Annotated in this window: 48 protein-coding genes and 1 pseudogene; 23 read left to right on the forward strand and 26 right to left on the reverse strand. The window is 70.4% G+C overall.

Translation table 11 applies throughout. The features are described from left to right. The coding region (gene purB, locus HII36_RS22960) for an adenylosuccinate lyase (RefSeq protein WP_328807829.1) at nucleotides 1-1315 on the reverse strand (1315 nt) is incomplete at its 3' end. A gap of 102 nt (nucleotides 1316-1417) precedes the next feature. Continuing rightward, nucleotides 1418-2911: an alkaline phosphatase family protein gene (locus HII36_RS22965; RefSeq protein WP_173525295.1), complete on the reverse strand. Its 1494-nt coding sequence runs from the start codon at nucleotides 2909-2911 to the stop codon at nucleotides 1418-1420. 139 nt (nucleotides 2912-3050) lie between these two features. Between HII36_RS22965 and HII36_RS22970 the strand changes: the two genes are divergently transcribed. Then, nucleotides 3051-4358 (forward strand): ferredoxin reductase family protein, encoded by a 1308-nt coding sequence (locus HII36_RS22970; RefSeq protein WP_173525296.1) that lies wholly within the window; start codon nucleotides 3051-3053, stop codon nucleotides 4356-4358. A 146-nt stretch (nucleotides 4359-4504) separates the two neighbouring features. Then, on the forward strand, nucleotides 4505-4822 hold the full coding sequence (locus tag HII36_RS22975; RefSeq protein WP_173525297.1) for a hypothetical protein: 318 nt from the start codon (nucleotides 4505-4507) through the stop codon (nucleotides 4820-4822). Nucleotides 4823-4906: 84 nt separating this feature from the next. On the opposite strand, the gene HII36_RS22980 is transcribed toward HII36_RS22975, so the two are convergent. Continuing rightward, on the reverse strand, nucleotides 4907-5428 hold the full coding sequence (locus tag HII36_RS22980) for an orotate phosphoribosyltransferase (protein WP_173525298.1): 522 nt from the start codon (nucleotides 5426-5428) through the stop codon (nucleotides 4907-4909). Continuing rightward, nucleotides 5394-5717 carry a hypothetical protein gene (locus HII36_RS22985; RefSeq protein WP_217369844.1) on the reverse strand — a complete coding sequence of 108 codons (324 nt, stop codon included), beginning with the start codon at nucleotides 5715-5717 and terminating at the stop codon, nucleotides 5394-5396. Before HII36_RS22985 ends, HII36_RS22980 begins: the two co-directional genes overlap by 35 nt. A 166-nt stretch (nucleotides 5718-5883) precedes the next feature. On the opposite strand from HII36_RS22985, the gene HII36_RS22990 reads away from it, so the two are divergent. Both HII36_RS22990 and HII36_RS22995 read left to right on the forward strand, forming a co-directional pair. Beyond that, nucleotides 5884-6675 (forward strand): DsbA family protein, encoded by a 792-nt coding sequence (locus HII36_RS22990; RefSeq protein WP_217369845.1) that lies wholly within the window; start codon nucleotides 5884-5886, stop codon nucleotides 6673-6675. Then, nucleotides 6656-7258: a vitamin K epoxide reductase family protein gene (locus tag HII36_RS22995; RefSeq protein WP_173525299.1), complete on the forward strand. Its 603-nt coding sequence runs from the start codon at nucleotides 6656-6658 to the stop codon at nucleotides 7256-7258. Before HII36_RS22990 ends, HII36_RS22995 begins: the two co-directional genes overlap by 20 nt. Nucleotides 7259-7267: 9 nt before the next feature. On the opposite strand, the gene HII36_RS58745 is transcribed toward HII36_RS22995, so the two are convergent. Together HII36_RS58745 and HII36_RS23005 are read right to left on the reverse strand one after the other, a co-directional pair. Next, entirely contained in the window at nucleotides 7268-8209 is a 942-nt protein-coding gene (locus tag HII36_RS58745; protein ID WP_173525300.1) for a M56 family metallopeptidase, read from the reverse strand. After that, nucleotides 8206-8610, reverse strand: coding sequence for a BlaI/MecI/CopY family transcriptional regulator (locus HII36_RS23005; RefSeq protein ID WP_173525301.1), 405 nt, complete (start codon nucleotides 8608-8610; stop codon nucleotides 8206-8208). Before HII36_RS23005 ends, HII36_RS58745 begins: the two co-directional genes overlap by 4 nt. 183 nt (nucleotides 8611-8793) lie before the next feature. On the opposite strand from HII36_RS23005, the gene HII36_RS23010 reads away from it, so the two are divergent. The 5 genes from HII36_RS23010 (at nucleotide 8794) to HII36_RS23030 (ending at nucleotide 14193) form a co-directional block, all read left to right on the forward strand. After that, nucleotides 8794-10473: a VanW family protein gene (locus HII36_RS23010; protein WP_173525302.1), complete on the forward strand. Its 1680-nt coding sequence runs from the start codon at nucleotides 8794-8796 to the stop codon at nucleotides 10471-10473. Between the two features lie 76 nt (nucleotides 10474-10549). Next, nucleotides 10550-10819: a metal-sensitive transcriptional regulator gene (locus tag HII36_RS23015; protein WP_173525303.1), complete on the forward strand. Its 270-nt coding sequence runs from the start codon at nucleotides 10550-10552 to the stop codon at nucleotides 10817-10819. A gap of 120 nt (nucleotides 10820-10939) precedes the next feature. Continuing rightward, nucleotides 10940-12367 (forward strand): MBL fold metallo-hydrolase, encoded by a 1428-nt coding sequence (locus HII36_RS57995; RefSeq protein WP_173525304.1) that lies wholly within the window; start codon nucleotides 10940-10942, stop codon nucleotides 12365-12367. A 54-nt stretch (nucleotides 12368-12421) separates the two neighbouring features. Further along, nucleotides 12422-13186, forward strand: a complete 765-nt coding sequence (locus HII36_RS55830) for a rhodanese-like domain-containing protein (protein ID WP_328807830.1) — start codon at nucleotides 12422-12424, stop codon at nucleotides 13184-13186. Then, the gene (locus tag HII36_RS23030; protein WP_328807831.1) at nucleotides 13183-14193 is read left to right on the forward strand and encodes a sulfite exporter TauE/SafE family protein; all 1011 of its coding nucleotides are present in this window, start codon (nucleotides 13183-13185) and stop codon (nucleotides 14191-14193) included. Before HII36_RS55830 ends, HII36_RS23030 begins: the two co-directional genes overlap by 4 nt. A 130-nt stretch (nucleotides 14194-14323) precedes the next feature. On the opposite strand, the gene HII36_RS23035 is transcribed toward HII36_RS23030, so the two are convergent. Beyond that, on the reverse strand, nucleotides 14324-14983 hold the full coding sequence (locus HII36_RS23035; protein ID WP_173525305.1) for a maltokinase N-terminal cap-like domain-containing protein: 660 nt from the start codon (nucleotides 14981-14983) through the stop codon (nucleotides 14324-14326). Between the two features lie 139 nt (nucleotides 14984-15122). Between HII36_RS23035 and HII36_RS56815 the strand changes: the two genes are divergently transcribed. The 3 genes from HII36_RS56815 (at nucleotide 15123) to HII36_RS23050 (ending at nucleotide 17674) form a co-directional block, all read left to right on the forward strand. Then, nucleotides 15123-15863, forward strand: a complete 741-nt coding sequence (locus HII36_RS56815; protein WP_236003773.1) for a thermonuclease family protein — start codon at nucleotides 15123-15125, stop codon at nucleotides 15861-15863. Nucleotides 15864-16262: 399 nt separating this feature from the next. Beyond that, complete coding sequence (locus HII36_RS23045; protein WP_328807832.1) at nucleotides 16263-16928, forward strand: hypothetical protein; 666 nt, start codon at nucleotides 16263-16265, stop codon at nucleotides 16926-16928. A gap of 44 nt (nucleotides 16929-16972) precedes the next feature. Beyond that, nucleotides 16973-17674, forward strand: coding sequence for a 2-phosphosulfolactate phosphatase (locus tag HII36_RS23050; protein WP_173525306.1), 702 nt, complete (start codon nucleotides 16973-16975; stop codon nucleotides 17672-17674). A gap of 39 nt (nucleotides 17675-17713) precedes the next feature. On the opposite strand, the gene HII36_RS23055 is transcribed toward HII36_RS23050, so the two are convergent. Next, entirely contained in the window at nucleotides 17714-18172 is a 459-nt protein-coding gene (locus HII36_RS23055; protein WP_173525307.1) for a hypothetical protein, read from the reverse strand. A gap of 64 nt (nucleotides 18173-18236) precedes the next feature. After that, on the reverse strand, nucleotides 18237-19574 hold the full coding sequence (locus tag HII36_RS23060) for an MFS transporter (RefSeq protein WP_173525308.1): 1338 nt from the start codon (nucleotides 19572-19574) through the stop codon (nucleotides 18237-18239). Nucleotides 19575-19809: 235 nt separating this feature from the next. Between HII36_RS23060 and HII36_RS23065 the strand changes: the two genes are divergently transcribed. The 3 genes from HII36_RS23065 (at nucleotide 19810) to HII36_RS23075 (ending at nucleotide 23834) form a co-directional block, all read left to right on the forward strand. After that, nucleotides 19810-20628 carry an SAM-dependent methyltransferase gene (locus tag HII36_RS23065; protein WP_173525309.1) on the forward strand — a complete coding sequence of 273 codons (819 nt, stop codon included), beginning with the start codon at nucleotides 19810-19812 and terminating at the stop codon, nucleotides 20626-20628. 243 nt (nucleotides 20629-20871) lie between these two features. Continuing rightward, nucleotides 20872-21924, forward strand: coding sequence for an NAD(P)-dependent alcohol dehydrogenase (locus tag HII36_RS23070; RefSeq protein WP_173525310.1), 1053 nt, complete (start codon nucleotides 20872-20874; stop codon nucleotides 21922-21924). Between the two features lie 80 nt (nucleotides 21925-22004). After that, entirely contained in the window at nucleotides 22005-23834 is a 1830-nt protein-coding gene (locus HII36_RS23075; protein WP_173525311.1) for a glycoside hydrolase family 15 protein, read from the forward strand. Nucleotides 23835-23843: 9 nt separating this feature from the next. Here the strand turns inward: HII36_RS23075 and HII36_RS23080 are convergent, their stop codons facing one another. Then, the gene (locus HII36_RS23080) at nucleotides 23844-24227 is read right to left on the reverse strand and encodes a TIGR03618 family F420-dependent PPOX class oxidoreductase (RefSeq protein ID WP_173525312.1); all 384 of its coding nucleotides are present in this window, start codon (nucleotides 24225-24227) and stop codon (nucleotides 23844-23846) included. 48 nt (nucleotides 24228-24275) lie between these two features. Further along, a complete protein-coding gene (locus HII36_RS23085; protein WP_173525313.1) occupies nucleotides 24276-24869 on the reverse strand; it encodes a dihydrofolate reductase family protein in 594 nt (197 codons plus the stop codon). Between the two features lie 91 nt (nucleotides 24870-24960). Here HII36_RS23085 and HII36_RS23090 point away from each other — a divergent pair, with 91 nt between their 5' ends. Both HII36_RS23090 and HII36_RS23095 read left to right on the forward strand, forming a co-directional pair. Further along, nucleotides 24961-25425, forward strand: a complete 465-nt coding sequence (locus HII36_RS23090) for a winged helix-turn-helix transcriptional regulator (RefSeq protein WP_173525314.1) — start codon at nucleotides 24961-24963, stop codon at nucleotides 25423-25425. A 31-nt stretch (nucleotides 25426-25456) separates the two neighbouring features. Further along, a complete protein-coding gene (locus HII36_RS23095) occupies nucleotides 25457-25630 on the forward strand; it encodes a hypothetical protein (RefSeq protein ID WP_173525315.1) in 174 nt (57 codons plus the stop codon). Nucleotides 25631-25742: 112 nt separating this feature from the next. Here HII36_RS23095 and HII36_RS23100 read toward each other — a convergent pair whose 3' ends face one another. Next, the gene (locus tag HII36_RS23100; RefSeq protein WP_173525316.1) at nucleotides 25743-26081 is read right to left on the reverse strand and encodes a VOC family protein; all 339 of its coding nucleotides are present in this window, start codon (nucleotides 26079-26081) and stop codon (nucleotides 25743-25745) included. 616 nt (nucleotides 26082-26697) lie between these two features. Here HII36_RS23100 and HII36_RS23105 point away from each other — a divergent pair. From HII36_RS23105 to HII36_RS23115, 3 genes are read left to right on the forward strand one after another with little or no spacing between them, the layout of a single operon-like run. After that, entirely contained in the window at nucleotides 26698-27303 is a 606-nt protein-coding gene (locus tag HII36_RS23105) for a hypothetical protein (protein WP_173525317.1), read from the forward strand. Nucleotides 27304-27360: 57 nt separating this feature from the next. After that, nucleotides 27361-27531: a hypothetical protein gene (locus HII36_RS23110; RefSeq protein ID WP_173525318.1), complete on the forward strand. Its 171-nt coding sequence runs from the start codon at nucleotides 27361-27363 to the stop codon at nucleotides 27529-27531. 4 nt (nucleotides 27532-27535) lie between these two features. Then, nucleotides 27536-27730: a hypothetical protein gene (locus HII36_RS23115; protein WP_173525319.1), complete on the forward strand. Its 195-nt coding sequence runs from the start codon at nucleotides 27536-27538 to the stop codon at nucleotides 27728-27730. A gap of 125 nt (nucleotides 27731-27855) precedes the next feature. Here the strand turns inward: HII36_RS23115 and HII36_RS23120 are convergent, their stop codons facing one another. Both HII36_RS23120 and HII36_RS23125 read right to left on the reverse strand, forming a co-directional pair. Next, a complete protein-coding gene (locus HII36_RS23120; protein ID WP_173525320.1) occupies nucleotides 27856-28092 on the reverse strand; it encodes a hypothetical protein in 237 nt (78 codons plus the stop codon). A 47-nt stretch (nucleotides 28093-28139) separates the two neighbouring features. Then, nucleotides 28140-28490: a hypothetical protein gene (locus tag HII36_RS23125; RefSeq protein WP_173525321.1), complete on the reverse strand. Its 351-nt coding sequence runs from the start codon at nucleotides 28488-28490 to the stop codon at nucleotides 28140-28142. Nucleotides 28491-28899: 409 nt separating this feature from the next. Here HII36_RS23125 and HII36_RS23130 point away from each other — a divergent pair, with 409 nt between their 5' ends. Beyond that, nucleotides 28900-29301: a hypothetical protein gene (locus tag HII36_RS23130; protein ID WP_173525322.1), complete on the forward strand. Its 402-nt coding sequence runs from the start codon at nucleotides 28900-28902 to the stop codon at nucleotides 29299-29301. 370 nt (nucleotides 29302-29671) lie between these two features. On the opposite strand, the gene HII36_RS23135 is transcribed toward HII36_RS23130, so the two are convergent. The 3 genes from HII36_RS23135 to HII36_RS23145 form a co-directional block, all read right to left on the reverse strand. After that, complete coding sequence (locus HII36_RS23135; protein ID WP_173525323.1) at nucleotides 29672-29809, reverse strand: hypothetical protein; 138 nt, start codon at nucleotides 29807-29809, stop codon at nucleotides 29672-29674. Between the two features lie 109 nt (nucleotides 29810-29918). After that, nucleotides 29919-30527, reverse strand: coding sequence for a hypothetical protein (locus HII36_RS23140; protein ID WP_173525324.1), 609 nt, complete (start codon nucleotides 30525-30527; stop codon nucleotides 29919-29921). A gap of 449 nt (nucleotides 30528-30976) precedes the next feature. After that, nucleotides 30977-31501: a hypothetical protein gene (locus HII36_RS23145; RefSeq protein WP_173525325.1), complete on the reverse strand. Its 525-nt coding sequence runs from the start codon at nucleotides 31499-31501 to the stop codon at nucleotides 30977-30979. A gap of 413 nt (nucleotides 31502-31914) precedes the next feature. Between HII36_RS23145 and HII36_RS23150 the strand changes: the two genes are divergently transcribed. Further along, nucleotides 31915-32241 (forward strand): hypothetical protein, encoded by a 327-nt coding sequence (locus HII36_RS23150; protein WP_173525326.1) that lies wholly within the window; start codon nucleotides 31915-31917, stop codon nucleotides 32239-32241. Between the two features lie 227 nt (nucleotides 32242-32468). Here HII36_RS23150 and HII36_RS23155 read toward each other — a convergent pair. The 6 genes and pseudogenes from HII36_RS23155 to HII36_RS23180 form a co-directional block, all read right to left on the reverse strand. Then, nucleotides 32469-33406: pseudogene (locus tag HII36_RS23155) on the reverse strand (IS5 family transposase). A 1009-nt stretch (nucleotides 33407-34415) separates the two neighbouring features. After that, nucleotides 34416-34754 carry a hypothetical protein gene (locus tag HII36_RS23160; RefSeq protein ID WP_173525327.1) on the reverse strand — a complete coding sequence of 113 codons (339 nt, stop codon included), beginning with the start codon at nucleotides 34752-34754 and terminating at the stop codon, nucleotides 34416-34418. Between the two features lie 285 nt (nucleotides 34755-35039). Then, nucleotides 35040-35564 (reverse strand): hypothetical protein, encoded by a 525-nt coding sequence (locus HII36_RS23165; protein ID WP_173525328.1) that lies wholly within the window; start codon nucleotides 35562-35564, stop codon nucleotides 35040-35042. Between the two features lie 458 nt (nucleotides 35565-36022). Next, nucleotides 36023-36367 (reverse strand): hypothetical protein, encoded by a 345-nt coding sequence (locus HII36_RS23170; protein WP_173525329.1) that lies wholly within the window; start codon nucleotides 36365-36367, stop codon nucleotides 36023-36025. 4 nt (nucleotides 36368-36371) lie between these two features. After that, nucleotides 36372-36569, reverse strand: a complete 198-nt coding sequence (locus HII36_RS23175; protein ID WP_173525330.1) for a hypothetical protein — start codon at nucleotides 36567-36569, stop codon at nucleotides 36372-36374. Continuing rightward, entirely contained in the window at nucleotides 36566-39799 is a 3234-nt protein-coding gene (locus tag HII36_RS23180; protein WP_173525331.1) for an efflux RND transporter permease subunit, read from the reverse strand. Before HII36_RS23180 ends, HII36_RS23175 begins: the two co-directional genes overlap by 4 nt. Before the next feature lie 99 nt (nucleotides 39800-39898). On the opposite strand from HII36_RS23180, the gene HII36_RS23185 reads away from it, so the two are divergent. Then, the gene (locus tag HII36_RS23185) at nucleotides 39899-40351 is read left to right on the forward strand and encodes a MarR family winged helix-turn-helix transcriptional regulator (RefSeq protein WP_328807833.1); all 453 of its coding nucleotides are present in this window, start codon (nucleotides 39899-39901) and stop codon (nucleotides 40349-40351) included. A gap of 22 nt (nucleotides 40352-40373) precedes the next feature. On the opposite strand, the gene HII36_RS23190 is transcribed toward HII36_RS23185, so the two are convergent. From HII36_RS23190 to HII36_RS23200, 3 genes are all read right to left on the reverse strand, one after another. Further along, nucleotides 40374-42602 carry a HelD family protein gene (locus tag HII36_RS23190; protein WP_236003782.1) on the reverse strand — a complete coding sequence of 743 codons (2229 nt, stop codon included), beginning with the start codon at nucleotides 42600-42602 and terminating at the stop codon, nucleotides 40374-40376. A gap of 179 nt (nucleotides 42603-42781) precedes the next feature. Further along, the gene (locus HII36_RS23195) at nucleotides 42782-43252 is read right to left on the reverse strand and encodes an NUDIX hydrolase (protein WP_328807834.1); all 471 of its coding nucleotides are present in this window, start codon (nucleotides 43250-43252) and stop codon (nucleotides 42782-42784) included. Nucleotides 43253-43309: 57 nt separating this feature from the next. Beyond that, a partial coding sequence (locus HII36_RS23200; RefSeq protein ID WP_328807835.1) for a lanthionine synthetase LanC family protein occupies nucleotides 43310-44254 on the reverse strand: 945 nt, incomplete at its 5' end.

The raw sequence follows: 44254 nt of genomic DNA on the forward strand, positions 1-44254 counted from the left end.
GGTGGCCGAGTACGGGCGGGCGGCGCTGATGGTGGACGACCACAACGAGGCGGCGGTCGCGCTGTACCAGCGACTCGGCTACACCCGCAGGCTGACGGCGGTCGCGCGCCTGACGGACTGAGTGCTCCTTGATCAGCTCATGCGCCTGCTCGCGGCCCATCCCCGCCCGCACCGCCGCCATCAGCATCTTCGTCGTCGCCAGGAACGGCAGATACCGGTCCAGCTCGGCCGAGATCACCGCCGGGAACGCGCCGAACTCGTCCAGCACGGTCAGCATCGTCTCCACCAGCCCGTCGAAGGCGAAGAACGCGTCAGGCAACGCCACCCGGCGCACCACCGAACACGACACGTCGCCCTCGTTCCACTGGTCACCGGCCAGCTCACCCGCCATCGACGCATACCCGCGCAGCACCACGGCCAGCCCGTTGACCCGCTCGCACGACCGCGTGTTCATCTTGTGCGGCATCGCCGACGAGCCGACCTGCCCCTCCTTGAACCCCTCGGTCACCAGCTCGTGCCCGGCCATCAGCCGGATCGTCTTGGCCAGCGACGACGGCGCCGCCGCCAGCTGCACCAGCGACGAGACCACCTCGAAGTCCAGCGAACGCGGATACACCTGCCCCACGCTGGTGAACCGCTGCTCGAACCCCAGGTGCGCGGCCACCCGGTCCTCCAGGTCGGCCAGCTTCGCCCGGTCGCCGCCCAGCAGGTCCAGCATGTCCTGGGCGGTGCCCACCGGGCCCTTGATCCCGCGCAGCGGATAGCGGGCGATCAGCTCCTCCAGCCGCCGGTGACCCACCAGCAGCTCGTCGGCCGCCGACGCGAACCGCTTGCCCAGCGTGGTCGCCTGCGCCGCCACATTGTGCGAACGCCCGGCCACCACCGTCGCCTCGTGCTCCTCGGCCAGCGTCGCCAGCCTGGCCAGCAACGCCACCACCCGATCGCGCACCAGCAGCAGCGAGTCGCGGATCTGCAACTGCTCGACGTTCTCGGTCAGGTCACGCGAGGTCATCCCCTTGTGCACCTGCTCGTGCCCGGCCAGCGCGTTGAACTCCTCGATCCGCGCCTTGACGTCGTGCCGCGTCACCCGCTCCCGCTCGGCGATCGAGGCCAGGTCGACCTGCTCGACCACCTTGTCGTAGTCGGCCGGCGCGCCCTCGGGAACCGCCACGCCCAGCTCGGCCTGCGCCCGCAACACCGCCAGCCACAGCCGCCGCTCGGCGACCACCTTGTACTCCGGCGACCACAGGCGGGCGAGCTCGGGCGAGGCGTAACGGGCGGCCAGGACATTGGGGATACGCGGCTTGGAAGTCACGTTGGACAAGTGTATTCACACGACTCCCCTCGCCCATCACCCCCTGTCCGTCGTCGAGGGGTTCTGCAGGCATGGCGAGGAGTGGCACCGTTCCCGGCACCTTTACTTTGTAGATTTCTTCGTTCGTACCTGGGCGAAGAGCGCACCGAGGACGGCGGCGAGCAGCGGCAGGCCCGCGACGATGGCCGCGATCGCCGTCCAGGGGGTCTCGAACGGCACCCGCGGCGGGTCATCCCACCCGCTGGGCATCGTCAGCGGCCACAGCAGCGACATCCCCACGGCACATCCGGCGACCGCCCCGAGCACCGCTCCCCACCAGGCCATCAACCCCACCCGGGCAGCGCAGAACCACCGCAATCCCGTCCTGTCTCCGATCCGGCGCAGGACCCGGGCCTGGCGCGCGTCCCCGGCCCGGGCGACGCCCGCGCCCAGCGCGCAGCCGACCGCGGCGAGCAGCGCCACCGCGGTCACCGGGAGCCAGCCGGTCGGCGCCTGGAAACCCCGCTCCACGTACGGGGTGGCGAGATCGTCGGCCAGCCGGGCGTCCAGGCGCTCCAGCTCCCCCGCCGTGACCCGGTGGACGCCGGGATCGACGATCAGTTCGTCCGGCAGCAGGCGGTAGCCGAGGTCGCGGAGCATCGCGGCGGGGACGAAGACCGTCTCCATGGGCGGGCCGGCGGGGCGGGCGACGACCGCGGGGACGGGCGGCCCCGGCTCATACGCCTTGTCCCCCTTGGACCCGTGGTAGAAATTCACCGAGTCGAGCCGCACCTCGGCCGAGGTGATCACCACGACCGTGTCCTCGTCGTACGGCGTCAGCGGATCGCCCGTGAGGTAGCGCAGCAGCCTCTCGTCGCCGATGGCCTGGTCCCGGTAGACGGCCTCGTCCGGGAACTCGACGGCCGCGTTCACGCTGAAGTGCTTGGAGTCGTCGGCCAGGCGCTCGACCGCCACGATCGGGACGCCGGGCAGCTCCCGCTCGATCGCCGCCCGCACCGCCGTCACGTCAGCCGCCGAGAAGGATCCCGAGAAGGACCCCAGGAAGTAGCCGTTCATCCGCACCGATAACGCGCCCGGCCGCGCGCGGGCGACGTACTCGGCCCGGCTCTGCGCCGTCTTGCCGACCACGACGACCGTCAGCCCCACGCCGAACGCCGTCGTCAGCATCGCCAGCGTGATCGCCACCACCGCGCGGCTGCGCCGTCGGACCAGGTCACGGGCCGCCAGCCGGACGGGCGCCGGCAACCGCTCCGCGGCCGGGCCGGTGACCTCCAGCAGCCACGACGGCAGCGGGCCGAGACCGGTGAGCAGCAGCCCCGCGCCGAGCAGGGTGAGCAGCAGGATGCCGAGGGACTCAAGCGCGCCCATCCGCGACTCCTCGGTCCCCAGCCACGCGCCGAGCGTCAGCAGCGAAAGACCGGCCAGCGCGATGAGCGCCCCGCGCACGGCCGAGCGCCGGTTCATCGGCTCGCGACCGCCGGACGGGACGGAGTGCAGCGCGCTGGAAACGGCCGCGCCCGCGCCGATCAGGGGGAGGCCGAGGACCAGGGCGAAGAACACGGCCGAGAACACCAGGAGCAGAACGTCGAAGGGCATGGCGGAATCGTAATGATCCACTCGGGTGGCCGCCGTCGTTTTGGCGAGGTGCGCACGGGTACGCACCGCATGACGTTGCAGCTCATCGCGGGGGTGTGAGCGGTGTTGACGATGAAACACGGCCCGGCATGAGGGCGACATGAGGGCGGCCGCCCAGGGGATCGTGTGGATCGGCGTGTTCCTGGGCGTGTGCGTGGCGCCGCTGACGTTCGCGCTGATGGCCGCCACCCACCCCGGGCAGGGCTTTTGGACCGACTTCTCCGTCGCGCTGGGATTCGTCGGCCTGGCCCTGATGGGCATCGAGTTCGCCCTCGTCGCGCGGGTGCGCGCCATCGCCGAGCCGTTCGGCACCGACGCGGTGATCCAGTTCCACCGGGAGATCGGCTACGTCGGCCTGGCGTTCGTGCTGACGCACACCGCGCTGTCGGGCCCCGGCGTGTTCGCCGCCTTCTCACCGGCCGAACTGCCGTGGCGGGCCAGGTTCGCCGTGCTGTCCGTGCTGGCCCTGCTCATCCTCATGGTGACGTCGGTGTGGCGGCGGCGGCTGCGGCTGTCGTACGAGGTGTGGCAGGTCCTGCACGCGATCACGGCGACGGTCGCGGTCATCGCCGCGCTGGTGCACGTGCTGCTGGTCAACCACTACATCGACAGCCTCTGGAAACAGGCGCTGTGGGCGATCATGTCGGCCGCGTTCGTGGGGCTGCTGGCCTGGATCCGGATCCTGCGCCCGGTGCGGCTGCTCCGGCGTCCGTGGGTGGTCGAGCGGGTGATCCCCGAACGCGGCCGCACCACCGTCCTCGTGCTGCGCCCGCACGGGCACGACGGGCTGCGCTTCCAGCCCGGCCAGTTCGCCTGGATCACCGTCGGCAGGTCGCCGTTCTCGGTGACCTCGCACCCGTTCTCGCTGGCCTCCAGCGCCGAGACGGGCGACACGCTCACCTTCGCGATCAAGGCGCTGGGCGACTTCACCGCCGGCGTGCGCGAGGTGCGGCCGGGCACCACCGTCTACGTCGACGGCCCGCACGGCGTGTTCTCCATCGACCAGTACGAGGGCGCCGGGTTCTGCCTGATCGCCGGCGGGGTCGGCGTCGTGCCCGCGCTGAGCATGCTGCGCACCCTCGCCGACCGCGGTGACCTGCGCCCGGTCGTGCTGTTCTCCGCGCACCGCGACTGGGACGGCATCACCTTCCGCGAGGACGTCGACGAACTCGCCGCGCGGCTGAACCTGCGGGTGGTACGCGTACTCGAACACCCGCCGCCCGGCTGGACCGGCGAGCGCGGCCACATCGACGCCGACCTGCTCCGCAGGCACCTGCCGGACGTCAACCCGCGTTTCCAGTTCTTCGTCTGCGGCCCCAACCCGATGATCGACGCCATGGAGGCCGCCATCCCGCGGATCGGCGTGCCCCCCGAACGCATCCACACCGAGCGTTTCGCATGGGTCTGAACCCCGTCACCCAGCCGAGCCGCCGCGCCGATCAGGGGGAGTCGTGCGTCACGCCTACATGACTCGCATGACGGTCGTCGCCGCCCTGCTCCTGGTCCTGGCCTGCCTGGCCTTCGCCGCCATCCAGAACTGAAAGGGATGACCTCATGGGAGAACAGCCGAACCTGCAGATCGAGATCCTGGACCAGCCGGCCATCGAGGACCTGATCGGCAAGGTGGAGAACGTCGCCGCGCAACCCGGCGCCGCCGACGAGGTCGAGCGGTGGCGGGCCGAACACGGCGCCGAGCACGCCACGCCGCAGGCCCGGTCGTTCGTCGTCGTCGGCCCGACGCTGATGTTCCTGCACCCGTGCCCGGACGGCGTCGTCCTGCCGTTCGCGGCCTACCCCGACGGGACGGTGAAGGTCTACACCGACCCCGAGCACGCCGGACTGAGCTTCTACCGCGACGGCACGGCGGGATGAGCGGGAGAGGCCGCCTTCAAAACCGGGACAGGTGACCACATGACCGTTCGCCCGGCAACGGATCGGGTTCGTCTGGAGCGGCGCTCAGTCCCGGTCGAGATCTTCGCGCTTGAGCAGCGCGAGGAGGCGGATCCCCGCCGTGACCAGGGCCTCGGCACCGCCTTCCTGACGATCGATGACGCACAACGCGTGGTCGATCCGTGCTCCTATGTCACGCAGTTGGCCGGTGGAGATCGCGATCTGCCCGCCCGAGGTCACCACGTCCTCGACGACCAGGACGCGCCGTCCTTCGACGTCGGCGCCCTCGGCCAGCCGGGCGGTGCCGTAGGACTTCGCCGTCTTGCGCACGAACGCGCAGGGCAGGCCGGTGTGCCGCCCCAGCGCCGTGACCACCGCGATGCCGCCCATCTCCAGGCCGGCCAGCACCTCGGTCCCTTCCGGAACCAGTGGCGCCATCCCCGACGCCACCTCATCCAGGAGAGCCGGATCGGCTTCGAGCTGGTATTTGTCGAAGTACTCCGCGGCCACTCGTCCCGAACGCAACACGAACCGGCCGCTCAACCGGCAACGCTCACGAACCCGGCGGGCGAGATCCACATCTGTCACGACACGAGCATGGCAGACCTCCTGAACCGGCGTCTCCACGGTCCAGGGGCCGAGCCCGGGGACGGTGCGGTTCGCGGGCCAGGGCGTCGCGCCAGTTCTCCTCGCCCATCCCGAAGTGCTCCAGCATCATCTCCGACCTGATCCAGCCCGGGGTGAGCGTGACGGCGGCGCAGCGGTGCGGGCGCAGGTCCTGCGCCTGGGCGTGGCCGAGCCTGATCACCGCGCTCTTGGCGTGGTCGTAGGAGACGCGGCAGTTGCGGTCGTTGTACTCCTTGGTGCCGTCGGTCATCTCCACCACCAGCCCGCCGGGCCGCCTGATGAGCAGACGGTCGCCCCGGCCGCGCCGAGTTCCGTCGCGATGCCGTCACCGGCCGCCTCGGCTATCTTCTACATTAAGTAGAAGATAGCCGAGCGGCGCGGCCCCCGTCGGAGGGACCGCGCGGGAAGGAGCACGGGTGACGCAATCCGAAGACCGGCCCCAGACCGACCACCCCCACACCGACCACCCCGAGACCGAGCACCCCCACACCGAGCAGGCCCAGGCGCGGCGGTCGAAGGTCGAGGCGATGCGCGCCGCCGGCCTGCGCGAGGACGCCCGCAAGCGCAACCTCAAGGTCACGCTGGCCGCGATCGGCGTCTTCGTGGTGGTCGTGGCCGCGTTCGTGGTCGTCAGCAGGACCTTCGGCGGATCGGGCGCCCAGGTGGCGGCCGGTGAGACGCAGTTCGTCCGCGCCGACAGCCACCGCCTGCAGACCGCGCCGGACGGCAAGGTGACCCTGGTGGAGTTCCTCGACTTCGAGTGCGAGGCGTGCGGCGCCTACTACCCGCTGGTGGAGGAGCTGCGCAAGACGTACGCCGGCAAGGTCACCTTCGTCGCCCGCTACTTCCCCATCCCCAGCCACTTCAACGCCGAACGCGCCGCGCGGGCCGTCGAGGCGGCCGCCCGGCAGGGCCGGTTCGAGGCGATGTACCAGCGCATGTACGAGACCCAGAAGCAGTGGGCGGAAAAGCAGGTCCCGGCCGACGACACCTTCCGCGGCTTCGCCCAGAGCCTCGGCCTCGACCTGGCCGCCTGGGACAAGGCGTACGCCGACCCCGCCACGCTGGCCCGCGTCAACAAGGACGTCGCCGACGGCCAGGCCGTGGGCGTGCAGGGCACCCCGACGTTCTTCCTCAACGGCAAGAAGATCGAGCCGAGGTCCGAGGCCGAGTTCAAGGGGGCCATCGATGCCGCACTCGCCGGCTGAGAGCGCGGCGGACGGCGATCTCACGCCGTTCCCGAAGCTGCTGCCCCGGCTGCTGACCGCCGGGGGCGCGCTCGGGCTGGTCGCGGCCTTCGTGCTGGCCGTCGAGAAGATCGCGCTGCTGAAGAACCCGGCGTACGTGCCGAGTTGCAGCATCAACCCGGTCCTGTCGTGCGGTTCGGTGATGTCGACGCCGCAGGCGGAGGTCTTCGGCTTCCCGAACCCGCTGCTGGGCGTCGTCGCGTTCGCCGTCGTGACCACGGTCGGCGTGACGCTGCTGGCCGGGGCCCGGCTGCCGCGCTGGTTCTGGCTGGGCCTGCAGGCCGGCGTGACCTTCGGCGTGGTGTTCGTGCACTGGCTGATCTACCAGAGCCTCTACGTCATCGGCGCGCTGTGCCCGTACTGCATGCTCGTGTGGGCGGTGACCGTCCCGCTGTTCTGGTACGTCACGCTGCGCAACCTCGCGCGCCTGCCCGCGGCCCGGCGCGCCGCCGCGTATCACGGGGTGGTGGTGACGGTGTGGTTCCTGGCCGTGATCACCGCGATCGGCGTGCGGTTCTGGTCGTACTGGAGCACGCTGCTGTGAGCGCGGGCGTCAGATGTTCCAGACGGTGATGCACAGCAGCGGCGCGACCAGCACCGCGAACGGGCCGCTGAGCAGCAGGGTGGCGGCGGAGTAGACGGCGGCGGGCACCCAGCGGGGGCGTTCGTGCCGGCGCAGTAGCCGGGTGACGCGTTCGGCCACGGCGGCGTCGGCCAGCGCGAACGTCGCCGCCCCGTCGTCCCGCGCCGGGCTGGCCATGCGCACGAGCGTCCGGGCTAGCAGGAGCCCGCCGTGCGCGCGGCGGGCGTGGTCGTCGGCGATCATCTCCAGCAGCAGCGGGACGCTCTCACGCGCCGCCCGCGCGGCCGGCAGCCAGGGGAACGCCTGGGCCAGCGCGATGAAGGGCAGCAGCACCAGGTCGTGGCGGCCGCGCGCGTGGGCGCGTTCGTGGCCGAGCACGGCCTGCAGCTCGCGCGGGTCGAGCAGGTCGAGGGTGCCCTGGCTGAGCACCACGCGCGCCCGCCGGCCCGGCAGGCAGTACGCGACCCGTTCGCGGCTCGGCAGCACGTACGCGTCGTGGACCGGGGAATGCTCGGCGACCACGTCGACCAGCAGGCGCTGACGCCGCTGCCGGGCGACCGTCTTGACGGTGACCTTGATCGTGTGGGCGAGCAGCCACGCGATCAGCCCGACCGACCAGGCGAGCGCCGCGACGTGCAGCGGCCCGAGCCCGTCGAGTCCGTGCCCGTTGGCGATCTGCCTGACCAGGGTGTGGACGCCGTGCGGGAAGATCGCCGCCAGCGGGGCCACCGCGGCCACCAGCCCGACGCCGGCCGCGCCCAGCCCGCCGGCCAGGCAGCTGGCCTGCCACAGGGCCAGCGCGGCCCGGGGATAGCGGTAGGTCCACGGCGCCGCGGCGAGCCGCCGGGCCACCTGGCCGCCGAACGCGATGGGCGCCAGGGCGACGCCGGCCGCCACCAGCCACACGATCACGACGCGCTACCGCCGCGCTCCTCCGAGGCGGCCTGGCCGCGTTCGTCCAGGGCTTCGCCGCGTTCCTCGAGGGCCTCGCGCAGGGCGGCGGCCATCTCCGGGGTGACCGTGCCGGCGAAGTGGTGCGCGGTCGCCGCCAGGTCGCCGGCCTCCTCCAGCGCGGCCCGCATGATCTCGGCGACGAAGACGTCCCTGCCCGCCTTCGCCGTGTACAGGTGGGCACGGCCGACGCGTTCGCGGGAGACCAGGCCCTTCTGCGACAGCCGCACCAGGACGGTGAGAACCGTGGTCACAGCCGGCTGGGACGGCAGGGCGTGCGCGATGTCCTGGGCGAACAGGCCGCCCGGGTGGCTCCAGAGCGCTTCCATGATCGATCGCTCCAGGTTGCCGAGCCGCACCATCACACCCCCACTGCCGTCTACGCCCAGGAGAAGGTTACCCGTCCGCGGGCGGGGGCACGGGGATCATTCCGGGTACCCGATCTGCCCCAGTAAGCTCACCCGTATGCTGCCGTTTCATCCCGGTCAGAGCGTATTGCCTGGTCTGTTGCCGAGCGGGCCGTCCGGCTGCCCGGTCCGCGGCTGATGGGGACGAATCCGGCGCGGCCGAAGCGCCGTCTCCTCCTCGCCGTCCTGGGCGGGGTCGTGCTGGTCGTGGTGGGCGGCTACGCCGCTCTCGCGATCTTCCTCGGCGGCGAGGTCCCGCCGGGCACCCGCGTCGATGGCGTCGACATCGGCGGGCTCTCCCCCGCCGAGGCCCGCACGCGGCTGGAGGAGCGGCTCGGACCTGCGGCCGAGCGGCCCATTGCGGCCCGCGCCGCGGGCAAGACCGTCAAGCTGAAGCCGCAGGAACTCGGCTTCGGCATCGACGCGGGAGCCACCGTCGAGCAGGCGATGGACGGGGCCATGACGCCCGCCGGGATCGCCAGGTCGCTGTTCGGCAGCCGCACCGTCGCGCTGGTGATCCGGGTCGACGAGGGACGGCTGGCAGAACGGGTCGGCGTCCTGGCCCGCTCGGTGGACCGCAAGCCCAAGGAGGGCGCCGTCCGCTATCGCGGGCTCCTCCCGCAGGTGAGCGCGCCGCGGCCGGGACGGCGGCTCGACCAGCAGGCGTCGGCGGCGAAGCTGCGCGCGGCCTTCATGAAGAGCACCGGCCGCGTCGATCTGCCGGTCGGCGAGCTGCCCGCCTCGGCCACGGCGGCCGAGGTGCGCCGCGTCGCCGACGAGGTGGCCCGTCCCGCGGTCGCCGCGCCGCTGATGCTCGCCGCCGGCGGCGAGCGCGCCACGATCACCGCTCAGCAGCTCGCCGAACGCCTGCGCTTCGTCGCCGACGGCCAGGGCTCGCTGCGCCCCGACTTCGACGGCGACGACCTCGCGCGGGACCTCGGCAAGCAGCTCGTCGCCTCCGACCGGCTGCCCAAGGACGCCTCCTTCAAGATCGTGAACGGCCGGCCGAAGGTGATCCCGAGCCGGACCGGGCAGGGCGTCGACGCGGCCGGGCTGGCCAAGGCGGTCGAGACGGCCGTCGCCGCCGGGGAGCGCACCGCCGAGATCACGCTCAAGCAGGTCCAGCCCCGGGTGACCACCGAGCTGGCGGGCAAGCTCGGCATCAAGGAGCAGGTCAGCTCGTTCACCACGCACCATCCCTGCTGCGCGCCGCGCGTCACCAACATCCACCGCATCGCCGACATCGTGGACGGCTACATCGTCAAGCCCGGCGAGACGTTCTCGCTCAACGGCCTGGTGGGCAAGCGCGACAAGGCCCGCGGCTTCGTCGAGGCGCCGATGATCCTCAACAACCGCTTCGTCAACGACGTCGGCGGCGGGGTCTCCCAGTTCACCACGACGCTGTTCAACGCGGTGTTCTTCGGCGGATTCCAGGACGTGCAGCACATGGCGCACCAGTACTACATCTCCCGGTACCCGGCCGGGCGCGAGTCGACGATCTCCTACCCGCAGCCGGACTTCCGCTTCCGCAACGACTCCCCGCACGGCATCCTCATCACGACCTCCTACACCGGCACGTCGATCACCGTGCGGTTCTGGAGCACCAAGCGGTACGAGGTCGAGTCCGAGAGTTCGGGGCGTTACAACGTCAAGAGCTTCCCCACGCTGAGCGAGTCCGGCCCGGACTGCATTCCGATGCCGGGCGCGGAGGGGTTCACCATCGACGTGTGGCGGGTGTTCAAACGGGACGGCGAGGTCGTCCGCAGGCAGAAGTTCACCACGGTCTACCAGCCTGAACCCCGCCTGACGTGTGATTGACCGCCCCGGCCGGGGGTAGCCGGGCTTCTGCGGCCCCCGGCCGGCTCATCATACGGGTGGGGGTATGCTCGGTGGTATGGAGATGACCCCGGCCCTGGTGGGCGACGCGTTGACCCGGTTGCGCCGGGCGCATGGGCAGCTGGCAGGCGTGATCTCGATGATCGAGGACGGGGAGGACTGCGCCGACGTCCTCACCCAGCTCGCCGCCGTTTCCCGGGCGCTGGACCGGGCAGGGTTCAAAATCGTGGCCACCGGGCTGCGGCACTGCCAGGCCGCCCGCGAACGCGGCGACGAGCCGCCCATGACCGAGCAGGAACTCGAGAAGCTCTTCCTGGCGCTGGCCTGAGGCCTGGCGCCGGCCAGAGGCCTGGCCTGAGGCCGCGCCGCAGCGGCCGTCGACGACCCCGGGGGTCTGCGACGGCCGTGGTGTCACTGTCACATACCCCCGGGGGTGTAGGAGAAGATCATGAGTGTTGACGTCCACGTCATCGCGACCTCGTCGCTCGGTGACCGCAGCTACCTGGCCACCGACGGGCAGGTCGCCGTGGTGGTCGACCCGCAGCGCGACGTCGACCGCGTGCTCGCCCTGGCCGGCCGGGTCGGCGCGCGCATCACCCACGTCGTCGAGACGCACGTGCACAACGACTACGTCTCCGGCGGGCTGGAACTGGCCAGGCTGACCGGCGCGCACTACGGGGTCGCGGCCGCCGACCAGGTGCCGTTCCAGCACCTGCCGCTGGCCGACGGCGACGTCGTCGAGGTCTCGCCCGCGCTGCGGCTGCGCGTCCTGGCCACGCCCGGCCACACCTTCCACCACCTGTCGTACGCGCTGGAGAGCACCGGCGTCGTCGAAGGCACCGCGGACGCAGCGGGCGCTGGGGGCGCCTGGGGTGTCGAAGGCGTCTTCACCGGCGGGTCACTGCTGTTCGGCACCACCGGCCGCACCGACCTGCTGGGCGCCGAACACGCGGACACGCTCGCGCGCCGCCAGCACGCCTCCGCGCGCAAGCTGTCCGACCTGCTGCCCGGCGGCGCCCGGATCTGGCCGACCCACGGGTTCGGCAGCTTCTGCTCGGCCACCCAGGCCTCGGGCGACGACTCCACCCTCACCCGCGAACGTCAGATCAACCCGGCGCTGCGGCTGGCCGAGGACGACTTCGTCACCCAGACCCTGGCCGGGCTCGACGCCTACCCCGCCTACTACGCGCACATGGGCGCGATCAACCTGCGCGGCCCCGCCCCCGTCGACCTGCGCCGGCCCGCCCTCATCGGCCCCGACGAGCTGCGCGAGCGGCTGCGCGCCGGCGAATGGGTGGTCGACCTGCGGCACCGCACCGCCTACGTCGAAGCCCACCTGGCCGGAACCATCAGCCTCGGACTGGACGGGCCGATGGCCACCTGGCTCGGCTGGCTCATCGACCGGGGCGCCCCGCTCACCCTGATCGGCGCCACGCCCGAGGACGTCGCCGCCGCGCAGCGCGAACTCGTCCGCATCGGCATCGACCAGGTCGCCGGCGCGGCCACCGGCGAGCCCGCCCGGCTCGCCGCCGACCCCGCGCAGGTTTCGTCGCTGCCCACCGCCACCTTCGCCGGCCTGGCCGCCGCGCTGACCGGCGACGTGCCCGCCGGGCTGCCCGCACCCGACGTGGTGCTCGACGTCCGGCTCGGCAACGAATGGACGGACTCCCACATCGACGGCGCCGTCCACGTGCCGCTGCCCGAACTCGCGGCCAGGGCCGGCGACATCCCGGCGGGAGCCGTCTGGGTGCACTGCGGCAGCGGCTACCGCGCCACGGCGGCGGCGTCGCTGCTGGCCAGGGCCGGGCGGGAGGTGGTGCTGGTGAACGACGCGTTCGCGCACGCCGCCTCCGCCGGCCTCCCGATGGCCGCCTGACCGCCGCCTTCTTTTCCGCACCACCGTTCTTCTCACCACCAGAAAGACCAGCACGTGAACATCCTCGACACCGCACAGGTCCGTGAACTCATGGAGGTCGGGGCGGACGTCCGACTGATCGACGTCCGCACGCCCGGAGAGTTCGCGGCCGCCCACATCCCGGGCTCGGCCAACGTCCCCCTCGACCTCCTCCGCACACACCCCGCCCAGCTCGCCGCCCGCCTCGGCGGCGGGCCGGGCGGTCAGCTCAGCGACGGGGCCGGTGGTCGCCTCGGCGACGGGACCGGCGGGCACGCCAACGGCACGTCCGGCGCCGGGTCCAGTGACCGGCTCAGCCGCGGGTCCGGCAGCGGGCCCCTCAGCAACGGGGCCGGCGGGCACGTCGTGCTCGTCTGCCGTTCCGGGGTGCGGGCCCGCGACGCCCAGCGGCTCGCCGCCGCGGCCGGGCTGTCCGGCGTGAGCGTGCTCGACGGCGGCCTGACCGCGTGGGAGAGCCACGGCGCACCGGTGACCCGCGGCCGCGGCGCCTGGGCGATGGAACGCCAGGTCCGCCTGGTGGCGGGCGGCATCGTACTGGCCGGGGTGGCCGGCAGCCTCGCGTGGGAGCCGCTGAAGTGGGTGTCCGGGGCGATCGGCGCGGGCCTGGTCTTCGCGGCGCTCACCGACACGTGCGCGATGTCCAGAGCGCTGTCGCTCCTGCCATGGAACAGGATGGCGCCCGCCGAAGCTGGGTCCGGGTCCAGGCCTGAGGCCGGATCCGGGTCAGGGGCTGGATCCGGGGCCGGGTCCCGGCCGGCGGCGCCGCCCACCCAGCCGTGACCGCCACCGTCCTCGGCACCGTCCTCGGCACCGTCCTCGGCACCGACAACGCCTTGGGTCTCGGCGCCATCCCGGGCACCGGCAACACCCCGAGTCTCGGCAACGTCCTGGGACTAGGCACAATCCTCGGCACCGGCAACCCCCTCGGCCTCGGCGCCGGAGCTGGACCCGCGACCGCGACCAGGGCCGTGACCGCCATCGGCGCTGGAGGGATACACGTAGGGGTCGAGCAGGGGCTCGCCGTGGTGGCGTTCGGGCTGGTCATCGGCCTGATCCTGGGGTTGCTCGGCGCCGGCGGATCCATTCTGGCGGTGCCCGCCCTGGTCTACGGGGTCGGGCTGCCGATGCAGGCCGCCGTCCCCGCCGCGCTCGTGGTCGTGTGCGCCTCGGCGCTCACCGGGCTGCCCAGCCGGATCAGGAGCGGGCAGGTGCGCTGGCCGATCGCGCTGGTCTTCGGCGTCGCGGGACTGCCGGCCGCCTTCGGTGGCACCGCGGTCGGCCGGTCGGTGCCCGAGCCGTGGCTGATGGCCGGGTTCTCGCTGCTGATGGTGATCGTGGCGGTACACATGCTCATCCGCGCCGCCCGCGAGGACGGCGGCGCCTGCCGTACCCGTTCCGGGTCGGTGGACTGGCGGAGCTGCCTGCCCAGGGCGGTCGCGGCCGGGGCCGCCGTCGGCTTTCTGACCGGGCTGTTCGGCGTGGGCGGCGGATTCGTCATCGTGCCCGCGCTGACGCTGCTGCTCGGCCTGACCGCGCCGGTCGCCGTCGCCACGTCGTTGGTCGTGATCGTGCTGAACTCCGCATGGGGGCTGCTCGCCCACGCGGGCACGGCGTCGGCGCTGGACTGGCCGCTGACCCTGACCTTCGCGGCGGCCGCGATGGCCGCCTCACTCGTGGCGGCCCGGCTGGCCGCGCGGGTGCCGCCCGACCGGCTGCGCCGCGCCTTCGCGGCGCTGGTGCTGGTGGTGGCGGCGGGCGTGGCCACCGCCCTGGCCTCGGGCCTGTAGCAGTTCCGTCAGCATCCGAACGGCGATTCCGCCGCACTCGTGCCGGTGGCCCGTCAGCATCCGAACCGTGGTTCCGCCGCTCCCGGGACCGTAACCCGATCAGAGGCCCGCTTCAGCAGCCCGGCCCGCCTCAGTCGTGCGGAACCGCGCAGACCGTGACGAACAGCCCCCGGGCGCGAGTGCCGTCCGGCAGCAGCCACGAGCCGGCGACGTGGCCGAGCGCGTCCCGCGGCGGGAGCGGCGCGTCGTCCGAGACCGGGTGCAGGACGCGCCGCAGGCGGAGCGACACCCCCTGCGACGTGGCCAGCTCGGTGCCGTCCCGGTCGTCGGTGACGGTGCAGCCCGCGGCGGTCAGAACGTCACCGGTGTAGGAGCGGGTGACCTCCGGATCGGGGGTGTCGCTGGCGTTCTGGTCCTGGGCCTGGACCCGGCCCTCGACCAGGGCCGACAGCTGGGCGACCAGCACCGGGTCGTGGCAGCCGTCGTAGATCCAGCGCCGTCCGAGCACCCCGTGCTCCGCGGTGCCGACGAGGGCGTGCTCGGCCCCGTCGAGCGGGGCGCCCCGGTAGGTGAGCGGCACCAGGTACGCGCTCGGACGGCCCCCGGAGGCGTCGCTGACCACCATGAACTCGATCCCGACCTCGCCATCGGGGTCGTCCAGCCGGAAACCGCCGGCCTTGGCGGGCTCGGGGTCGCCCGCGCCGCCGGCGTACCAGGGCCGGGAGGGGAGCCAGGAGGCGAGCAGTTCCAGCTTGGTCGGCGTGAGCGTGGTGCGGTGGATGACGGCCATGCGGGGGTTCTCTTCCGTCGAAGGGACGTGATCTTCGCATCCTCCCATCAGCCGCGTCGCGGCCCTCCCCCGGCGGTACACCTGGCCGCGCGGTGGCGCGTCTACTCCCGTCCGAACCATCCATCCCTGGAGTAACGCCATGCGCTTACGAGCCATCAGCACCGCCACCGCTGCCGGTGCCCTGCTCTGCCTCACCGTCGCCACGCCGGTCTCCGCCGCTCCCAGCGGCATTCCGAAGGGCGCCGTCAAGGCGAAGGTCGTGAAGATCGTGGACGGCAACACGGTCGACGTCCTGCGCGGGGGCAAGAAGTACCGGGTTCGGCTCCTGGAGGTGGCCACCCCCAGGCGCGGCGCATGCTGGTACAAGGCGGCGATCGCCCGCACCGGAGCGCTCCTGCCGGTCGACTCCACCGTGCACCTGCTCGCCGACGAGCAGCGCAAGGACGCCAACGGCCGCTGGCTCTTCTACGCGTTCAACGCCAAGGGCGTGCACGTCAACCGCAACCTCGTCAGGTACGGCTTCGGCAAGGCGGTCCTGGTCGAGCCGAACGACCAGTACATCAAGGTCATGCGGAGCGAGGAGGCGAAGGCCAGGAAGGAGCGGCTGCGCATCTGGTCGGGCAAGTGCGACGGCGGCGGCAAGAACCCCACCCCCCAGCCGACGCCCAGCCCCACGAGCAGCGACTCCCCGGACGACGACTCACCCAACGGCGACGCACCGGACTCCGGTTCCCCTGACGGCAACGGCGGGACCGACCCGCGCTTCCCCACCTGCGCCGCCGCCAACGCCGCCGGGTACGGCCCGTACATCCGCGGCGTGGACCCCGAGTACTCCTGGTACCAGGACCGCGACGGCGACGGCCGAGTCTGCGAAAGGTAACCACACTCCGGCGGGGGCCGGCCGGGGCCGACGATCAGCCGCTCTGCGCAGATGACATCGGTACGTGGCTGGGACCGCAGGTGACATCGGCTCTGGCTCGGGTTGCAGGTGACATCGCATGCGCCGTCGCCCTCAGGCGGCGGCCCACCACGGGCGGCGGCGCAAACACGCGCCGAGCCGAGCCGATGCGGTTCAGGTCAGCGACCTCGGCGTGCTGTCCGGCGGGTCGGCGCAGGTGCTGGCACCAGCGCTCAGCACGCCGACGTCCTGGCGACCAGGTCCAGCAGCGCGCAGGGGTCCTCCGAAGCTCACCACCTACATCACGGCGGCCAGGCCCATGCCCGCCGTGATCACAATCAACACGGACGGATTGTCGGTGGGGTCGGGTTGGATGGCCGGGTGTCCGTCTATGAAGTGATCCGTCGAATGCCCGGCATCCCCGAGGTGCGCGATCGCTCGCGCGCCATGGCCATGCTGGATGCGATCTTGAGCCCGGAATGGGAGTCCCGGTTCTACTCGTTCGACTGCCGGTGGTCGGCCGGCGAGGAGATGGCCTCGATGCGCGACGGCTGCGGGAACGAGTATTCGATCGTGTTCACGCCGGCAGGTGCGTTCGCGCGCGGATTCGACCACGAATCCCCCATGAGCCCGTATCGCACCGTCCCGCCGGCGCCCTGGCCAGGCCTGTTGGACGCGGTGCCGGAGGTGTTCCAGGCGCAGGTCACGGAGCCGGCGTTCGGTGACGAGGACGGCGTGCCCATGGCGACGGTCTGCTTCTGGCGCGAGGCCGGCGACACGGAGTGGAAGACCGGCCCGATTCAGAGCCCGCCGCCGGGAACCCGCGACGACGGCAGCGCCGAGTGGCTGTTCGACGTCCTGCTCGACGGCAGACCGGAGGCGTATCAGGAGTTCGCGCAGGAGTACTACGAGATCGCGGTGGACCTGGAGGCGGTGCGGTGGGTCTACGCGCTGCGGCCGCTGACGCCGGACGTGGTGGCCGCGCTGAACCCGGAGATCGGTCTCGCCGCGCTGGAGCACGATCGGGCCGGGATCGGATACCCCTGACGGCCGGGAGAAGCGGCCGGCCGGGGATACGGGATCATGTCCGGATGGGTTCGCGTTTCCTCGGTATCCCTGAGCTGGCGCAAACCCCGTCCGCGGCGGTCGTGGTGGACGTCATGCGCGCCTTCACGGTGGCCGCCTGGGCCTTCGCCCGGGGAGCGGAGAAGATCGTGCTGGCCGAGTCGCTGGACGATGTCCTGGCGTTGAAGGCTCGTCACCCGGACTGGGTGGCGCTCAAGGACGGTCCGCCGGCCGCCGGGTTCGACGCGGTCAATTCGCCCGCCCTGCTGCGCTCCGCCGACCTCGGCGGGCGCACCGTGGTGCAGAAGACCACGGCCGGGACGGTCGGCGCCCTGGCGGTCAAGGAGGCGTCGCTGGTGTTGTGCGCCGGCTTCGTGGTGGCGGAGGCGACGGCCCGGCTCTTGCGCGAACGCGGGTGCGGCGGCGTCACGTTCGTGGTCACCGGCGACGACGGGCGTGCCGCGGAGGATCTGGCGTGCGCGCAGTACATCGCCCGGCGGGCCGCCGGGGCCGAGGCGGACGCGGCCGGCTTCCTCCGGCGGGCCGCCGAGTCGCAGGCCGCCGCGGACCTGGCGGCGGGCGTGCGTGAAGGGGCTCATCCTGACGACGTCGCGCTCTGTCTCGAACTCGACAGGTTCCCCTTCGCCATGGTCGCCGGCCTGGAGGACTCGCTGATGGTGCTGCGCCCGCACGCCGTGCCTTCCCTGACGGGCGGGCCTTCGAGCTGATCGCCGCGCATCGTCGGCGCGGGCCGGCCGCGAAGGCGGTCAGCCCGCCGCCGACTCGCCTCGGTCGGCGAACCGGCGCGGCGTGATCTCGAAGAACTCGATGTCGAGGCCGTCCGCCGGACGTCCGACCGCCCCGGCCAGCGCCGACCGCACCCGCTCGGCCGCACTCTCGTACGACGGCGACGGCGGGACGTCCAGCGCCACCGGCAGATCCTCCTGCGCGGGGAACTGGGTCAGCCAGCGATCTCCGTCGAAGACGGCGGCCCCCGCGTAGACGGGGGCGGCGCCGGTGCCGTCGTGGCCGAAGAGGTGCACGTCCAGCTCCTCGGGGGCGACCCCGAGTACGGCGGCGAGCTCGTGGTCGACCGCGCCGACCAGCTCGGGCTCGGAGTCGGCGCGCACGACCAGGTCAGGACGGCCGGGCAGCTCGACCTTGGCCCAATACCTGGCGCCGTCGCGGGTGACGATCCCGAAGTAGATGTGACCCACGATGTTCACGAAACCCCTCCACGAACGCCCCGACATGAATCGCCCACTATAGGACGAGGGCCCGGGGCCACGATCAAGGAGCGGTACCGGTCGGCCTCCCCGACGCCTCCGCGTCCGGCTCCCCCGACGCCTCCGCGTCCGCGTCCGCGTCCGCCGAGCCCTCAACGCCGGCGGACGGCTGCTCGCCAACGGACGGCTGCCGGGCGGCGGCGAGGGCGGCGCGGCCGGACGGCAGGCGGGTGGCGATCGCCATGACGCCGACCGCCATCACCCCGGCCGCGATCAGCAGCGCAGGCACGCTGACCACGTCGGCCAGCGGCCCGAACACGACCATCCCGACCGGCGTGGCCAGCGCCATCACGATGCCGACGTAGCTGAACACCCGCCCGTGCATGGACGGCTCCACCGTCTCCTGGATCAACGTCATGAACGGCGTCGAGAACGGCGGCACCAGCAGCCCGAACGCGAACATGAACAGGTAGAACACCCAGATGTTCGGGCTCAGCCCGAGCGCCACGGTGGCCACGCCGAACCCGTAGACGGCGAACAGGATCAGCCCCACCCGTCCGCGCTTGGCCAGCACCGTGGACATCAGCACACCGCCGAGCATCATGCCCAGGCTGAAGGCGATCTCCAGCACCGCCAGCATCCACTCCTCGCCGCCGAAGCGCCGGGCGATCAGCAGCGGCGTGACGAACGAGGGCGCCACGGTCAGCAGGAAGATGACCGCGTACACCAGCAGCAGCCAGCGCACGATCGGCTGCCTGCGGATGTAGCCCATGCCCTCGGTCAGGTCCTGCCAGTAGCCGGTGGCGGCCTCGCTCACCCGCTCCAGCGTCGGGACGGTGACCAGCGCCAGCAGCCCGATGCCGATCACCGCGGTGGCCACGTCCAGGAAGAAGACCGGGACGATGCCGAAGGCGGCGAAGATCGCGCCGGCCGCGGCCGGGGCGAGCAGCGCCATCGCGGAGTGGATCGTCTGGAAGATCCCGTTGACGCGCATCAGCTGCTCACCGGGCACGAGCTGCGGGATCATCGCCTGCGCGGCGGGCGTCTGCACCCCGGCGCCCACCGAGCGGATCGCCACGGCCAGCAGCACGATCCACAGGTCGGTCACGCCGTTGGCCATCAGCAGCGCGAGCACCAGCGTGGCCGCGGCGATGGCGGCGTCGGCGATCATCACCAGCACGCGGCGGTTCATCCGGTCGGCGAGCACTCCGCCGAAGATCGACACCAGCCCCTGCGGCAGGAACGCGGCCACCGCGTACAACGCCATCGCCAGGCCCGAGCGGGTCTGCAAGGTCACCCACCACATCACCGCGTACTGCACGACCATCGAGCCGAACAGGGACACGGTCTGGCCGGTCAGGAAGAGCGCGACGTTGCGTCGCCAGTGGGCGGGGGCGGTCATCTCGAACTCCAAATCATCGGCATGCGAGCGGGCGGCCACCGCTCCGACCACGAACCCGTGATTCGGCCCGGCCGGAACTGGCCACCCACATGCGTACCTGACGAAGGCGGACGAAAAGATATTCCGCCCGCCGGCCCGCGCGCAGGCCCGCACCCCGCCGACGCCCGCCGCAGCCGGCCCGGTGCCCTCATGATCAAAATATGGTGAGATGCGCATTAACCCGAAAAGGTGGCCCATGAGCGACGAGCTGGCACCAGAAGGAATCGACACCACCCGACCCAGCGCCGCCCGCATCTACGACTACTTCCTCGGCGGCACCGACAACTTCGCCTGCGACAGGCAGGCGGCCGAGCGGATCATCGCCCTGGGCGAGGAGGAGGGCTTCGACGTCCGGCGGATCATCGCGGCCAACCGCGCCTTCCTCGGCCGCGTGGTACGCGAGCTCGCCGAGGCCGGGGTACGCCAGTTCCTCGACCTCGGCGCCGGCCTGCCGACCGGGGAGAACGTGCACCAGATCGTCCGGGGGGTCGCGCCGGAGTCCAAGGTCGTCTATGTCGACAACGACCCGATCGTCCTGGTGCACGCCCGGGCGCTGCTGGCCGGCGACGAGCGGGCGATCGTGGTCGAGGGCGACCTGCGCGAGCCGCACCGCATCCTCGGCGACCCCGCGATCAGGGCGCAGCTGGACTTCAGCCGGCCGGTCGCGATTCTCGTGCTGGCGCTCTTCCACTTCTTCGCCGACGACGAGGAGGTGGCCGGGATGATCGCGCCGCTGCGTGAGGCGTTGCCGTCCGGCGGGTATCTGGCGATCTCGCACGGCTACTCGCCGCACGCCCCGCAGGACAAGATGGAGGAGAGCCGGACGATCTACCGCAAGACCTCGGCCGGTGACATCGTGCACCGCCGGCCGGAGGTGATCGCCGGGTTCATGCGCGGGTTCGAGCTGCTGGAGCCGGGGATCGTCCCGGTCGAGATGTGGCGCCCCCGGGCCGGCGAGGACGCCGGCGACCCCGACCACAGCGGCTATCTGGGCGTGGTGGGCCGCCTCCCCTGAAGCGGGGCCACCGCGAAACCGGGCCTCCATAACGCCGGGCCCCGCAATACCAAGCCGCCGCCGCAACGCCGGGCCCCGCGACACCAAGCCGCCGCCATAACACCGCGAGCGCCGTTCGCCCTGCTCATCGCGGGCGCCGCGGCGGGAGGCGGACGTTACGCGGCCGACCCGCCGGGTATGCCGGGCTGTGTTCCCCGGTGCCTCGCACCGGGGAACACCGGCGAGGACGATCGGGGGGCCGCGATGCAGGCGTTCGTGATGAAGGAGATCGGACAGGTCGGCTTCATGGACAAGCCGGTGCCGCGGCCCGGCCCGCTCGACGCCGTCGTCAAGACGACCCGCGCGCTGATCTGCACCTCCGACTCCCACACCGTCAAAGGCGGCATCGGCCCCAGAACGAACCTCACGCTCGGCCACGAGGCCGTCGGCGTGGTGCACGAGGTGGGCGACCTGGTGAAGGACTTCCGGCCGGGCGACCGGGTCCTGGCCGGCGCGATCACCCCCGACTGGGGCGATCTGGCGTCCCAGAACGGGTTTCCGTCGCAGTCCGGCGGACCGCTCGGCGGGTTCAAGTTCGCCAACTCCAAGGACGGCGTCTTCGCCGAGTACTTCCACGTCAACGAGGCCGACGCCAACCTGGCGAAGATCCCCGGCGACGTCCCGGACGAGATGGCCGTCTACTGCGCCGACATGCTCTCCACCGGTTTCATGGGCGCCGAGCACGGCGACATCCCCATCGGCGGCACGGTGGCCGTGCTCGCCCAGGGCCCGGTGGGCCTCATGGCGACGGCGGGCGCCAGGCTGCGCGGCGCCGGGCTGGTCATCGGGGTGGAGGCGGTGCCCGCCAGGCAGAAGCTCGCCCGCCGCTACGGCGCCGACGAGATCGTCGACTTCACCGCGGGGGACGTCGTCGAGCAGGTCCTCGACCTCACCCAGGGCCGGGGCGTGGACACCGCGATCGAGGCGCTCGGCGCGGACGCCACGTTCCAGACCGCCGTGAAGATCACGAAACCGGGTGGCACGATCTCGAACACCGGCTACTACGGAGAGGGCGAGTTCGTCCGCGTCCCGCGGGTCGAGTGGGGCGTCGGCATGGCCGACAAGACGATCGCCACCGGGTTGTGCCCGGGCGGGCGGCTGCGGATGGAGCGGCTGCTGCGCGTCCTGCGGGGCGAGCGGCTGGACCCGACGCACATGACCACGCACACGTTCGGCTTCGCGGAGATGGAACGGGCCTTCGAGGTCTCGGACCGGAAGCTGGACGACGTGGTGAAGGTGCTCGTCACCTTCCCCTGACGGGCACCCGCCGCCGGCCGGCGGCGAGCAGCCCCCGTCGACCAGCACGAACGACACCATCGCCGGAGGAGAACGCGACCATGCTCGATCTCGACCCGCCGTTCCGCCCAGTGCGGCGGCGGGACGGCTACCTGCCGCTGGAGGACCTCGGCCTCATCGGCGACGGCGCGACCGCGGCGCTGGTCGGCCTGGACGGCTCGATCCCGTGGTTGTGCCTGCCCTGCTTCGACAGCGACCCGCTGCTGTGCGGCCTGCTCGATCACGCCCGCGGCGGCCACTTCACGGTGAGCGTGGACGACCTGCGCGAGGCCCGCCAGTTCTACGAGCCGGACAGCGCGGTGCTGGTCACCGAGTTGCGCGGCCCGGACGGCCTGGTCCGGATCACCGACGCGCTGGCCCTGCGCGCCGGCGCCGATCTCAGCGACGACGCGGGCGGCGGCCGGCGTGAGCTGGTGCGGTCCGCGCGCGTCCTGGACGGGAGCGTGCGGCTGCGCGCGGAGCTGGAGCCGCGCGGCGGCGGGCAGGCGCGGGTGCTGGGCAGCGGGCTGGAGGTGCGCGCCGCCGGCCGCCAGGACCTGCGGCTGCACCTGCGCTCCAACCGTCCGCTGGACGGGCTGCGCACCGTGCACGACCTGGCGCGGGGCGACCGGCTCGACCTCGTGCTGTCCTGGGGACGCATTCACCGCCACCACCGTTTCGACCCCGAGTCGATGCTGCGCGACACGGTCGAGGCGTGGCGCCGCTGGATGCGCAAGTGCGGCTACCACGGGCCGCAGGAGGACCTGGTGCGCCGCTCGGTGATCACGCTGAAGCTGTGCGACGACTGGGTCAACGGCTCGCTCGTCGCCGCGCCGACGTCCTCGCTGCCCGCGCCGATCGGCGGCGTACGCAACTGGGACTACCGCTACACCTGGATCCGCGACGCCGCCTACGCCGTGTTCGCGCTGCGCCGCGTCGGCTTCGAGGAGGAGGCCGACGCCTTTCTCGGCTGGGTCCTGGACGCCTTCGAGCAGACCGGGCAGCCGCGCATCATGTACACACTGCGGGGCGACCCCGTCCCGGAGGAGAGGCACGACACCGGGCTGGAGGGCTACCGGCGCTCGGCGCCGGTGCGGTGGGGCAACGGCGCCGCCGACCAGCGCCAGCACGACGTCTACGGCGAGGTGCTCGACTGCGCCGACCAGTGGCTCCTGCCCGGTCGCGAGCTGCAGGCCGTCCTGTGGTCGGGCCTGTCCGATCTGGCGGACGCCGCCGCCCGCACCTGGACGCAGCCCGACCAGGGCATCTGGGAGGTCCGCAGCCCCGGACGGGTCTTCACCTACTCGGCCGGGATGTGCCAGGTGGCGCTGGACCGGGCCGCCGCCATCGGCGAACGGCTCCGCCTGACCGGCCCGATCGCCGGCTGGCGGGCCACCGCCGAGAAGCTGCGCCGCCTGATCCTGGAGGAGTCCTGGGACGAGGACGCGCAGTGCCTCAGCGAGCACCTCGACGGCGGCGGCGCGCTGGACACCAGCCTGCTCGCCCTGCCGCTGCGCAAGGTCGTGCCGGCCGACCATCCCCGGATGGCCGCCACCACCGCCGCCATCGCCGAACGCCTGTCGGCCGGCGACGGCCTGCTCTACCGCTACCTGCACCAGCACTCCCCCGACGGCCTGCCCGGGGATGAGGGCGCGTTCGTGTTGTGCAGCTTCTGGCTGGTCGACAACCTGATCCTGCAAGGACGCCTGGACCGGGCCGAGGACCTGTACGCGTCACTGTGCGCCCGCGCCAGCACCGTCGGGCTGCTGCCCGAGCAGATCGACCCGGCAACGGGCGCCTTCATGGGCAACTTCCCGCAGGCCTTCAGCCACATCGGGGTGATCGCCAGCGGCGTCAACCTGGCCCGGGCCCGGGCGGCGACCGGCGGCTAGAAGGGTGGTTCAGCCGACCCCGACGGTCTGCCGCTCCGGCTCGACGACGGCGACGACGCGCTCCTCCTCCCTGGGGTAGGGCGCGCCGATGTACTTCGCCGAGATCCGGTCGATGATCTCCCACGCGGCGTCGCCGTCCAGCCATTCGACGACCCGTCCGCGCACGATGACCGGCTCGAGCGGGTTGTCCTCGGGCGCCAGCGAGAGCGCCACGCGCGGGTCGCGGCGCAGGTTGCGCGCCTTGCGCGAGCCCGGCCCGGTGAGGAAGACGATGCGGTCGCCGTGCGTGCCCACCCACAGCGGGACGGTGTGCGGCGCCCCGTCCGGCAGGACGGTGGCGAGATGGGCCAGCGAGGTGCCGTCGAAGGCGCGGCGTACGTGCGGGTTCAGCATTTCTCTTCTCCTGACGGGCGGTGATCGGGTGCGGTACCGGCCGGCGGGTCAGCGCTCGACCGCGTAGTGAAGGTGGGTGACGCCCGGCGCGGCGACGGCCTCGACCAGTCGCAGCCGTACGTGCCCGGGCAGCGCGTGGAAGAAGGGCCGGCCGCCGCCGAGCAGGATCGGCACCCGGTGGAGCACCACCTCGTCGACGAGCCCGGCCCGCAGCGCCTCGGTCACGACCTCGCCGCCCATGAGGCCGACGTCCTTGCCGCCGGCGGCTTGGCGGGCCGCGGCGACCGCGTCCTCGATGCCGGTGGTGATGAGGGTCTGCCGTCCGGTCATCTCCGGTGCCGCCCGATGGCTGAGGACGAACAGCGCCGCCGCCGGGTGGGGGCTGCCGCCGCCGAAGTGGTCGGAGTCCTCGTAGGTATTGCGCCCGGCGACGATCGCGCCGACGCGCGCGGCCAGGGTGTCGAAGAGGCGGGCGCTGGGCTCGCTCATCCGGAACCCGTCGAACACCCGGCTGGGTGTGTCGCCGTGGAAGTACCAGTCGAACAGCCTCGCCGCGTCGCCCAGCCCGCGCCCGGCGCCCGCGTCACGCCCGGTGATGTAGCCGTCGACGGACACCGCATGAGCACTGATGACCTTGCTCATCGCTTCGACTCCCCTTCGGGTTCCTTCAAGAGACTCTATGACCATAACACTCGGAGTTCCTTCAGGGAACCCCAATTGCTAGACTGGGCCCATGCAACGCACTCGGTTCGGGGAGATGGCCTGCTCCATCGCGCGTACCCTCGACGTGATCGGCGAACCCTGGTCGCCACTGATCCTGCGTGACGTATGGGTGGGCATGAACCGGTTCGACCAGCTCCAGGCCGACCTCGGGATCTCACGCAAGGTGCTGACCGAACGGCTCAACCACCTCGTCGAGCAGGGCGTGCTCGAGCGCCGCCCCTACGACAACCGCCCGCGCCACGAATACCACCTGACCCCCAAGGGCGCCGAGCTGATCGACCTGCTCATGGTCATGACCCGCTGGGGCGACAAGTGGCTCGCCGGCCAGGCCGGGCCGCCGGTGCTCTACCGTCATCACGCGTGCGGCCAGATCAGCCACGTCGACCTGCGCTGCGCCCACTGCGGCGAGCCGATGCACGCCGCCGACATCGACCCGATCGCGGGCCCCGGAGCCGATCCCGTGGGTTCCAACTGATCCGCAAGACCCCCGGCCTACAGTCCACGCCATGAACATGACGAAGATCAGACGCCCCGCCGCGCTGCTGACCTTGCTGGCCGGGCTGGCCATTCCCGCCCTGGCCGTCGGCGACTACGAGGGCAGCGGCGAGTTCGAAACCCAGGTCAAGGTCAGGGCGCTCGGCGCGGAGTACGACGTCAGCAACGTCCCCTTCGCCGTATAACCGGCCCGGCCTGGCCTGACCGGCCTGACCTGACCGGCGGCAGAGGCTCATGCGCGACCCCCTGCCGCCCGTCCCAGGTCAGGGCCCGTCCCAGGTCAGGGCCTGTCCGGGGTCAGGAGGCGGGCGCCTGCGCCAGCGACAGGCTGTTCCCGTCCGGGTCACGCACCTCCACGTGCCGCACGCCGTTGCCGTAGGTCTCCACCGGCTCGTGCGCGACGCCGTGCGCGGCCAGCCGCGCCAGAATGCCGTCCAGGCCGTCCACGCCGAGCGTGATCATGGCCTGGCCCGTCCGCGCGGCATGCCGATCGTCGACGACGACCCAGGCGTTCTCACCGACCTGCCACAGGTACTCTTCGCCGATGACCTCGTCCGCCGGCCGCCCGAAGAACACCTCGAACCACTTCCGCGCGGCCACCCGGTCGCGCACGCACACCACGCTGTACAAATCCATCGGCCCTCATTCCCTCTCATCCTGCACGGGTGAGACCAGCGCCGCGCCGGAAACTCATCGGCACCGCGTTTCAGGTCAGCCCGCGGGCGTCAGGACCCTGTCCTCCTGCTTGGGTTCGGCGGGCTTGAGGCGGCAGCCGCTCCTTGGTCCGCTCCACCATCGTGTACAGCGTCGGAACGCAAACCCTTGCCGCTTACGCAATAGAGACGAGCTACGGACGCTGAAACGCTTATGGAGACCGCGCTCTCCGCCACCGGCAACCAGCGCGGCCAAGGCCACGCACGCAGCGATGCCGCGATCGAAGCCTCCTGGCGAGAACGCGCTCTCAACGCTGAAGAGGCTCTCCGCGCTGCCGATCGCGAGATCGACACCCAACGAGAGCGGATCGCCTGCTCCTCGGTCAGATCCGCGACCTCGAAGCCGATTACACCGAACAAACCGCCCAGCGCATCGCCACGCAGAACACCGACCTCAAACGACAGGTCAGCGACCTCTCCCAGACCAACCGGAACCTAGAAGAGAAGCTCGCCGCTTCGCGCTCCAACAACCGCTTCCTCGACAAACGCATCGCAGATCTTGAAGCCCAACTGCTCGAGGACTCGGCTACGATCCCCGAGTGATCAGTACCGCGGGTTCTGAACTCGGCAAACGCGCAGCCCACCGACTGGCTCAGACCGGACTCTGGCAGATCGAGCCCGGACTGACCGACACGGAATTGGCCCGCATCGAGCACGAGTACGGCTTCGAATTCTCCGACGACCACCGAGCGTTCCTCGCTGCAGGACTGCCAACCGGCTCCCCTCCGCACGAGCCCGGTGTGTCCCGGAGCGCAACACCCTGGCCCGACTGGCGCAATGGTGACCCCGAAGAACTGCGGCATAGGCTCAATGGGCCGGTGGATGGGGTCCTCTGGGACGTTGAGCACGGCTACTGGCACCGCACCTGGGGCGAACGGCCAAACGACCAAGCCGAAGCGATGAGCACCGCCGGCCGGGAGCTCGCCGAAGTCCCACGCATGATCCCCATCTTCAGCCACCGATACTTGCCAGCAGGACGAGGAACCTTCGGACACCCGGTTTTGTCGATGGTCCAGACAGACATCATCTACTACGGCACCGACCTCGCCGACTACATCCACAAGGAATTCGGCGACGCCAGCTACAGCATCGACCCGCACTGGGCTCCGCCGACCGTTGCCCCCTTTTGGCGAGACTTCCTCTGACGCAGGCCAGCGCCCGCACTGGCAGACTCTCACGCACGCAACACACATGTTCGCGACATGAACTGGCAGCTCAACATATGGATGCACCTGGAGCCGATCGGTAAAACCGACAACGTCAACCAGGCCAAGGGCGATCAGGACCCGGCCATGTGGCAGCCGCCGCGCACGCGGAACGGCATATGTGCTGATGCTCATGTTGCTAGCGGTTCCGCCAGTCTAAGAAAATGATCTCGTGACCACCCGAGCCGAAGCCCTCACCGCCGCCGGCCACATCCTCGCCGAAGCGCGGGCCCGCCGGGACGCTCTCTCCCCCGAAGACGCCGCCCGCGCCGCCCGCATGCTGGGCGGCGCATCGGTCGAGGACCTTACCGCAACGATCCGTGAGCACTGCTGCGTCGCAGTTGAGGCTGTTCAGATAGGCGTCTGAGCTAGGCTTCAAACCACCAGTCGCCTTTACAACGTAGATTCAGACGCCGGACGTTCTTGGCGGTGGAGCGGGAGCGCGGCTGCGTCCAGGCGCACGTCTTGGATGACGGAGATGCTCGGGAGGTATCAGCGGTGCTGAAACGATGAAGGCGGTACGCAGGAAACGGGCTGATCAAACACAGTGTGAAAGCGCAAGATTCGTGTCCGGCTGCTAAACGTACGACCGCTCCTCGCGATGTCCGCAAGTTCATCCGGCAACAACGGAGCGGCATCAGCATCGTTCCACCACCAGCGTCTGTCGAGCTGGTTGTAGACGCGGGCCCGCGCGAGGTGCAAATTTTCGCTGCTGTCGGATTTGGTCACCCCAGAGATTCTCTTGAGATGATATGTAGCCTGGCTGCATGCTGGCGCTAGAAATCCCACAACCTCCTTGGAGACATTCGATCCTGCTGGTGCAGAGTCGCCCCCGGTTCCGATTCGGCAGGTAGCCATTCTATGGTCAGATCGATTTCGACGCCGGTCCAGGTACTGTTGCGGTTACTGACGACAATCGGTTCACCGAAGATAAGCGCGGTTGCCAACTCTCCGCCGAACTGTGGGGTCACGGTTACGCGCTGAGCAAAGGCGCGCTGGCCAGCCAGGTCGGCTGCTGCTCGTAGTTGTTGGCCTTCGGCTTGTTGCTGCGCACTGATCTTCAAAACATCGGCCCGCTGCTGTTCGCCGAGCTTGAGAGCGTTCATGGAAATGATGAGTGCAGGCACCGCCGCGAGGCTGCCGATGATGCCGGCGCTGGCAACCCAGAGCTGGAGGGATGTGAGCTTGCGGAGGCGCCGACGTGGCCGGAGCCGGGTGGTGGAGCGGATGGGGAAGCGGGGTGCGGCGCGTAGGAGCGGCGACCGCCGCGGGGTTTCCGTCCCATGACCCATTGTGCCGCTGGGCCGCTTGTGATCGCGCAGCGCGCTGGCACCCCAGCCCGCACGAAGTAAGCCGCGGTCACCCGCGCGTGCGCGAGCCGTGTCGAACGGGCCGTCTATACACCCCCTCTCGGTGAAGACCAAAGCGCCGACGGGCGAGCCACCGATTGTCTGAAGTGGGGAAGGGGGCTGCCAGACAACCGTCCGGGGCCCAAGACTGTGGGAAGTCCACTCGGTACATCAGGAAGGATCCACGATGACCTTGACCAAGCCTTTCCGTCGCGCGTTCATCACCCTCGCGGTGGGAGCACTCGCGCTAACGGTCGCACCGGGCGTCGCATCGGCCGGAGACTACGATCTGCTCAGATGCAAATCCGGGATGGTCTGCCTCTACAAGGGCAGCCTGGCGGACCGCGACTTGATCGATTCGTCCTACGGCAAACTGAATGTCAACGGGTTGTCAGCGAACACGCGTTACTACATCGTCAACAACGGAACCGAGTCCCCCGGACAAGACCACTATCGTTTCCAATATGCGGGGTCCGACAAGTGCCTGCACTTCAACGTAGGGAAGACGCTTCAGTCGGGGGCATGGATAGAGTTGCTCGCGCCCAACTATCAAATCCTGGTTGATCAGCGATGGGGTGGCGAATGCTAGATTTGCCGGTGCGTCGGCGCGTTTAGGAGCGCTGACGCAAGGCAATCGCACCGCGCCGTTTTTCAGGCGGCGCGGCTGCGGTGGCCACTCGCGGCGGCCAAACGGCCTGATCGTCGGACGATATGACCACAATGCTGCAGATGCCCGGGCGCGGATGTTCCAGTGGCCGCGTTGCCACCCGCGGTGCGGGAGAATGTCGCCCGCCGGGATCCGCCGCGTGTGCGGGATGAGGTCGCCTGGCGGCGGGCGTTTCTCGGCCGATACAAGCTGGCCGTCCGCCCGCGGGACGAGACCGCTGGCCGCCGCCTGGATCGCGGCGACCTGATGAGGCGGGAGCGGGCACACGACGAGGTGGTAGCGATGGAGCCGCTCATGCGGGAGATGGCGACTCCGTCTGCGGGACGTCATCCCCTGCCGCATACCTGCCCAGGAACGCCTGGACCTCCTTCTCGGCGAGCGGCGCGCCCTTCTCCTGGCCGGGCTGAGGCTGCACGGTTTCGTCGGGCACTGCGCACTCCCGGATCATGGTGAGGGGTCCGGCCCCGATGCTAGCGAAGGAGTCTGGGCGACGCGTTCCCAACGCGAGCTTCACCAGTCAGCCGTTGGGCGACGCCCGTCTACCGATGTCGCGTGGCGTTGTCGATCGGCTCATCACCATCAGGTGACTCTTCCGCTGGATCCGGAGCCTGCTGAAGCTGCGATTCCAGACGGAATGGCCGCCCGAAGTCGATCTCTGGCGCTTGCGTAACCGATCGTGTGCTCACGACGAACGCTTCGCCGTAGAGCGACTTGTACCGGATCCTAATGTCCAGGCGATCTTCAATTAGTTCCCGGTAGGCGACATGTTCTGCCGGAGTGTAGTTGTCCAGCCCGATCAGGAAAGCCTTGTCTCCGATGGGAATGCTCGTCCCCTCCACCAGAGTATGGGCGCGAGGGCGTGGGGTGAATCCTGTGCGGACCAGCCGCGAGGTCCCCTTCGTCCACGGGCCAATGTACTGACCGTCCAGCCAGACCTCGGTGCTGGTGACCACTGCGGGGCCCAGCCCTACATTCCAAATCTTCAGGCCCGCTTCACGTCCGGGAACGAACGCAACCCATATCTGGAGTAGCGGGCGAAGGGCGTATCGATTATGACGCTGGCTGGATCTCACTTGATAGATCGAGACAGCCAAGGAAATGACAGCGATGACAGTGGCGCATATCGCGGTCACGGTGTCAGCACTCATGCCACTCCCGGCCAGATGCTGTATCCCCCTCAACGTACGACCTGCTCGACGGCGGAGCAACTGCGTGGCCGTCGGAAGCACAAACGATGCTGCGCAGGCACATCTCGGGCGCGGCCCCTTCACACCACGTCCGAGATGTCAGCTCGTTACGGCTTGCGCGCGGCGACGGCCGCCTCAGGTCAGCGCCGGGCTTTAATACGCCGACCCGGGCGGCCGGGACGGCGATCGGCTCCCGCCGCTGGGGTTGTGGGCTTGGCGGGCCTGGCGCAGCTTCAGCGTGAAGGAGCCGAAGCCGGTGATTCCGCACCTTGCGGCCAGCGGCGGCCTGCTCGGTGATGATGTCGACGACTACGGCGACGGCCGCGATCAGTTTCGGTATTGTTCATCGGCTTGTCCGTGGCCATGGTTTCCCTTCGGTGGAGAACGGTCGCTAGCGGTCAAGCCAGCGATCAATGCCAGACCTCGTGCCAGCGGTCGACGTGGTCGAGCGCGGCGCAGTGCCGGGCGGGTACAAGGACGATGGGGTGGCCGAGGTGGCCGGCTCCCATCGCGACGCGGACGAGTGCGGCGGCCTTGCCTGCGGTCAGGCCGCGCTCTTGGTCGTAGCGCTGGGCGAGTGCGGCGAGAACGCCACGCTCGTACACCTCAGGTCCGCATGCGCGGTCGATGCCGGATGCGTAGGTGAATGCGGTGTCGTCGGTGACCGCGATGGGCCGCATGTCACCGATGAGGTCCTTGACGATGTGCCACCACAGGTCGGTCGCGTCCCATGCCGTGGCCGCCGCCTGTTCGGCAGGCTTGTTGACGACGACGAGGACTGGGTTGTACTGGCCGATGGTGAACTGAATGTCGCGGGCCACCCAGGATTGGCGGCCGGCCAGCTTCTCGCTGATGGGCACGTCGAACAGGCCCTGCAACTGGAGCACCCGCGCGCTCCGCTTGATGGGAGACGACAACATGATCTCAGCACGCACTATGGCCCCCCGAACGAATGATGTGGCGCCTTATACGGCCTTGCGGTGGTGGCCAGATCGAGCGGCTGACGTCGGGAGAAGGATCCCTAGCATTCCCAAGTATCCATGAGCTGATAAATGGAACAAAAGCGACCGAGCATGTCCATGCCTTACCAGCAACCGAGGCTAGGACCTGGGCATTTAGACCACAACAAAAGGTTCTAGACTCAGGATGGCCATCCGCTGATACTCGAATCACCGCCCCGGTCAAGCGGGCGCGAAGCATAGTCACGAAGGCCGCTTTTATTGATGGCGGACGTCACGCCACACTGTCCGGTCTGTTCTGCCTGCAGTCAGGGCATGCGGCGGCTTGGGCCGGAGACTGACTGCCAGCAGGCTATGCGTCACGAGTGGCTGCCACAGGGAGGTATCACGTGAACGCTATCCGGCGGACGCTGACGACTTTGGTGGCTGCGGCTATCGCCTCAGCGGGCGTCAGTGTCGTAGCCACGCCTGCTCAAGCCATCCCAGCTAACTGCTCAAGTTGGAAGGTCAACACAACCACCACAGCCGCCTACTGCTACGAGAACGTGGCGAACGCAGCAGCGACCGTCTTCTTCATGGCCATCGCGGACTGTGATTCCGATCTGAACGGTCTTCCGGACTACCAAGCGCTCGGAAATCAGGAAATCGACCAGGTCTCCTACGCCTATTGCGCTCAAGGGGACCGCGCCATCCGCGCAGGCGTATGGCAGTGGTAAGACTAGTGCTCTAGACGCATGGAAGTGCCTAACATGAGCTCGCGGACTTGCCATCCCTCGTCCGCCAGGCGCTCGAGTAGCCAGGTCTGCTCTTCTTCGTTGTCGCACGTGATGATGATGCTCCACACCTCGGGACGGGCGTCTTCGACGGCGTTGCCCGGCTCGGGCAGTTCCTCGATGGGATCTGGCTGGTGGTCGTCGACTGCGGCTAAGGACTGTTTCTTAGATCAGGTGCGAAGCCAGATGATCAGAGCGGCCAGGGTGATGGTGCCGAGGAAGATGTAGGCGCGTTTGTCGTAGCGGGTGGCCACGGCGCGAAAGTTCTTCAGCCTGTTGATCGCTCGTTCGACGACGTTCCTGCCCTTGTAGCGCTCGGCGTCGACGCCGGTGGGCCGGCCCCCGGCCGAGCCACGCCGACGGCGGTTGGCGCGCTGGTCGCGAGGTTCGGGGATCGTGTGGCGGATCTTGCGGCGGCGCAGGTGGACGCGGGAGGAGTAGCCCCTGTCCACGCTCAGATGGTCCGGTCGGCTGCGCGGGCGGCCAGGTCCCGGCCGTGGGATCCGGATGGCCTGGAGCACGCTGCGGAACTGGGGGCTGTCGCCGTACTGGCCTGGAGTCAAGAGCAGGGACAGGGCCCGGCAGCGGCCGTCCGCCGCCAAGTGGATCTTGGTGGTGAAGCCGCCGCGGGAGCGGCCTAGGCATTCCCCGGTTCGACCACCTCCGCCAGCCGGGCGGCCAGGCCGGCCAGCACCGGATCGCCCCGGTTTGTCCCGGCGGCCTCCCCTTTGTGCAGCCCCGGCACGCAAGCCGGTGCGGGAGGTGGGGCGTGAGGCGCGCCGGCGGCGTGCTGGTGGGCCCGTACGGTGGTGGAATTCACGGCGATGTTCCAGTCCAGGCGGCCCTCGGCGTCTTGCCCGGCCTGGATCGCGGTCAGCAGCCGCTGCCAGGTGCCGTCAGCCGACCAGCGGTGGTGCCGTTTGTAGACCGTGATCCAGGATCCGAAGCGTTCGGGCAGGTCGCGCCTGGGCAGCCCAGTCTTGGCCCGGTACAACACGCCGTTGATCGTCTGCCGGTGGTCGTTCTGTCGCCCGCCACGAAGGCCGCCCTCGGGCAGGAGCGGCCTCAGCCGTTCCCACTCGGCGTTCGTTAAGTCACCACGGCCCATGCGCTCATGGTGACAGCCTCGCCACAAACGGTCGCCAGATCTAAGAAACAGTTCTTAGGCCGGTTCGCCTCCATTGATGATCCGACTCATCCGTTCCGCCGCGATGAGCGCCCGCGTTGAAATGCTCGAACGAGTGCTCCCCCAATCGATGTCACGAGCTCTACCGTGATCGACGGAACCCAGGACACTTCAACACCGGCAGCCCGGCCTAGACGAAGGTGGCGCGGCACCAAGCGGGTTGGAGCCGATATCTCAATCGCGCCCCCACCTGTAACGGGAATAACAGCTACCAAGCGCTGGCCGCTGACGCGCCGTATCCCCTTGGGAATTCCCATGATCGTGCCGACGACGTCCACCGCCGACGGTATACCCGTGTGCACTAGCTCAATCGCCAACCCCTGCCTCGGATCCAAATAGCGAAACCCTATGATCGCCTCACGAGCTTTGGACTCGCGGTCCCAAGAAACATCCGCACCATTCGTTACTGCAGTCTGGGTCAGGAGGGAGACGTCAAGTATCCGGTCCGTATCGGGCACGCGAATCCTCAGCGGATCCTCTGCCACCACATGATCCCCTCTCACAGTTCCCCTCCCCTCACGCCAAAGCCAGAGAAGCGTCTGGGTGACTTGCTGCACCGGATCCTCATCGAAAAGGATCTTCACTCGCTCATGACTGGGCCTAGTGACAATAGTCGTGCCGGTGACCTGGACACATAGCCGCGGCCCCCGAGAGAACCACCAAGCGGCCAACAGGCCGGTCACACCGAAGATCACTCCTAGGGTGATACCGATGAGAGCGAGTAGATTCGGCATATCCATAAGGGCAGTATGGCGACGTCACAACGCCTCCGCTTTGTGATCCGTGCAGTTGCGCGTTGCAGATGGCTTACGGTCCGGAATCAGAAGCGACTAGGCCAGTCCGTCTCTTATCGACTGAGCTTGTTCCGCTTTGACGGACACCGTCAAAGCGGAACAAGCTCAGCTGGGTTGCCGCGCGGCTTCGGTCGGCGCTAGGCGCTGACCACGCTCGCGGTCGCGAACCAAGCAGCGCGTTCGGCGACTTCGGCCAGCGCGTCGGCGACGCTCACCAGGTCGCGCAACTCCGCGTTGGCGGCCCACTGGACGAACTCGCCAAACAGTGCGCACGCCTGCACGGCGACCGTGCGCGCGGCGGCGTCGGTGATGCGGAACGCGGCGTTGTGGGCCGCCTGCTCGCCCTGGCGTTCGACCGTCCATACGTCGGCGTACTTGAAGACCTTGACGGTGGGCACGGCGATACCCACGGCGCGGAAGGTCACCGCGTAAGCGGTCAGGGCGGCGGTGGCGATCTCTCGTTCGGGGCACTTCATGGTTGGCCCTCTGGGGGGCGGCGTGCCCGCTGGCAGGGCCAGCGGGCACGGGTGGGCTAGTTGGTGGCGGGGTGTCGGCACACTCTCGGAGGACTCCGAGCAGGCTGCGCACCTTGGCACGCGCGGCGGCTCGCAACGGTGCGCCGTGCGCGGCAGCGGCACGTTGTTCGGCGACGTTGGCGAGGTCGTGCATGGCCAGGTGGGCGGCTTCCAGAGCGCACCAGTGCAGTGCGGGCATCGTGTCGGACTCGCGGTTGATGACCGCGCACCCCTGCTCGGGCAGGATCAGGCGGGCGCATGCGCCGGGGTGACCGCGACCAGGGGCACGGCGTCAGTTACGCGGACGTGAGCCGCGATCAGCGCGTAGAGCGGAAAGGCGCTCATGATCAGGTCGTCGGTGAACGTGTGGTCGTTCATGGCTGGCTGCCTTCGGGTGGTGCTGTCCAGGCGGGTAGGTCCTGCGGGCAGCAGGGGCCGGGTGATCAGTCGCGGACGGGGATGTCCGGGAGGGTGTTCGCCTGGTGGGCGGCGTGGCTCATGACCTTTTTCGGCGAGACTGGCCGCGTGCGCGCCCTCGATCATGAACGCGTGGTCAAGTAGCGCCCACACCGTGACTTGGAGAACTCTGAGGTTGGCCATCTCGTCGCGGCCGACCTGGGCGAGCACTTCGGCGTAGACGTGCCACGCGCTGACGCCGACCGTGCGGGCGAGGGCGTCGGGCAGGTTGATCATGCTGGCGTAGATCTTGCGCCGGGCCTTACGGGGGACGTTGCTGTCCAGACAAGGGGCGAGACGCTCAACGACCAGCACGGACGCGCACGAACCCGGCGACAGACCCACGGCCACTCGCGCTCTCTAGCATTTGCGCTAGTGACCATGCGGCGGACGATATCGCGTGAGCTTTCCAGCGCCAGCGCCTTCCCGAACCAGCTGACCCTCCGCCGACAGCGTCGCCAGCGCCCGCCCCGACGTGGGTAGCGACGTCCGCACCACCAGCCCTACCTCGCGCACCCTAAGGCCCGCCCCGCTTGCGCGGCCACGACCCGGATGATCTCGTCCTTGACCCGCTCCAGCTCGATCTGCCCGCCGAGGGGCACACCGGCCCGCTTCACCAGTCGGCACCGGGTGGCGGTCCCGGACCACCAACCCTTCGGCAACACCTTGCGCTGGCAGCGAGACGACCTCCGGCAGCCGCAATCGGGGTCGTGGATCCGCAGGAGCCCCGAAGCGAAGCCTTGATCCATGACCTGGCGGACGGTTTCGGTGCTTCACGGCAGGCCGCCCTCGGTGGTGTGCCCGTACCGGCTGAGTCGCCGGGCCAGCACGTAGGTCTCGTAGCAGTCGGCGAACGCCTCTGCCGCGCCGGACTCGACATCAGGCTCGTAGCGTTCCTCGCCGCCGGAAGGAGCGCGCAGCGTCCGTTTCGGATCCAGCGGATGAGGTTGCCGTCCCCGCCGCACGTACCCGAAATACGGGGCCCATCGGCGGCAGCCCTCGGGCCAACCGGTCTGGTACGCCTCGGCCCACTGTTCTCCAGCCCGGTCGCTCTCGAAGGCGGCCGGCTCCATCAGCCTGCCGCGCGCCAGTTTGCCGACCGCCGTGCTTGCATCCACCCCTTCAGCCGGAACGCGAGTACTTCCAGACGAGGATCGCCCTGGCCGTACCGGACTCGACCCGGGCAATGGCCTCCATGGTGGTCCGATGGAAGCCGCGCCCGGACACGTCCAGGTCTTCCGTCCAGCCGCCGTCAGGCCGACGGCCCGGCGGGATGGGGTAACCCCGCCGGGCCGTCGGGACCCATGGTCCGCCGATCACCCGGCGGGCGTCAGGACCTTGTCCTCCTGCTTGGGTTCGGCGGGCTTGCGGCGCAGCCGCTCCTTGGTCCGCTCCACCATCGTGTACAGCGTCGGAACCAGCACCAGCGTCAGCAGCGTCGAGGAGATCAGGCCGCCGATCACCACGATCGCCAGCGGCTGCGAGATGAAGCCGCCCGAGCCCGTCACGCCCATCGCCATCGGCGTCAGTGCGCAGATCGTGGCCACCGCGGTCATCAGGATCGGGCGCAGCCGCCGCCGGCCGCCCTCGATCACCGCCTCGACGATGCCCATCCCCTGGTCCCGGTACTGGTTGATCAGGTCGATCAGCACGATCGCGTTCGTCACCACGATGCCGATCAGCATCAGCATGCCGATCAGCGCCGGCACGCCCATCGCCGTGTCGGTGGCCACCAGCAGGCCCACCGCGCCGGTGGCCGCGAACGGGATCGACACCAGCAGGATCAGCGGCTGGATGAAGCTGCGGAACGTGGCCACCATGATCATGAACACGATCGCGATCGCCGCCAGCATCGCCAGGCCCAGGTCCGCGAACGCCTCCTCCTGCTCGGCCGAGGCGCCGCCGATCGTGTACGTCGCGCCCGAGGCCAGCGTCAGCGACTTCAGCTTGGTGTTCAGCGCCTGCGTGACACTGCCCAGGTCGCTGTCGGACGCCTTGGCCGACACCGTCGCAGAACGCTCACCGTCGATCCTGGTGACCTGCGTCGGGCCCTCGACCCGCTCGACCGACGCCACCGACGACAGCTTCACCAGCCCGGCCGGGGTGGCCAGCTTCAGCTTCTCGATCGCCTCGATGTCCTCCGGCGCGTCGCCGCCGCGCAGCACCAGGTCGCTCGCGCGGCCGTCCAGCGTGATCTGGCCCAGCGGCGCGCCGCGGAAGGCCTGCGCGACCGCCTGGCCGACCTGCGCCTCCGACAGGCCCTTGGCCGCCGCCTTCTCCCGGTCGACCTCGACCTGCACCCGCGGCGCGCTCGCCTCCAGGTTCGAGGCCACGTCGCGCAGCCCGGGCACCTCGCCCATCGCGCTCTTGACCGTGTCGGCGGCCGTGCGCAGCGCCGCCGCGTCGGGGGCCTGCACGATCACGTCGATCGAGTCGGAGGCGAAACCGCCACCGCCGGCGCCGCCGACCGTCACCTCGCCGATCCCGGACAGGTCCGCCAGCTTGTCGCGCAGCGCCTGCTCCACCTTCGGCGTCTCGACGCCGTCGGCCACCGTGATCGAGTACGACGCCCGGTCCGCGCCGCCGCCGACCGCGCCGCCGCTCATGGCGTTGCCGCCGCCCACGTTCACCTGGTACGTCTCGACGCCCTCCACCGACGTCAGCGCCTGCTCCACCTTCTTGGCCGCGGCGTCGGTGGTGGCCAGGTCGGTGCCCACCGGCATCTTCTGGCTCACCGAGATCGTGTTCTGGCCGGAGGAGTCCAGGAAGTTGGTCTGCAGGCTGCCGGCCAGGCCCATCGTCCCGATGAACACCGCGATGCCGATCAGCACCGTCACCAGCTTGAACCGGGTGGCGAAGCGCAGCACCGGCAGGTAGGCGCGCTGCAGCGGCGAGCGCAGTTCCTTGGCCTCGGCGGCCTCGCGCTGCGCCCGCGCCTGCTCCGGCGTGAGCCGCGGCGCCTTCAGGAACCAGTACGCCAGCACCGGCACCACCGTCAGCGACACCACCAGCGAGGCCAGCAGCGCCACCGCCACGGTGATCGCGAACGGCGAGAACAGCTCGCCCACCATGCCGCCCACCACCGCGATCGGCGCGAACACCGCCACCGTGGTCAGCGTCGAGGCGGTCACCGCGCCCGACACCTCGCGCACCGCGGTCAAGATCGCCTGGAGTTTCGCCTCCCCGTAGCCGAGATGGCGTTTGATGTTCTCCAGCACCACGATCGAGTCGTCGACCACCCGGCCGACGGCGATGGTCAGCGCGCCCAGGGTCAGCATGTTCAGCGAGTAGTCGCCGGCCCACAACACGATCAGCGCGATCACCACCGACAGCGGGATCGACACCGCCGTCACCACCGTCGAGCGCACCGACAGCAGGAACACCAGGATGACCAGCACCGCGAACGCCAGGCCCAGCAGGCCCTCGGTGGTCAGGTTCTCGATCGACTCCTCGACGTACGGCGCCTGGTCGAACACCACCGACACCGCCGTGTCGGAGGAGTCGCCCAGCGCCTTGGTCAGCTCGGGCAGCTTCTCGCGCACCGCGTGGGAGATGGTCACCGCGTTGCCGTCGGGCGTCATCGTCACCGAAACGCCCAGGCTCGTCCTGCCGTCGGTACGCGTGATCGTCGCCGGGTCGGCCAGGCCGCGGGTGATCTCCGCGACGTCGCCCAGCTTGACCGGCTTGAGCGGCTTGGGCGTCACCGGCTGCTGCGGAACCCGCGCCTGACCCGGCTGAGCCTGGCCCACCTGAGGACGCCCCTGAGTCTGAGTCTGAGGCTGCGGACGCGCCTGCGGCTGCGCGACCTGCGGCTGCGTCGGCGTCAGGTACAGGTCCTTCAGCTTGTCGATCGAGTCGACCCTGGCCCCCACCTGCACGGTCAGCGCCCGCCCGTCGGCGGTCAGGGTGCCCGCCGGGATCGGCGTGCCGTTGGCGCGCAGCACCTCGGGGATCTGCGCCGGCGACACCCCGGCCTTGGCCATCTTCTTGGCGTCCGGCTCGATCGTGACGACCTCGTCGCGCGTGCCGGTGACCGCCACCTCGCGCACGCCCTCGATGCCCTGCAACTCCGGCAGCATGATGCGGCGCAGCTTGTCGGCCATCGCCCGCTCGTCACCGCCGTCGCCCACCGCCAGCACCAGCACCGGGATGTCGTCGGTGTTACCGGCCACCACCTGCGGATCGACCCCGTCGGGCAACGACGCGCGGCTGATCGCCTGCTGCATCTTGTTCAGCGACGCCTCGATGTCCGTGCCGTACTCGAAGGCCACCTGGATCTGTGCCAGGCCCTCCCTGGACGTGGACGTCACCTTCTCCATGCCGGCGATACCCTGGAAGGAGTCCTCGATCGGCTTGGTGACCTGATCCTCCACGATCTCCGGCGAAGCGCCGGGGAACGGCGCCACCACGAACGCGCCGGGGAACGCCAGTGACGGCAGCAACTGCTGCTTCAACTGCGGGATCGTGAACGCGCCGAACGCGCTGAGCACGACCGCGATCAAAATCACCAAGCTCCGGTTGACCAGGCTCAACCGTGCGAATGCGGTCATGAGGCTCACCTCCAAGAGTTCGCCCCAGACTAACACTTCGCCTTGTGCGAATATTTAGGAGGAGTTGGCTTTCCTGATAACCTTCTCAGGAAGCGAGAGGTGAGCGTGAACGACGAACGCGACGAGCTGATCCGCCGGATCACCGAAACTCAGACGAGCCTGGGCCGGCTGTTCGCCCAGCACCAATCCCCGCTGTTCACCTCGAACCTCACCATGCGCCAGCTCAAGGTCGTCATGCTGCTGTCGATCAACGGCTCGGCCTCCGGCCAGGACCTCGCCCACGACCTCGGCGTCGGCCTGGCCACCGTCACCGGCATCGTCGACCGCCTCGTCGCGCACGGGTTCGTCAGCAGGCACGAGGACCCGCACGACCGCCGCGTCCGCCGCGTGGAGCTCACCGGCGAGGGCGCCCGGCTCATCGAGGAGATCAACAACGCCGGGCTGGAACACTACCGGCACATCATGTCCCACCTCGACACGAGCACGCTGCGCGCCCTCGACCGCGTCACCCGGGAGATCCGCACCGTCGCCGACAAACTCTACAAACGGTGACCCCGGCCACCTGATCCGGGGGTCACGCCAGCCGCGCCAACACCTCGGGCAGCTCCCCCTGGTGGGCCACCGTCAGACGGCGGGTGGCCCGGGTGATGGCCACGTACAGGTCGCGGCCGCCCATCGGCGACTGACGCAGGATCCCGGCCGGGTCCACCACCACGACGGCGTCGAACTCCAGACCCTTGGCCTGCCCCACGGTCAGCACCGCCACCGGCGCGTCCAGGCCGCCGTCCGGGAACAGGCTCGACACCTCCGCCAGCCGGTCGTCGGGCACGACCACGCCCAGCACGCCCTCGCCGATCTCGGCCAGCTCCGCCGAGACCAGCGCGGGCAGCCCCGACACCGGCACGCCGACCGCGCGCGGCGGCCACTCGCCCTCGCGCACCGACTCGGGCAGCTCCTGGCCGGGGTCGAACGAGCGCAGCACGTCCGCCGCGACCCGCATGATCTGCGCGGGCGTGCGGTAGTTGACCAGCAGCCGCTCCTCGCGCCAGCGCCCCTCCAGGTACGGGTCGAGCACCGACGCCCACGACCGCGCGCCGGCCGCCGAACCGGTCTGGGCGATGTCGCCCACCACCGTCAGCGACTTGGCCGGCACCCGCCGCATGATCATCCGCCAGGCCATCGCCGACAGCTCCTGCGCCTCGTCCACGATCACGTGCCCGTAGGCCCAGGTGCGGTCGGCCGCCGCCCGGTCGGCCGTGGTCAGGCCCAGGCCGTCGTCGGCGTGCCGGTCGGCCAGCACGTCGGCGCGGTCGAAGACGCCCTCCTCCAGCAGGCCGGTGGTCTGCAGCACCTCCGCGGCGTACAGCTCCTGCTCGCGGCGTTCGGCCAGCGAGCGCCTGGCCGCGACGCGGGCCGCCGAGTCGTCCTCGCCGAGCAGCTCGGCCGCCTCGTCCAGCAGCGGGACGTCGTCGACCGTCCAGCCGGCGCCGGGCTCGCGCACCAGCTCCTGCCAGTCCAGGCCGGGCGGCGCCACCGACCAGAGCACGTCCGGGTCGCACAGCAGCTCGCCGATCAGGTGCTGCGCGGTCAGCTCCGGCCACAGCCCGTCGACCGCGCGGCGCACCGGATCCAGCGTCCACAGCCGGTCGGCGGCCAGGCGCAGGTCCACCTCGTCCAGGTCGCCGGCCAGGTCCAGCGGCTCGACGGCCTCCGGGTCGAGCGCCGCCAGCTCGCGCAGCGTCTCCTCGTCCAGGCGCACCGACTCCTCCAGCGCCCGCGCCTCGGCCCTGGCCAGCTCCTTCAGCAGCTCGGTGACGAACAGCTTGCGCGCCATGTTGTGCGGCAGCCGCACCGCGCGCGCCCGCTCGCGCAGCCGCGCGCACGTGGCGCGCGGCACCCGCAGCACCAGCCCGTCGAGCTCCACCTCCAGGTCGCCGCGCGGCACCCGCTGCCGCTCGGCGACCGCCCCGGCCACCACCTCGGCCATCCGGACGTCGCCCTTGACCACCGCCACCCGCGGCCGATCGGCCGCCGTCGCCCGCACGCCGGGGAACAGCTCACCCACCGTGGACATCACCACCTGCGTCTCGCCCAGCGCGGGCAGGACCTGGCTGATGTAGCGCAGGAACATCGGGTTCGGGCCGACCACCAGCACGCCGCGCCGCTCCAGCGTGTCGCGGTGGGTGTAGAGCAGGTACGCCGCCCGGTGCAACGCCGCCACCGTCTTGCCCGTGCCGGGACCGCCCTGCACGACCAGCGCGCCCTGCCAGGAGGCGCGGATCACCCGGTCCTGCTCGATCTGGATGGTGGCCACCACGTCGCCCATCCGCCCGGTGCGGCCCCGGCGCAGCGCGGCCAGCAGCGCCGCCTCACCCACCAGCGTGCGGCGCTCGCCGTCGCTCATGCCCTCCAGGTCGAAGACCTCGTCGTCGATGCCGGCCACGGTGCGGTCCTTCAGGTGCAGATGCCTGCGCCGCACCAGGCCGCCCGGGTCGGTGGCGGTGGCCACGTAGAACGGCCGCGCCGCCGGCGCCCGCCAGTCGATCATGACGGACTCGTGGTCGTCGTCACGCAGCCCGATCCTGCCGATGTACGTGCTGCGGCCGGCCGCGTCGTCGATGCGGCCGAAGCACAGGCCGCGCTCGACCGCGTTCAGCTGGGCCAGGCGCAGCGACTGCGCGGCGGCCATCGCCTCGCGTTCCACCATCGCCTGGCGGGTGCCGCCCGCGCCCACTCCCCGGTAGACCTCGTGCAGCGACCGCCGGGCCCGCTCGCGCGCGGCGTCGAGCCGGGCGTAGAGCATGGACACGGCACGCTGCTCGACGTCAAGGGCTTCCGCAAGACCATCTTGACGATTAGCCATTCCCTGATATACTCCTAACAGGAGAGTTGTGAAGCTGTGGCTAAATGCATGGAGCTGAACAGCTTAGACCCTTCTTCTGCGTACGAGCAAACGTGCAGGTCAGCCGTGTTTACTCCGGCTCACTTCGGCAATCTTCCGTGCGGCGGGCGTACGCGCAGCAGTTCCAGGCCGATGCCCACCAGGTCGGCTTGATCCAGCCCGGGCAGGTCGGCGAGATCCAGCCAGGCGGCCCGATCGGTGCTGCCGCCCACCTCGTCACGCAGCGTGCCGCCCACGACGGCGGCCGCGTAGAAGATCCGCAGCCCGTGGAAGTCCGCCTCCCGCCCAGCGCCCCGGTCGTAGCGGCGCCGGACCGTGTCCACGCCCAGCAGGCTCTCGACCGTCACGATCAGGCCGGTCTCCTCCGCCACCTCGCGGACGACCGCGTCCACCGGATCCTCGCCGTGATCGATGCCGCCACCGGGCAGCGTCCACCACCGCCGCCCGTCGGGCGCCACCCACCGGGCCAGCAGGATCCTCTCCTGGTCGACGCAGAGGGCGTAAGCGCCGGCCCTGAACTCCCTGACGATCCGCGGAGCGCTCGACGCCACGGGGGATCCCTTCCTCAGGTGTCGTCTCACCCGAGATCCTAGAGCCCGCGCCGACGGCTAATCCGAGCCGCGCAGCACCTTGCGCGGCACCGGGATCGCCGGGAACGGGTTGTCGGGCAGCAGGATCACCCGGCCGGCCCGTTCGCCGCGCGTCGCCGCGTCCAGGTGCAGCAGCGCCGCCCCGATCCCGGCCGCGCCCACCATGTAACCGGTGTCGGCGCTCACCTCACCCGGCCGCAGCCGCCGGTAGGCCTGATACCACCGATACCCACGCCCGTCATGCCCGTCGGCCCGGCCGATCAGCTGCCCGGCCAGGGTCTGGGCGAACGTCAGATACGTCCGCCGGCCCGTCGCCGCCCACAACCCCACGAACAGCTCCACCAGCCCGGCCGTGCCGCAACACTGGCAGGCCGCGTCCCAGAAACCGGGAGTGCGGCGGAACGGGACACCGCTGGTGACGATCCCGTTGGCCAGCCGCTCGGCCCACTCCAGGTCGTCGGGGTCGCCGGTCACCCGGTGCAGCTCGTAGAACATCCGCGCCACCCCGGCCGAGCCCGAGCAGAAACCCAGGTAGTGCAGGTCGCGGCCGTTCGGCAGGTGGTGCGGCACCAGCGCGCACCTGTCCGTCACCATGCTCACCGTGCGGACGAACCCGGCGCCCCGGCGGGCGGCCCGCAGGAACCGCCCGTCGCCGGTGACGCCGTAGAGCCTGGCCAGCAGGTACGCCGTACCGGCCGTCCCGCACAGGAAGCCCGGCGTGACCGCGTCCACGGGCAGCCCGGCGTCGATGGAGCGTTCCGCGATCTCGCCGAACTCCGCGAGGTCGGCGAAGGACAGGTCGCCGAACTGGTGGCCGGGCACGGCCAGGGAGGCGATCCGCAGCCCCGCGGCGACCGCCACCTCCTCCACCGCCGGCGCCCCCAGCATGCGCGCCACGTGCGACAACCCCAGCACCACCCCGCCGTCTCCGCGCTGCGCCGGCTCGCGCGACCAGCCCGGCCC

The organism is Nonomuraea antri (assembly GCF_013283785.1).
Lineage (GTDB): Bacteria > Actinomycetota > Actinomycetes > Streptosporangiales > Streptosporangiaceae > Nonomuraea > Nonomuraea antri.

Coding starts and splice junctions, on each gene's coding strand:
- HII36_RS22965 (WP_173525295.1), bottom strand. CDS start 2,911: ATGCCCTTCGACGTTCTGCTCCTGGTGTTCTCGGCCGTGTTCTTCGCC.
- HII36_RS22970 (WP_173525296.1), top strand. CDS start 3,051: ATGAGGGCGGCCGCCCAGGGGATCGTGTGGATCGGCGTGTTCCTGGGC.
- HII36_RS22975 (WP_173525297.1), top strand. CDS start 4,505: ATGGGAGAACAGCCGAACCTGCAGATCGAGATCCTGGACCAGCCGGCC.
- HII36_RS22985 (WP_217369844.1), bottom strand. CDS start 5,717: ATGACCGACGGCACCAAGGAGTACAACGACCGCAACTGCCGCGTCTCC.
- HII36_RS22995 (WP_173525299.1), top strand. CDS start 6,656: ATGCCGCACTCGCCGGCTGAGAGCGCGGCGGACGGCGATCTCACGCCG.
- HII36_RS23005 (WP_173525301.1), bottom strand. CDS start 8,610: ATGGTGCGGCTCGGCAACCTGGAGCGATCGATCATGGAAGCGCTCTGG.
- HII36_RS23010 (WP_173525302.1), top strand. CDS start 8,794: ATGGGGACGAATCCGGCGCGGCCGAAGCGCCGTCTCCTCCTCGCCGTC.
- HII36_RS23015 (WP_173525303.1), top strand. CDS start 10,550: ATGGAGATGACCCCGGCCCTGGTGGGCGACGCGTTGACCCGGTTGCGC.
- HII36_RS57995 (WP_173525304.1), top strand. CDS start 10,940: ATGAGTGTTGACGTCCACGTCATCGCGACCTCGTCGCTCGGTGACCGC.
- HII36_RS23035 (WP_173525305.1), bottom strand. CDS start 14,983: ATGGCCGTCATCCACCGCACCACGCTCACGCCGACCAAGCTGGAACTG.
- HII36_RS56815 (WP_236003773.1), top strand. CDS start 15,123: ATGCGCTTACGAGCCATCAGCACCGCCACCGCTGCCGGTGCCCTGCTC.
- HII36_RS23050 (WP_173525306.1), top strand. CDS start 16,973: ATGGGTTCGCGTTTCCTCGGTATCCCTGAGCTGGCGCAAACCCCGTCC.
- HII36_RS23060 (WP_173525308.1), bottom strand. CDS start 19,574: ATGACCGCCCCCGCCCACTGGCGACGCAACGTCGCGCTCTTCCTGACC.
- HII36_RS23065 (WP_173525309.1), top strand. CDS start 19,810: ATGAGCGACGAGCTGGCACCAGAAGGAATCGACACCACCCGACCCAGC.
- HII36_RS23070 (WP_173525310.1), top strand. CDS start 20,872: ATGCAGGCGTTCGTGATGAAGGAGATCGGACAGGTCGGCTTCATGGAC.
- HII36_RS23075 (WP_173525311.1), top strand. CDS start 22,005: ATGCTCGATCTCGACCCGCCGTTCCGCCCAGTGCGGCGGCGGGACGGC.
- HII36_RS23080 (WP_173525312.1), bottom strand. CDS start 24,227: ATGCTGAACCCGCACGTACGCCGCGCCTTCGACGGCACCTCGCTGGCC.
- HII36_RS23085 (WP_173525313.1), bottom strand. CDS start 24,869: ATGAGCAAGGTCATCAGTGCTCATGCGGTGTCCGTCGACGGCTACATC.
- HII36_RS23090 (WP_173525314.1), top strand. CDS start 24,961: ATGCAACGCACTCGGTTCGGGGAGATGGCCTGCTCCATCGCGCGTACC.
- HII36_RS23095 (WP_173525315.1), top strand. CDS start 25,457: ATGAACATGACGAAGATCAGACGCCCCGCCGCGCTGCTGACCTTGCTG.
- HII36_RS23100 (WP_173525316.1), bottom strand. CDS start 26,081: ATGGATTTGTACAGCGTGGTGTGCGTGCGCGACCGGGTGGCCGCGCGG.
- HII36_RS23110 (WP_173525318.1), top strand. CDS start 27,361: ATGAACTGGCAGCTCAACATATGGATGCACCTGGAGCCGATCGGTAAA.
- HII36_RS23130 (WP_173525322.1), top strand. CDS start 28,900: ATGACCTTGACCAAGCCTTTCCGTCGCGCGTTCATCACCCTCGCGGTG.
- HII36_RS23140 (WP_173525324.1), bottom strand. CDS start 30,527: ATGAGTGCTGACACCGTGACCGCGATATGCGCCACTGTCATCGCTGTC.
- HII36_RS23160 (WP_173525327.1), bottom strand. CDS start 34,754: ATGAAGTGCCCCGAACGAGAGATCGCCACCGCCGCCCTGACCGCTTAC.
- HII36_RS23180 (WP_173525331.1), bottom strand. CDS start 39,799: ATGACCGCATTCGCACGGTTGAGCCTGGTCAACCGGAGCTTGGTGATT.
- HII36_RS23190 (WP_236003782.1), bottom strand. CDS start 42,602: ATGCTCTACGCCCGGCTCGACGCCGCGCGCGAGCGGGCCCGGCGGTCG.